Source organism: Gordonia sp. 135, assembly GCF_009720185.1.
Taxonomy (GTDB): domain Bacteria; phylum Actinomycetota; class Actinomycetes; order Mycobacteriales; family Mycobacteriaceae; genus Gordonia; species Gordonia alkanivorans.
This window is the reverse complement of sequence record NZ_CP046257.1, coordinates 807,402-863,087: the sequence shown is the minus strand read 5'-3', so window position 1 is coordinate 863,087 and position 55,686 is coordinate 807,402. Positions and strand designations below refer to the sequence as shown.

The following is a 55,686-nucleotide window of genomic DNA, read 5'->3' as shown; positions in this document are numbered from 1 at the left end:
TCCTCGTCCTTGCCCTCACGGAAGACGACGTGCGCGCCCGCCAGGCGGTCGCGGACCTCCTGCAGCGCAGCGGCATTGGCGACCTCCCAGCCCGCGCAGGCCAGGCGGTCGTGCTCGGAGGGCACGATGACCAGGCGGGCGGGGAAGTCGTCCATCCGCAGATAGAGCGCGCCCTCGGTGAGTCCAGAGCCCTCGATCATGCCGAGAACCTTGAGGCCGTAGGTGCGCCACGCCTCGATGTCGGTCGCCTCGATCCTCATGTATCCCAATGAACGGATCGGACAGTCACTCATCTCCACGATCTCCTGTTTCCTGCTCCCTGAGGAGCGTGTGAAAGTGTCCCCGGCCCCCTGAGGAGCTAGCCTGCGAGCGTCTCGAAGGGTCAGACCATCGTGTCGCCGATGGGAATCCCGAACTCGCCGTTGCCGAATGCGACGTAGGCTCGTTCCGGATCGTTGGCGGCATGCACGCGTCCGGCGTGGGCGTCGCGCCAGAACCGCTGGATCGGGGTGCCGTTCTCGAGCGCGTGGGCACCCGAGTTCTCGAAGAGACGGTCGATGGCGGAGATCGCGCGGCCGGTGGCGCGCACCTGGTCGCGACGGGCCGCCAGACGCAGCTCCATGGGGACCTCTTCACCGGCGAGGATCAGGTCGTACTCGGCCTGCAGGTTGCCTGACAGCTGACGCCATGCGGCGTCGATGTCGCTGGCGGCCTCGGCGATACGAACCTTGGCGAAGGGGTCGTCCTTGGCCTTCTCCCCGGCGTAAGCGGCGCGGACGCGCTTGCCCTGGTGCTCGACGTGAGCGTGGTAGGCACCGAAGGCCATGCCGACGATCGGGGTCGCAATGGTGCTGGGATGAATTGTGCCCCAGGGCATCTTGTAGACCGGTGCGGTGTTCTGCTCGAGTCCCGGGCTCTGGCCCATCGACATGGTGCGCATGCTCAGCATGCGGTGGCGGGGGACGAAGACGTCCTTGACCTCGATGGTGTTGGACCCGGTGCCGCGAAGACCGACGACGTTCCACACGTCCTTGATCGTGTAGTCCTCACGCGGGATCAGGAAGCTGACGAAGTCGACCGGCTTGCCGTTCTTGATGACCGGTCCACCGACGAACACCCAGTCGGCGGTGTCGCAGCCCGACGACCAGGCCCACGAACCGTTGACCTTGTAGCCGCCGTCGACGACCTCACCCATACCCATCGGCGCGTACGACGACGAGATGCGGACGTTGGGGTCCTTGCCCCAGACGTCCTCCTGCGCCTGCTGGTCGAAGAGCGCGAGGTGCCAGTTGTGGATGCCGATGATGCCCGACACCCAACCCGTCGACCCGCAGGCCGAGGCGATCCGCCGCACGGCCTCGTAGAAGGTCACCGGGTCGACCTGGTATCCGCCCCACTGCTCGGGCTGCATCAGCTTGAAGAAGCCGGCCGTCTCGAGGCTGGACACGGTCTCTTCGGGGATTCGACGCAGATCCTCGGTGGACTGCGCCCGCTGCTCGATCTCCGGGAGCAGTGCGTTGATCTTCTCCAGGACCTGCTCGGCGGCTTCGCTCCGTTGTGCTGGCATCTCGCCTGCTCCTACCTGTCTCTCCCTCGGCCGGACGGCGCCGGCCGCTTACTCATCGAGTTCGAGATTAGAACACGTTCTCATTTCTGTCGAGCACTGGGACTTTATGCCCATGTACAGCACTGATCGGCGATCTGGGCGGCGATCCACCCAAAGGATTTGAAACGTGTTCTAGTATTGGCGGCAGAGGTTCGACGCGACACCAGCCACAGACAGGAGAGGGCACATGTCACCAGCACCCGACACGATGACCCCGAACACCCCCGGTTCGTCCAACGACGCCGAGGTGGGTATCCGGGAGATCGACACCGGCGCGCCGCCCACCCGGTTCGCCCGCGGGTGGCACTGCCTGGGCCTGTTCGGCGAGTTCGACGACGGCCAACCGCACTCCGTGCAGATCTTCGGCACCAAGCTCGTCGTCTGGGTCGACACCAAGGGCGAGCTGAACATCCTCGACGCCTACTGCCGCCACATGGGCGGTGACCTGTCGCAGGGCAAGCTGTCCGGCGACAACGTCGCCTGCCCGTTCCACGGCTGGCTGTGGAAGGGCAACGGTCGCTGCGCCGGCGTCCCGTACGCCAAGCGCAACCCCAAGCTCGCCAAGACCCGCTCGTGGCCGTCGATGGTCCGCAACGGCCAGGTCTTCGTCTACAACGACCCCGAGGGCAACCCGCCGCCGGAAGAGGTCATCATCCCGGAGCTGGCCGAGGTCGGGTCCGAGGAGTGGACCGACTGGACCTGGAACCGCATCGTGATCGAGGGCTCGAACTGCCGCGAGATCATCGACAACGTCGTCGACATGGCGCATTTCTTCTATGTGCATTTCGCGCTGCCGGATTACTTCAAGAATGTCTTCGAGGGCGAGATCGCCGCGCAGTACATGAATTCGCATGGGCGCCCCGACGTCACGCTGGGCACCAACTACGGCGACAGCCGGCTCGAATCGATCGCCGCTTACTACGGTCCGTCTTACATGCTGAACCCGATGGTCCAGTACTACGGCGGCTTCGCGGTCGAGACCATCCTGACCAACTGCCACTACCCGATCGACGAGAATTCGTTCGTCCTGATGTACGGCGTCATGGCGAAGGTTCCCGAGGGCCTCACCGCCGAGCAGGCCTCGAAGATGGCCACCAAGATCAGCGCGGGTGTCGAGGTCGGCTTCCTGCAGGACGTCGAGATCTGGAAGAACAAGACCCGCATCGACAATCCGCTCCTCGTCGAGGAGGACGGCCCGGTGTACCAGCTCCGTCGCTGGTACGAGCAGTTCTATGTCGACAAGGCCGACGTCACCGACGAGATGACCGGCCGGTTCGAGTACGAGATCGACACCTCCAAGGCAGTCGAGAGCTGGAACGCCGAGATCCAGGAGAACCTCCGACGCCAAGAGGCCGAGAAGGCAGCGGCCGAGCAGTCGCCGGACGGCGCGGCGGATTCCTCGGAGAAGGCGCAGGTCTGACGATGACCCGGGCCGCGTCACGAGCACACTGGGCCAAGGCGCCCGACTTCGGCGACGATCCCGACCGGGCGGCCCGGGTCCACGCGGCGACCCAGCGCGACCGCGAGCACTACCTGCAGGGCGGCATGCGAGAGATCGAATGCCGCGCCTGCCACGCGTGCGTGCTGGTGAAGAAGACCAGCACGCACCACACGAGCGTGCAGTGGAACGCCGACGCCCGGAGCCGATGCCACGGCCTCGAGCAGATGCGCGCCGGCGGCGACGACGGGAACGGGCCACTGCTCCCGGGTGCGATGATGCCGACCTGTGTCCGCTTGTCGGCGAGTATCGACCACGGTGTGGCCGAGGGAATCATTCCTCCGGAATCACCCGCCACCGATCCCGACGGCTATTGGTGAGTGTCGAATTTGAGCACTGTCTGCAACATTAATCAACACTAGCCTCACGCATCACAACGGTCACACCTTCATCACACGTCTAGGAATAGCGGCGACAAGCGGGTATGCGGTCGGCCAATCTGGTCGTCATGTCCGTTTTGCGAACCCGCTGTACGCGGGTCACCTGTGCTGTCGCCCTGTCCGCCGCACTCACCGTCGCGGCGCCGTTCCTGGGCTCACCTTTTGCCGATGCCGGACGCGCCGCCGCGGCCGGTTCGAGCTCCGGCTCCAGCGATTCGACAGGTTCGGTGCCGATCTACCTCCCCATCCCCACCCCCACCGGCCTGGCCGCGCTCGGGGCGTCGATGACCCAGATCGGCAAGCCGTACCGGTGGGGCGGCACCGGTCCGCACTCGTGGGACTGTTCTGGTCTCGTCCAGTGGGCGTTCCACACCGCCGGCGTGAAGCTGCCCCGGACCAGCCAGCAACAGGCGAGGGTCGGCAATGCGATCCCGTTCAGCGCCCTCGCCCCCGGCGACATCATCATCTTCGGCCGCGACGCCGGGCACGTCGGCATCTACGCCGGTGGCGGCCGCCTGTTCAACGCCTACACCACGGGCAAGCCAATCGGCTTCACCAAGGTCAAGGACATGGGCACCATCAAGACCATTCGTCGTTTCGGCTGACCGGGTCGACCGACCGTCCGGGCCACACCGAGGTCACCGTCGCGAACCCCACGACGACGAGCAGCAGCACCGCGACCACCACGGTGCCGAGCAGCCCGTAACCCGGTTGCATCGTCGGGAGTTCGAGGTCGAGGGCCTCGGTGACCCGGTCGGAGAACAGGTGCGCGGCCGGATCACTCAGCGTTCGGATCCCGACGACCGACGCGACCACCGCGGCCAGGCCGATTACCCCGATCGCCGCCGGACGGAGACGCTCGCGCCACCACGCCAACGCGGCGACCACCGCGATGACCGCACCGAGGATCACCACACTCAGACCGGGCCGGTCGGTGTTGTCCTCGAAGAAGAAGGCCACGTCCTCATCGCTCGCCCCCGGGACGGTCACCCGTCCGAGACCGGTGATGGACGGTTGTACGCCCTCGTCGGTGCTTCCCCACTCCACCTGTGCGAACAGCACCAGGAGGAGTCCACCGACGAGGGCGGCAGGCCACACGAAGGTGCGCAGTCTGTCGACGATGCCCGGTTCTGCGGTCATGCCGACAAGACTGCCATTCACCCGGTGCCGAAATCACGCGCCGGTATCGATCCCACCCAAGCGCCCCAACACGCTGTCGGACCGATGAGTTTGCGCGACGCTGAGAGTCTCCACCTCAGTCGTTCAGCAACATTCCGCAAGGCAACGAAGGGATACGAACATGGCCGAGTACGCAGCCCCGTCCGGGGCGCCGATCTGGTTCGACCTGATGAGCAGCGACACGGCGAAGGCCGAGCAGTTCTACGGCGAGATCTTCGGCTGGGAGACGGAGGAACCGAACGAGGAATTCGGCGGCTACCGGAACTTCCTCAAGAACGGCAAACCGGTCGCCGGGCTCAGCCCCGCCATGGACGAGGCCGGGCCGCCGAACATCTGGTCGGTGTACCTGCACTCCGAGGACGCGAACGCCACCGTGAACGCCGTCGAATCCGCCGGGGGCAGCATCATGGTCCCGCCCATGCCGATCGGTGACGAGGGCACGATGATGGTCGCCACCGATCCGGCCGGAGCGGTCATCGGTTTCTGGCAGCCCAAGCAGCACAAGGGTTATTCGGAGTTCGGCGATCACGGCACCCCGTACTGGTTCGAATGCCAGTCCAAGGATTACGCCAAGTCACTCGACTTCTATCGCGCCGTGCTCGGCGCGCGTATCGAGGAGGTCGGCACCGGCGGTGACCCCGACGCCGTAGGTCCTGACCATTACGGCCAGATCTTCTACGGTGAGGAGTCCTACGCCGGGATCATGGACGCCTCCAAGCTGTTTCCCGAGGAGGTGCCGTCGTTCTGGCAGATCTACATCACCGTCGACGACGTGGCGGCGACGGTCAAGCAGGTCGAGTCCCTCGGCGGCGAGATCCTGATGCCCGGCGAGGACACCCCGTACGGGACGCTCGCGGCGATCAAGGACCCGATGGGCGCGCTGATCTGCCTCGGACATCCGCCGGCCGGGATGTGACACCACCGATCGGTAGAAGAAAAACGCGCGATATGCGTGTGTTGTCTACCGATCGTCCTCGGGCGGGTACTCGTCGGGGTCGTCGGACCCGACGTCGGTCGCCTGTTCGACGACGTCCGCGTCGTTGGCTTCCAGAGCGATGACCGGCCCCTCGGACTCGGCGGGAGCCTCGTCGTCGACGGGATCCGCCGGCATCGTCTGCTCGACGACGTCGGCGTCGTCCGCTTCCCCTCCGCTCCACGCTTGGGCGTCTGCCATGGCGACTCCTTCCGGTAGCTGGGCGCTCGGCACGGGCGTGCCTGGGCTCGATCTTCCGGTGGTGCGCTTCCGATCATCCTGACGTACCCCGCGAGCGTCAACATCCTCAGACCGGCAGTCGGAGGAGATCGCCGGAGACGATGCCGCGGGCGGTGCGGGCGGCGACCACGGCCCAGGCGGCCACCAGTACAGCAAAGCCGGTCACCGCCGCGACCTCGAAGACCGGCCGGCCCAGGGTGAGCGCCAACGCGGAGGAGCCGGTCACGTAGGTACCGACCGGGAACGTGAACGACCACCAGGTCATCGCGAACGGCATCCCGGCCCGCGCGGTGCGGAGGGTGAGCAGTGCGGCGACACCGATCCAGGCCGTGGCGATCACCCACACGACCAGCCCATAGGCGATTGCGAACTCGTGGATGGCACCCGCGACCGGTGCGGGCACCACGTGGAGTGCCGCATGGGCGAGCATGCACATCGCCGTGACCGACTGCCCGAGTGGGCCGAGCACGATCCACCAGGTCGGCACCATGTTCGTGGCACCGTGATCGCCCGTCCGGAAGCGCCGGACGAGAGCGACCAGGATGGGCGTCGCGGCGACCACCGCCAGACCGAACATCGCGCACCCGACCCCGAGAACCAGGTCCCGCGCCCACCCGGCACCGAGTTGCCCCGACAGGATCGCCGCGGCCGACGCCGACACCATCGGCGGCACTACCGGCATCAACCAGCCGCCGAACGCATCCTCGACGCGAGCGCGCCCGACGATCAGGTGCCGGTACGGGATGACCAGCGCGGTGACCACGCCGCCGAGTGTGCCGACGATCCAGCACACGACGTCGACGCCGAGGGCAACGTCTCGGCCGACGAGCCCGCCGCCGACCAGGAGAGTGCTGGTCCCCACGGTCATGATCGCCATCGGCACCGCACCGTAGAAGTGCGCGACGACGCGATGACCGTGGTGGCTGCGAGCGACGGCGGGGTCCGCCACCCAGTGGCCGATCGTGGTGACGGCCACGGCCACGAACACGAGGCAGGCCAGCAACCAGAACCCGACGGCTACGACGCTCAGGCCGGCCGGCTGCCAGGGCAGGCCGTGCGCGGCGATCGCGATGATCCCCGTGCCCATCACCGCCGCGAACCAGTTCGGCGGAAAGTAGGTGACACGGACGCGCACTCCGGGCCCGGTCCCGGGCAGGGAACCGGTCCGGGACGGGGTCGGGCGAACGGTCATCGTGGTCATGTCCACCACGATCGCGTGGATGCCGCGCCCCCGGTAGAGCCCGAATCGTTGGCAGGTCACAAACTGCGCTTGTAGCCGGGGTACCAACGCTGGTTGTACCCTCGGGCGATGGTCCTCAGTCCGCGGATGCCCGACCTCGCATCGTTGGAAACCCTGCAGTCGGTCGTCAGCACGGGCAGTCTCAATGCTGCGGCCGCCGAACTCGGTGTCACCCAGCAGGCGGTGTCGGCGCGTATCCGCGCGATGGAGACGCAGCTCGGCGTCGGACTGCTGACGCGAACGCCGCGCGGATCGGTACCGACCCAGTCCGGCCGGCTCGTCGCCGAGTGGGCCGACCGATTACTTACGCTGGCAGGCGAATTCGACGCCGGACTCTCCGCCCTACGGCTGGAACGACGAGATCGGCTGCGGCTGGCCGCGAGCCTCACCGTCGCGGAGCATCTCCTCCCCCGCTGGCTCGTCTCCTTCGCGGCCCAGCACGACCCCGCGCCGAAGGTGTCGTTCACCGCCGCCAACTCCGACCACGTCTGCACGCTGGTGCGCGACGGCGAGGTCGAACTCGGGTTCGTCGAGGGGCCTCGGGTGGCACCCGGGCTCCGGAGCCGGACGATCGCGCGTGACGAGCTGGTCGTCGTCGTGCCACCCGATCATCCGTGGACGCGCAGCCGCCGTCGGATCGGGGCCGCCGACCTCGCCGGTACCGCACTCGTGACCCGCGAAGAGGGCTCGGGCACTCGCGAGTTCTTCGAACGCGCCCTGACCCGGGCGCTCGGACCGTCCCGCGAGGTCACCGCACCGGTGCTGGAACTGTCGACCACGGCATCGGTGCGCGCCGCGGTCATCGCGGGGGCCGGACCCGCGGTGCTCAGCAACCTGTCGGTCGCCGACGATCTCGACCGACGGCTGGTCCGCATCCCGATCGACGACCTCGACCTCGGACGTCAGTTGCGGGCGGTGTGGTCGTCCGGTCCCCAGCCCGGTGCCGGTGCAGCGCGGGACTTCCTGGCCCACATCGGCCGCTCCTGAGCTCTGCTCAGACGCCGGCGTTCGCGTCCTGCTTCTTCTTCAACTCCAGCGCGATGTCGATGAGCTGGTCCTCCTGGCCGCCGACCAGTTTGCGCGCGCCGGCCTCGAGCAGGATCTCGGCGGCCGAGACGCCGTAGCGCTCGGCGTGGCCCTCTGCGTGCTTGAGGAACGAGCTGTAACAACCGGCGTAACCCATCATCATCGCCGGGCGGTCCACCAGGCATTCCGACGGCATGGCCGGTCGGACGACGTCCTGTGCGACGTCGGCGATCTTCATGAAGTCGACCCCGGTGGTGATCCCGAGCTTGTCGCACACACCGACGAAGGCCTCGGTGGGCGTGTTGCCCGCGCCGGCGCCGAAGCGTCGGATGGAGCCGTCGATCTGCTGGGCGCCCGCACGGATGGCGTTGACCGAGTTGGCGATCGCGATGTCGAGGTTCTCGTGTCCGTGGAACCCGACCTGGGCGTCGTTGCCGAGTTCGGCGACGAGCGCCTCGACGCGGACGGTGACGTCCTCGAGGACGAGCGCACCCGCGGAGTCGACGACGTAGACGCACTGACATCCGGCGTCGGCCATGATGCGAGCCTGCTTGGCGATGACCTCCGGCGGCTGGCTGTGGCTCATCATCAGGAAGCCGACGGTTTCGAGTCCGAGATCCCGTGCGAGACCGAAGTGCTGGATGGAGACGTCGGCCTCGGTGCAGTGGGTGGCGATGCGGCAGATCTGGCCGCCGTTGTCCTGCGCGGCGCGGATGTCGTCCTTGGTGCCCAGACCCGGCAGCATGAGGAAGGCGATCTTGGCCCGCTTCGCGGTCTCGGCCGCAGCTTTGATCAGCTGCTGCTCAGGGGTTTTGGAGAACCCGTAGTTGAACGACGAGCCGCCGAGGCCGTCGCCGTGGGTCACCTCGATGACCGGCACACCGGCCTCGTCGAGGCCACCGACGATCGCGCGCACCTCCTCTTCGGTGAACTGGTGCCGCTTGTGATGGCTGCCGTCCCGCAGAGACGAATCGGTGATGCGGATGTCGAGGGTGTCGGAGTACTTGCGCGCGTTCGCCATCAGCTTCGGGTCGCGCGGGGTGGTGACCACGTTGGTGCTCATGCGGGGACTCCCAGCTTCTTCTTTGCGAGTTCTTCGCCGACCTTGGTCGCGGCGGCGGTCATGATGTCCAGGTTGCCGGCGTAGGGCGGCAGGAAGTCGCCCGCACCCTCGACCTCCACGAAGATCGACACCCGCGCATAGCCGCCGTTCAGGACGCTCGGCGGGTCGAACTGCGGGTCCTGCAGCAGACGGTAGCCCGGCACGTACTGCTGGATCTCCTTCTCTCGCCGGTGGATCGATTCCGCGATGGCGTCGGTGTCGGCGTCTTCGGGGATGGCGCAGAAGATGGTGTCGCGCATGATCATCGGCGGGTCCGCCGGGTTGAGGATGATGATCGCCTTACCGCGCTGCGCGCCACCGATCGACTCGACGCCGGCGGAGGTGGTGCGGGTGAACTCGTCGATGTTGGCGCGCGTGCCCGGACCGGCCGAGACCGAGGCGACCGACGCGACGATCTCCGCGTACGGGACCGGCACGACCGACGAGACCGCGTGCACCATCGGGATGGTCGCCTGCCCGCCGCAGGTGATCATGTTGGTGTTCGGGGCGTCGAGGTGTTCACGCAGGTTGGCGGGCGGGACCACGGCGGGCCCGACCGCCGCCGGGGTGAGGTCCACCGCGGTGATACCGGCGGCCTCGTACTTCGGGGCGTACTCACGGTGCACGTAGGCCGAGGTGGCCTCGAAGATGAGATCGGGCTTGTCCTGCGACCCGAGGAGTTCGTCCGCACCACCGCTCATCGTGATGAGTCCGCGGTCGGCGGCGCGCTTCATGCCCTCCGAGTCCGGGTCGATGCCGACCATCCATCGGGGTTCGATGACCTCCGAACGCTCCAGCTTGTACATCAGATCGGTGCCGATGTTGCCCGATCCGATGATCGCCGCGGTCAGTTTTGCCGCCACGTGGACCCTCCTCTTGCTAGTGAAGTCTGTTGCATGTCAGGTGAAGTCGTGTCAGGTGAAATCCAGGGTGACCGAACCGAGGCCGGCGAATTCGGCCACGAAGTGGTCACCCGAGGAGATGTCGATCGCCCGCGTCGCCGTGCCGGGCAGGATCACGTCCCCCTTGCGGAGACGGACCCCGAAGCTGTCGACCTTGCGTGCCAGCCACGACACCGCATTGAGCGGATGGCCCAGCACCGCAGACGAATTGCCCTTCGCCACGATCTCCCCGTTACGATGCAGGACCGCGTCGATGTCCCCGGTGTCGATCTCGCCGATCGGGACACGTTGCTGTCCGAGAATCCAGCCGCACGACGACGCGTTGTCGGCGATGGTGTCGCACAGCGTGATCTTCCAGTCCTTGATGCGGGAGTCGATGAGCTCGATCGAGGGCACCACCCATTCGACCGCGGCGATGACGTCTTCGTTGGTGCACCCCTCGCCGGGCAGGTCCTCGCCGAGGATGAAGCCGACCTCCACCTCGACCCGGGGGAAGCACAGCTTCTTCGCGTCGATGGGGGTCTCCTCGAAGTACTGCATCTCGTCGAGGAGGTGTCCGTAGTCGGGCTCGTCGACGCCCATCATCTTCTGCATCGCCTCGGAAGCGAGGCCGACCTTGTGCCCGGCGACCCTGGCCCCGGCCTCGAGTCGCTTGCGGATGTTGATCAGCTGGATCTCGTAGGCGTCGACCACGTCGAGGTCGGGATGGGTGTCCGTGGGCCGGTCGATCGCGGTGGCCGACGTCTCCGCTTTCCACAGCTCAGCCGCGATCTGCTCGCGAACAGCCTGGTCAACCGCCATCGTGCCCTCACCTTCCCAATGTGAACGTGTTCTAGTTTAGAACACGTTGCACCATCGTGTCTGCGGCCTTCCAGTAGGCGATCGGGTCACCGTCAGATACTCAGGTACGCAGTTCACCGCAGCGACTCCGGCAAGTCAATGATTTTGGATCGCTTTTTGTATCCAATCGGCTACGCTGCCCTTCATGACGTCCGACACAGCCCTTAACGCGCAGCCTTCCGACGACGACGCACCCTCGATCCTCACGTCGTTCACCGACGGCGTCGCCCGGCTGACCCTGAACAACCCGCGCCGCAAGAACGCCATCACCCTCGACATGGCCGCGGCGATCGAGCAGTTCTGCGACCAGGTCGCCGCCGATGAGACCATCGGCGCGGTGGTCGTCGACGCCGCCGGCTCCTACTTCTGCAGCGGCGCCGACACCCGCATCCTCGCATCCGCATCGGCCGATCCCGCATCGCCGAAGTCGGTCGTGCAGTTGTCCGCGGTGTACAAGGCCTTTGTGCGTGTGGGGTCGCTGCCCGTACCCACCGTCGGCGTGGTGGTCGGCGGTGCGGTGGGCGCCGGCCTCAACCTGGCGCTGGCCGTCGACCTGCTCGTCGCCACCCCGGATGCCGTCCTCGACAGCGGTTTCCTCGCTCGCGGTATCCACCCGGGAGGCGGACACATCACACTGCTGAACCGGGCGGTGGGACGGGCAAACACCATCGCCCTGGCGGCGTGCGGTCAGTCACTCACCGGCGAGGAGGCCGTCGCACAGGGTCTGGCGTACGCGGCCGCCCCGATCGAGGACATCCCGGCGATCGTGGACGGTCTCACCGCACCCGCCGCGCGCGATCCCGAGCTGACCCGCCGCGTGATGTCCAGCGTCCGACTCGAACTCGGCCCGCCCGCGGTCACCTGGGACTCGGCGATCGAGATCGAGCGCGGCACCCAGATGTGGTCGATGGCCCGCAAGGGACAGAACTGGTCGTCCCGCGGGCCCGGCCGGTCATGACGGCACTGCACGACCCCCGCGGCTCGTCGACGGGCGTCGACGACGCCGCCCTGGTGGAATTGCGCACCGAGGTCCGCGAGTTCCTGCGCGACGAGATCGACCGCGGCGCATTCGCTCCCGACGTGGACAGCTGGATGACCGGCTTCGACCCGGCATTCAGTCGACGACTGGGTGAGCGGGGCTGGCTCGGTATGACCACGCCGACCGAGTACGGCGGCCGAGGACGCACTCCCGTCGAGCGATTCGTCATCACCGAGGAACTCCTCGCCCACGGCGCGCCGGTGGCCGCCCACTGGATCGCCGACCGGCAGATGGCGCCGGGCATCCTCGCGAACGGCACCGAAGAGCAGAAGCGCCGCTACCTTCCCGGGATCGCCTCGGGCTCGATCTATTTCGCGATCGGGATGTCCGAGCCGGATGCCGGTTCGGATCTCGCGAGCGTCCGCACCCGGGCACGAGACACCGGCGACACCTGGACCATCACCGGCACCAAGGTCTGGACCACCGGCGCCCACGTCTCCCACGCGATGGTTCTGCTCGCACGCACCGACGGCACCCCGGAAGATCGTCAACAGGGTCTGTCGCAGATCCTCGTCGACCTGTCCCATCCGGATATCGAGGTACGTCCGCTGCGGAGCATCGACGGCCAGGCCCACTTCAACGAAGTGGTCTTCCACGATGCCGTCGTGGACAAGTCGGCACTCCTCGGCCGACGCGGCAACGGGTGGCAACAGGTGATGAGCGAGTTGGCCTTCGAGCGGTCCGGTCCCGAGCGCTACCTCAGCACACTGCCACTGTTGCGGGCGTGGACTGATCATCTCCGCGAGACCGGGGCCACCGCCGAACAGCGCCGAACTCTCGGCACGCTCACCGCACAAGCCTGGGCGCTACGACGGATGTCCCTGCAGGTCGCTGCCGAGTTGTCGGCCGGCGGCAAGCCGGATGTGCTGGCCGCCATGGTCAAAGACCTCGGTTCGATCTTCGAGGGCGACCTCGTCGACGCGGTACGCGCGGCGTCGGGCATCGTCGCACGACGGAGCGGAGGCACCTCGCTGGAGCGTCTCCTCGGCCAAAGCGTGTTGCACACACCGGCTTTCACCCTACGGGGCGGAACCAACGAGATCCTCCGCGGCATCGTGGCGCGGGGAATGGGGATTCGATGAGCGAACTGGCCGCTGAACTGGTCGCGGCGACGACCTCGATACTGGACCGCATTCCGGTCGGCACCGAGACGCCGCCGACCGGCGTCGACACGGAACTGTGGACAGTCCTGGCGGACTCGGGTTTCGCGAGTCTCGATGTGCCCGACGCCGCCGGTGGAGAGGACGCCGATCTCGACGATGCACTCGCCGTGATGTCGACCGTGACCGCGGCCGGGGCGGTCACGCCGTTCGTCGAACATGCGCTCCTGGCCGCATGGCTCGCCGGCACGGTCGGACGGTCACTCGAGGGGACCACCGCGACAATCGCGGTCGCCGACGACGTCGAAACACGCATCGAGCGAGGTGTCGAGGGCGAGGAGCGATTGATTCTCAGCGGGGTCGCACGCGACGTCGTCCACGCCGCCTCCGCCGACTCCGTGGTCGTACTCGTACCCACCTCCGACGTTCCGCTCGTGGCGATCGTCGACCTGAGCGGCGCCGGAGTCCACGTCGAGGACGGCACGGACCTCCTGGGAGTGTCGCTCGGCGACCTCCGATTCGACGAGGCGGCGACCGTGTTCCACGCCGACTCACCGGTCGATGCCGCCGAGGTCCGTCAACGGGGCGCACTCGCGTACTCCGCAGCCCTGGCGGCGGCAGCAGGGGCGGTCCACGACCTGTCCGTGCGGTACGCCTCGGAACGCATCCAGTTCGGCCGGCCCCTCGTCAAGTTCCAGGCCATCCAGCAACGCCTCGCGGTGATGGCGGCCCGGACCACCATGATGGAGACCGCGGCACGGGTGGCCGCCGATGCGACATCGCACGATCCGGCCGGTGCCCGGGCCGCGGTGGCCGCGGCGAAGGTGGTGACGTCCGGATACGCCGACGAGGTGGCCGCGGCGGGACACCAGATCCACGGTGCCATCGGTTTCACCTCGGAGCACCGCCTCGGCCGGTCGACGACGGCGCTGTGGGCATGGCGCGACCGGCACGGGACCGAAGCCGAATGGGCCGATGTCCTGGCCGGACGGATACTCGACGACGGTGGCGATCCATGGGAGGTCATCACCGGGACCGAAGCGCCGCAGGCCGGGGAGACATCGCCGGAGAGTTCGCCGCGGAGCGTCCGATGAGTGCGGCGGATCTGGTGGGTGACCAGCTCCGTGACGAGGACGAGCGGGTGGAGCCACGAGCAGCATGGCGCGCCGCCGACGCGGCCGCCGACCACGGAATCCTCAGCGGCCTGCGGGTTCTCGACCTGAGTCGGGTCCTGGCCGGTCCCTACACAGCCCAGATCCTCGCCGACCACGGCGCCGAGGTGATCAAGGTCGAAGCGCCCGCGGGCGACGAGACCCGAGGCTGGGGACCACCGTTCGAGGACGAGGGCGCCACGAGCGCCTACTACCAGAGCCTCAACCACAGCAAGGAGAACATCTGCCTCGACCTTCGCACCGACGCCGGACGGGAGGTCCTCGGCGACCTCCTGGCAGGTGCTGACATCGTGATCGAGAACTTCAAGGCCGGCACGATGGCGCGGTGGGGTTTCGACTACGACACCGTTCTCGCCGACCGACATCCGCGGATGGTGTACTGCCGCATCACGGGTTTCGGCGTCGACGGTCCGATGGGCGGACTACCCGGATACGACGCGGTTCTCCAGTCGTTCGGCGGTCTGATGAGCGTGAACGGTTACCCCGACGGCGCGCCGCTGCGCGTGGGTATCCCCATCGTGGACATCGTCGCCGCCAACATGGCGGTGAGCGGCATACTCCTGGCGCTGTACGAGCGAGACCGGAGCGGTCGCGGGCAGCTGGTGGACATGACGCTGCTCGATTCGGTGATCTCCCTGTTGCATCCGCATGCCGCGAACTGGGTCTCCGGAGGTGCGATACCGCAGCGGACCGGCGATTTCCACCCGACCGTGGTGCCCTATCAGGTCTTCTCCGCTCGAGACGGTGACTTCTTCGTCAGTGCGGCCAACGACCGTCAATTCCGTTCGCTCGTCGGGGTCCTCGGGGTGCCCGAGCTCGCCGACGACCCGAGATTCGTGCACAACGGCGAGCGGTCGCGCCATCGAGTCGAACTGGCCGCCGTCCTGGGCGCGCGGATCGCGCAGTGGGACCGGGACGATCTCGCGGAACGGCTCGAGCGGGCGGGCGTCCCGGCGAGCCCGGTCAACGATGTCGCGGAGGCACTCACCTCGCCGCAAGTCCGCCATCGCGGCCTGTTCCTGGACACCGACGAGTATCGCGGTGTCGGCGTGCCGATCTCGTTGAGCAGGTCGGCTCACCGTTCTCCCCGTCCAGCGGTACGTCGGGGCGCGCACACCGAGGAAGTCCTCGCCGCGCTGGGTTACGGCCCGCGCCGGTTGGCCGAGCTCCGATCGTCCGGCGTGTTCGGCGACGGGTGAGGGGAGACATCATGGGACGCACGACGACCGCGTCATCCGGGCCGGCACCGTCACGATCGGTTACACGTGTCATCGCCGAGATCGAGCGGATGATCGCGACCGGAGAGCTGCTGCCGGGACAGCCGATCCGACAGGAGTGGATGGCCGAACGCCTGGGTGTGAGCCGGCTGCCGATCCGCGAAGCCCTGCGCGAACTGACTGCTCAGGGACTTGTGGGGCACCAGCACAATGCCGGATACACCGTCGTCCGGTTGGATCAGGGCGAGTTCGACCAGATCTATCTGATGCGTTCGGCATTGGAGCGCGAGGTCCTCACCCGGCTCCCCCGGTTCGACGCCGCTGCGCTCGACGAGGTACGCGCCATCGCGGTGCGGATCACCGAGGCCGCAGACCACGGCGACATCGTCTCGATGCGTACCGAGAACCAGAGCTTTCATTTCGCGATGTTCGAGCGTTCGGGGCTTCACCTGGTGGTCGCCGAACTGCGTCGCCTCTGGAAGCTCGCCATGCCCTATCATGCGGCGTATCTGTACGATCCGGCCGGACGGCAGCGCGTGTGCGGAGAACACGACGCGATGATCGACGCCCTGGCCGAGGGTGACAACACCCGCCTCGTCGAGCTGATGGACGAACACCGGCGCGGCGGCGAGGCCAACACGGGGATGATCCTGGGTGGAGGTCGGCCGTGACGTCATCATGGGATCCCGATCTGGCGGTCATCGTCGAACGGATGGCCGCCGCGGGTGCGAGGCCTGTTCGCGAGCAGGGTGTCGCCGGCATCCGGAAGAGTCTGGAATCGATCGTCCGCCCGCCCGGCCCGGACATGTCCTCGGTCACCGACGCCGTGGCCGACGACCTCGGTACCCCGGTCCCGGTGCGGATCTATCGTCCGCACACCGCACCGGATACCGGTGCGGCAGCGCTGGTCTGGTATCACGGCGGCGGGATGATCATGGGGTCGCTGAACTCCTTCGACCGCCTCGCCCGCGACCTGGCGGAGGCCACCGGCGCCGTCATCGTCAACGTGGACTACCGGCTCGCACCCGAACACACCTATCCCGCAGGCAACGACGACGCGTACACGGCGCTCGCGTGGACCCACCGGGTCGCAACCGACCTCGGCATCGACCCGGCGAAGATCGGTGTCGGCGGCGACAGCGCGGGAGGCGGGCTCGCCGCCGCGACCGCGTTGCGCAGCCGAGATGAGCGGGGCCCGGCCATTGCACAACAGGTCCTGTTCTACCCCGGCGTGGAACGACGCCGTGACCGGGCATCGATGCGCGAGTTCGGTGACAGCCCGTTCCTCACCGCCGAGGACATCGACTGGATGAAGAATCTCTACCTCGGCAGCGACGCTTCACTCGACGACGAATACGGGACACCTGCGCTCGCCGCCGACCTGTCCGGTCTCCCGTCCACGATCATCGCGGTCGGACACGGTGATCCGCTCCGCGATGGCATCGAAGAGTTCGGGGATCGTCTCCGAGAGGCCGGTGTGACCACCGCCCAGTTGCGCTATCCCGGTGTGGGACACGGGTTCGCGATGCAGGCCCCGTCGGTGGCGCGGGGTCGTGCGGCGCTCGCCGAAGTCGGGGCCCTGGTCGCCGCACGTTTCGCGCACCCGGTGCGGGACTGACCCCTCCGATCAGGTGCGTGCGGACGCCAAGAGCATCTTGATCGGGACGCTCTCGTCCGCGAACACTTCCGGGGGTGGACGATGGCCGCGGTTCAGTGCGGTACGCAACGTCATGAAATCGGCCGGTGAGTTGAGGCATTCCGCGGCGGCCAGTCGACCGTCGGAGAAGTACAACGACACCTGACGGTCAGGCCGCTTCGGATCGGTACGGTGCACGACTTCGCTGTGCCCGCCGGACAATCCGACGATCTGGAGCTTCTGCGCCCCCTGGTCGGACCAGAACCACGGGGCCGGTCGAACGGGTGGTTCGGTTCCGAGGAGGACTGCCGCCGCGGCGGTGGCCTGTTCGGTGGCATTGTCCACGGACTCGAGCCGATAGCGCCGCCCGCTCGCGGAAACGTGGACCGTGCAGTCCCCGATCGCGAGTGTCCATCCGTCGGAGGCCAGACAGTTGTCGTCGACGACTATTCCACCGTCGCACTCCAGTCCGAGCATCTCACCGAGCTCGGTCCGTGGCTCGGCACCGATCCCGACAATCACCGTCGCCGCGGGGACGACGCCACCGTCGTCGAGGCGAACGCCGCGGATGAAGTCCCGCCCGATGCCGTTGTCGCCGTCGTTGTCCATGCCGCCGTGGACGATCTCGACGGGTCGCCGGCCCAACAAGACGGATGTCCCCATCGATTCGTGCGCACGGAGAAGCGCTGACGCCGTGTGCTTCCCGACCGCTCGGGCCAGGAGACGGTCGGCCGTCTCGACGACCGTCACGTCGGTACCCGCGGCACGGAGACCGGCGGCGACCTCCAACCCGATGAAACCGCCGCCTATCACCACGGCCGGACCGGCCGTGGCCCGATCTCGAAGCAGATCGGCATCGTCGAGGTCGCGGAGGACGAGAACGTCGGGATGGTCCGCGCCCGGCAGCGTGAGGCGCCGCGCGCGGGCGCCCGTGGCGAGGACCAGTCGCTCGAACTGCTCACTCCGGCTGCTGTTCTCGTCCGACAGATCCACCATCACACCGTCACCGGTACGGCGCACCCCGGTGACGTGGGTTCCCCGATGCAGATCGATGCACTGATCGTCGAAGTACGACTCCGCACGAAGCGCCAGGGTCGCTGAGTCGACCGCTCCGTTGAGCAGTCCCTTCGAGAGCGGCGGCCGATGGTAGGGCACGTGTGGCTCGTCGGTGAACAATGCGATCCGGCCGGCAAAGCCGTTCGTGCGCAGCCGGTCTGCGAGATGTACTGCGGCATGCGAGGCTCCGACGACCGCGACGCTGTGTGGCGTCACCTCAGACCTGTTCGTCGGGGATGGTGACGTGGAGGTCGGTGTCGGCCAGGGTGAGCTGGCACGACAGGCGCGAGGTGTCCTCGCGGTCCGACGACGTGCAGTCGAGCATGTCGTCCTCGTCCTCGCTGATCTCGGGGAACAGCTGGGCTTCTTCGGGATCCAGGTAGACGTGGCACGTCGCGCACGACAGCGTGCCGCCGCACTGGCCGACGATCCCGCTGACCCCGTTCTTCACCGCGGTCGCCATCACCGAGTCTCCCGCCGTACCGTCGATCACCTTCACCGCCCCGTCGGGTTGTGTGTAGAACACCTTGGGCATGCGGACCTCCTACCAGCTGACCGGGAGGTCGACGATCGGCTGGGTCAGGTTGTCGTTGTTCATGAGCGGGTCGCCGGCGAGCTCCAGGTCGGGAAGTCGACGGAACAGCTCGGCGATGGCGACCTGCATCTCCATCCGGGCCAGCGGAGCGCCCAGGCAGTGGTGCATGCCGTAACTCAGTGTCAGGTGAGGGTTGGACTGCCGCCGGATGTCGAAGGTGTCGACATGTTCGATCGCCGACCCGTCGTGATTGGCCGACGCCGGGTCGCCCATGATCGCCTCACCCTTGCGGACGAGCTGGCCGTCGAGCTCGACGTCCTCGGTGGCCACGAAGGGCACCAGTCCGCTGGGCCCGCCGACTTTGCCGTTGAGTTCGAAACGCCCGTGCCGCAGGATCTCCTCCACCGCAGTGGGTGTCACCCCGTCGATGTCTTCGAGCAGCACCCGAAGCTGGTCGGTGTTGTGTAGAAGCGACAGGACCCCGGCACAGATGAAGTTCGCCGTGTTGTCGAAGCCGCCGATGATGAGAACCAGCGCGACGGAGAGGATCTCACCATCGGTGAGGGTGTCGTCCTTGTCCTGCGCGTTGGTGAGGTCGCTGAGCAGATCCTCGCGCGGATTCTTCCGGCGCTCCTCGATGAGCGCGAGCATGTACATGACCAGTTCGGTCATGTTGGCGGTGGCTTCCTCCTCGGGCATGTTCGCGACCGCGAGCGTCGCCGAGCTCCACTTCTGGAACTTAGGGCGGTCCTCCGGCGGGACGCCGATGAGGTTGGCCAGCATCTGGATCGGCAATGCCACCGCGTAGTCGTCGACCAGGTTGGTCGGCGCGCCCTTGGCGAGCATGTCGTCGATCAGCTTGTTGGCGAACTCGACCGCCGAGTCGCGCATCGCCTTGACACGTTTCGGCGAGATCGATTTCTGCACGAGTTTGCGCAGCTTAATGTGCTGCGGCGGGTCCTCGAATTGCAGTGTGGTCTTGAGGAAGTCGGGGAACTCCACGAAGTAGGGCACCACACGCTCACCGGTACGGAAGGGCTCGCGGACGAATCGCGGGTCGCCGAGCATCTCTCGTGCCACGGCGTTGCGATGGATGATCCAGGCCTCGCCGCCGTAGGGCATCGTGATCTTGGTCATCGGCCGGTCTTCGGCGATCGCCTGGTAGCGCAGGGCCGCCTCGGACGGGGACACCGGCGAGAACGGGTACACCGTGTAGGCCTCGTCCAGTTCGGCTGTGTCGGAGGTGGTTTCGGTACTCATGTCAGGACTCCAGGGCTGTGGGGACGTTCGGTGGCGGGTCAGACCGGCATCTGCGCCGGAGCCACGACCTGCGGGATCGCCTCCGGCGTGATCGACATGATCTGGTCCCACTGCTCGGCCACGGTCTCGACGGTGAGAGCCGGGTCGTGGATGCCGGTGGTGTTGACCAGCGCGAGCCGATTGACGATCCCGCCCGCGACGTTGAACACCTCGCCGGTGACCTCGCAGGACGGATGGACGAGAAACGCCGCGACAGGCGCGACGTGCTCCGGCCGGAGCTGAGTCCGCATGTACTCCATGATCTCCGGCGACAACGTGTCGGCGGCCGCTTCGGCCATGCGGGTACCCGCACCCGGTGCGATGGCGTTGACCTTCACGCCCGCCTCGAGGCCCTCGAGCGCGAGATTACGGGTCAGGCCGAACAGCGCGCCCTTCGAGCCGCCGTAGTGGGCCATCCCGGGGTTGCCGAGCATCGCCTGCGAGATCGTGTTGACCACGCGGGGTGCCGGCGACTCGAGCAGATGGGGCCACGCGGCACGGAGAAGGCGCATCGGACCCAGGAAGTGGACGTCGAGGTGTCGCTGGTACTCGGCGTCGGGCACCTCTCGGAAGGGCGCTGCCCGCACGATGCCCGCGTTGTTGATGACCGCGTCGATCCGACCGAAGTTCGAGATCGCGGCGTCGACAAGAGCCAGCGCGCCCTCGTCGGTGGTGATGTCGGAGGCGACCGCGACCGCCTTGCCGCCGGCGGAGGTGATCTCCGCGGCGACGTCGGCAGCCGGATCGCCCGACTCGACGCCGGAGCCGTCGGTGGTCGAGCCCAGGTCGCCGACCACGACCGATGCGCCGCGCGAAGCCAGGAGAAGGGCGTGTGCGCGGCCGATACCGCGGCCCGCGCCGGTCACGATCACGACGCGATCGGTGAAGTCGAGTGGTGCTGTCATGGTGTCGTCCTCGAATCGGTTCGAAACAGATGGGTGGTCGGGGCTCAGGGGCGCGTCTGGCCGCCGTGGTGCTTGACGTCGGCGACCCAGATCCCGCCGAGTGCTTCGCGCGCGGACTTCTCGAAGTCGAAGACCTCGTAACCGACCGTCATGTAGAGAGTGCTGCGATCGGGTCCGCCGAGCAGGCAGGCCGATGCGATGCCGCCTTCGAGCGGCATCGGCACCGCGTCCGTCAAGCCCTCTTCGGTGAACCTGGCCACGTATCCGCCACCGGGCATTGCCGCCCAGACCCCGCCCTCCTCGTCCAGGCCGATGCCGTCCGGCATGAACGGACAGGTGGCGAAATCTTGCGCGTTGGAGAGTGTTCCGTCGGCGGCACGGTCGATCACGGTGATCTTCTGCGCCATCACCTCGGCGACGAAGAGCTTCGAGCCGTCCGAACTGATCCCGATGCCGTTGCCGCAGTTCAGCTCCGGTATGCCGGCCGGGACGTGTGCAGTACCGTCGGGCTCCACGATGATCAGCGCCGAGGTGATCGGGGTCTCGCCGTGGAAGATGTCGAAGCCGAGCTGGGTGATGTAGGCACGACCATCGGCGTCGACGACCATGTCGTTGACGGCCTTGATCGCGAACTCGCCGACATCGGCGTAGACGGTGAGATCGTCGATCCCGTTGCCGCCGTGGACGAGAACCTTCTGCTCGTGCATCGAGTTGACGATCAGCCGACCGTCGGGCAGCCAACCGAACCCGCCGAGGGTGATGGGGGCATCGGTGTCCGCGGCGCGTCCGTTTGCGTCGACGACCACGGTCGCATTGCCGTCGGCGTCCAGGGTCTTGAGCGTCCCGGTGTACATGTCCGAGAACCACAGTGCTCCGTCGTGCCAGCGCGGACATTCCGGCCAGGAGAACCCGGACGCGATCTTGCGGGCCTCGAATGTGGGTGCGTCCGCGGCGGCTACGGCCGCTGCGACGGTGTCGACAGGAGTGGTCATCGGTGAACCTTCCGAAGCGTGAGAGGCTGAGTTGTGTTGTGCGACAACGGGGAAGACGGCCCAGAATGGTCGTGAGCTGGATCACAGGGCCGCGTACAGAGGTACGTTAAGTGCTCGGCGGCCGAGTGGTCGGGACCTTCCCATTCAGTGGACCCCCACCTGAACGGTCAGCCGGGGACGGTCTCCGGGTACACCGCGGCAAACCACGCCCGCTGCTCCGCGTCGAAGGTTCCCAGCTCCATCGCACGACGCCCCCACGCCTTGATGAGGTCGAGGAAGGTCGTCACGTCGTAGACGTCCCGCTGCTGGGAGAACTTCCCGTCACCGGCGTAGTCGAGGACGCTGATGTGCGGCGCCGCGAATCGGCTCCCGTCACCGGGATCGCTCATCACGTTGTCGAGGCGGGCGACGATGGTCCCGTTGGTCTCGTCGATGACATGCCAGTGCTCGGGAAAGCTCTCGGTGTGCGAGCCCGGGAACTGCGCCAGGCTGGGTTCGGCCCACGCCCAGATCCCTTCCTTGCCCTTCAGCTCACCCGCCATCTGCTCGTGATAGACGACGTCATCGGTGAACAGGTCGAGAAAGTCCCGCCAGCTCCCCTCCCCCGACCCGGCGCGGTTGATGGTGATGAACCACCGCTGGTATGCCTCTTCGAGTTCCTGCCTGGACCATGTGTTGTGTGCCATGCCGGCACGCTAGGCCCGGCCGCCGCGGTAGGAATGGGACCGCTTCCGCTCAGCGGGAGGTCGGAGCGATCCCGGGCCACCCTGAGCGCGACGCTACTCCCATCCAGCGGAAAGCCGGTCGTCATGACCGTGCAGGTCAGCGCCTCGTCCTGACGGTTTCGCGGGAATGAGGCGACTGACCCTGGCGGCACGTTTCTGTAACGTGTTCTAATTCAGGTAGAACACGTTACAGCTGCGCGCACGAAGGGGACCCCATGGCCGGCTCGTCCGATCAACCACAGACCAGCACCGAACCCGAGACCTATGACGTCATCGTCGTCGGCGCCGGTGGTGCCGGTCTGGCCGCCGCGATCACCGCGGCCCGCAAGGGCCTCAAGACCGTCCTGATCGAGAAGTCGCCCTACTGGGGAGGTTCGACCTCCCGGTCCGGCGGCGGCGTGTGGATCCCCAACAACTCGGTGCTGAAGCGCGACGGCGTCAGCGATACGCCGGAGAAGGCCCGCGAGTACGTGCACGCGATCATCGGCGAGCACGCCCCGGCCGACCGCATCGACGCCTACATCGATCGCGGACCCGAGGCCCTCGACTTCCTGCTGGAGCACGCACCCCTCGACCTCGAGTGGGTGAAGAACTACTCGGACTACTACCCCGAGGCGCCGGGCGGTCGTCTCGGCGGCCGGTCGATCGAGCCGCGGCCGTTCGACGCGCGCCGCCTCGGGGACGACCTCAAGACGCTGCACCCGCAGTACACCAAGGCCCCGCTCAACATGGTCGTGCTGCAGTCCGACTACCGCTGGCTCAACACCGGTCTCCGCCACTGGCGTGGGCCGCTGCGCATGGCGAAGGTCGGCAGCCGGTTCTTCTGGGCCCGCAGCCGCGGCAAGAAGCTGATCGCGATGGGCGCGGCACTGGCCGCCGAGCTGCTCATCGGCGTGCGCGAGGCCGGGGTCCCGGTCCGCCTCAACACCGGCCTCGTCGACCTCATCACCGCCGACGACCGGGTCGTCGGCGTGATCGCGGAGTCCGAGGGCAAGCAGTTCGAGATCCACGCGCGCCAGGGCGTGATCCTCGCCTGCGGCGGCTTCGAGCACAACGAGGAGATGCGCAAGAAGTACCAGCGCGAACCGATCGGTTCCGACTGGACCACCGGTGCACCCAGCAACACCGGCGACGGCATCAACGCCGGGCTCAAGATCGGCGCCGCGGTCTCCCTCATGGACGACGCCTGGTGGGGTCCGACGATCCCGCTGCCGCGCGGACCGTGGTTCGCGCTGTCCGAGCGGTCGGTCCCCGGCACCTTCATCGTGAACTTGCGCGGCAAGCGCTACATGAACGAGTCACTCCCGTATGTCGAAGCGGTGCACCAGATGTACGGCGGCGAGTTCGGTCACGGCGAGGGTCCGGGCGAGAACGTGCCGTCGTGGCTGATCTTCGATCAGCGCTGCCGTAACCGCTACCTCTTCGCCGGAATCAATGCGCGACAGCCGCTCCCGAAGAAGTGGTATGAGTCGGGCGTGGTCGTGAAGGCGGACAGCATCTCTGCACTCGCGGAGAAGATCGGCGTTCCCGCCGAGTCGCTCGTCGCCACCACCGAGCGATTCAACGGCTTCGCCCGCGCCGGCGTCGACGAGGATTTCGGCCGTGGCGCAAGCGGTTACGACCACTACTACGGTGACATCACCAACAAGCCCAACCCGAGCCTCGGCGAGGTCAGCAAGGGCCCGTTCTACGCGGTCAAGATGGTCCCCGGCGACCTCGGCACCAAGGGCGGCATCAACGCCGACGCCGCGGGTCGCGCGCTTCGCGCCGACGGATCGGTCATCGAGGGCCTGTACGCCGCGGGCAACACCAGTGCACCGGTGATGGGCCACACCTACGCCGGTCCCGGCGCCACCATCGGCCCGGCGATCGTCTTCGGCTACCTCGCTGCCGCCGACATCGCCGCCAAGGCGTCGGCCACCACCCCGACGTCCCAGACAGGAGCCTGAACCATGCCGATCGATCCCACCGTCGCCGTCGGAGCGGAACTGCCCGAGGTCTCGTTCGAGTGGTCGGCATCGGATGTCGCGCTCTATCACCTCGCGGTGGGTGCCGCGGCCGACCCGATGGACACCGAGTCGCTGAGCTACGTTCATGATTCGGCGCCCAAGGTCCTGCCGACCTTCGCGACCGTCGCCGCGGGTTTCCACACCACCGAGCCGCCGAAGGTCTCCTTCCCCGGCGTCGACATCGACCTCGCCAAGGTCGTTCACGGAAGCCAGAAGATCACCGCTCATCGTCCGCTGCCGGCGGCCGGCAAGGCGACCACCCGGACCCGCATCGCCGAGGTCCAGGACAAGGGATCGGCCGCCGTCATCGTCCAGGAGTCGGTGACCACCGACGACGCCGGTCAGACGCTGTGGACCGCACGGTCGTCGATCTTCGCCAAGGGCGAGGGCGGCTTCGGCGGTGAGCGCGGCACGTCGGAGAAGGTCGAGTACCCCGACCGCGAACCCGATCACCGGCTCCGCATCCCGACGCTGCCCAACCAGGCGCTGCTCTACCGGCTGTGCGGCGACCGCAACCCGCTGCACTCCGATCCCGAGTTCGCCTCGCGCGCAGGCTTTCCGCGCCCGATTCTGCACGGGCTGTGCACCTACGGCACGGTCGCCCGCGCCATCACCGACGAACTGCTCGACGGAGACGTCGCCGCCGTCGCGGAGTTCTCGGCATCTTTCGCCGGCGTGGTCTTCCCCGGCGAGACCCTCGAGGTCGCGGTCTGGGACGACGGCGCCCGTTTCCTGGCCACCGCGAGTGTCATCGAACGGGAGGGCGCGAAGGCCCTCGCCAATGTGGTGTGCGCGCGTAACTGAGTCGCCGGCCCGTCAGCGGCGGCCAGTACGCTCTACACGCGGACCGGGAACGACCGGTCCGCGTGAACCACGTCGCATATTCACAAGGAGACCGCATGAGCGATTCGCTGACGCCCCTACTTGCCGACAACCGCAGCGCACTGGTGACCGACCTGGTCGGTGTCATCGATGCCGAGGTGGCCGACCAGTCGGGTCTGAGCGGCGCCGCTGTGAAGACCGCCTACTCGGCGGTCCAGAAGGTGAAGCCCGGCGTGGTGCGCAGCGCCACGGATCAGCTGGCGGAGGACTTCCTGACGGCCCTCGCGCCGTTGTGGGATTCGAAGCCTGCGGGTGTCGCCTTCGGCGATCACCTCTCGGCCAACGGCGACGCCGCTGCCGAGGCCCTGCTGGCGGTCACCGACGCACAGGCCGATTCGGCCAAGCCCGGATTGGCGAAGGCCTACAACTCGCTGCGCGGGAAGGCCAAGAACCATGTGGTCGCGGCACTGCCGCGACTCGGCACTGCCATCGAGAAGCACGCCGGGTAGTCACCCGGTCACGCGTCGTCGGCGGTCACACCGCCGACGACGCGATGACCACGAGGGTCACGATGACGCCGATGAGCGCCGCGAGCATCGACAGCACCCGCCAGATGTGGAGGCGTGCAGGCGAGACGTCGCTACTGTTCGGAGAAGCGATCGGGGCCGCGCCGGTACTGGGACCTGCAGTGGCGGACGCGACGGGGTTTGACGCGATGTGGGGTGAGGCCATGACCTTTCACCACTTTCGATTGTCCGGGGCCAACTTCGACCGTTACGGCCTCTGGTACTGCAGTGATAAATGTGTCACAAGTTACCCACGTTGCGGTGGTAGCCCCCACGCGTGTCGCGATAACGAAACCGCAACGCGACGGACGGCAACCCTGCGATCCTACGAGTCACACACCGAAATCGGGGACGGAAGATGAAATTGCCGAACGGCTTCCGGATGGATGCGCGCTCCGCGTGGCTCGTCCTCGTCGCCTGCTTGTCCGTGAGCATGGTCGTCGCCGCCATGGCGGCACTCAACACGGCACTGCCCGACATCGCCGTCGACACCGGCGCCGACGCCGGCCAGATGACGTGGATCGTCGACGGTTACACGCTCGCTCTCGCCGCGCTCTTGCTGCCGGCCGGCGCGATCGGTGACCGGTTCGGACGACGCGAGGTCCTCATCGTCGGGCTGGTGTTCTTCGGTATCGCATCGCTCGCCGCGATCTGGGTGAACGGCCCGGAGCAGCTGATCCTCACGCGCTGCCTCGCCGGCGCCGCCGCCGCGCTGATCATGCCGACGACGTTGTCGCTCATCACCTCCGGGATGCCCGACGGCCAGCGGGCGGTCGGGATCAGCATCTGGTCGGCCATCGCCGGCGGCGGTGCGATCGCCGGTTTCCTCGTCACCGGCCTCCTGCTCGAGTTCTTCTCCTGGCATTCGATCTTCATCACCTTCGCCGCGTCGTCGGCCGTGTCGGCGCTGCTCTGCTTCACCATCGGGACGTCGAAGGACACCGACCCGGGCCGCTTCGACATCCCGGGCACGCTGTGCTCGGTGCTGGCGATCGCGGGTGTGGTCTTCGGGCTCCTGGAGGCGCCGCACCGCGGGTGGGACGATCTGCTCGTCCTGGGCTGTCTGATCGGCGGCATCCTGCTCGCCGTGTTGTTCGTGGTCGTCGAACTGCGTTCGGCCTCACCGCTCTTCGACGTACGACTGCTCCGCAACCGGGCGTTCGGATCGGGTTCGCTGTCGGTGGCGGTGCAGTTCCTCGCCTCGTTCGGCATGTTCTACCTCGTCCTGCAGCTGTTGCAGCTGGTCTTCGGCTACTCGCCACTGCAGTCCGCCGTCGCGCTGATGCCGTTCGTCGCCGGCGTGGGCGTCTTCTCGCTGCTGTCGAATTGGCTCGCGGTGCGGTTGGATTCACTCAAATTCGTGATCGCCGGCGGTGCGCTGCTGTCGGGGATCGGCCTGACACTGCTGGGCCTGATCCGGGTGGACGACTACTGGACCCTGGCCTGGATTCTGGCGGTCATCGCCATCGGCATCGGCCTCGCCTCCGCCCCGGCCACCACCGCGATCATGTCCAACACCCCGCTCGACAACCAGGGCGTCGGTTCGGCGATCAACGACACCGCCCGCGAGATCGGGGCGGCCATCGGCATCGCGATCGCCGGCTCCATGGTGGCCGCCGGCTACAAGGCACGGATCGGAGAGACCGCAGACCTCGCCCGGGAGCAGCTCACCGCCGCCGGACAACAGCAGATAGCCGCGGGTGACCCGACCGGCGGTCAGGCCACCATCGCCCAGGCCGAACAGGCCGGCACGCTCATCGAGCGGTCCCTCGCCGAGGCGAGGGTCGTGGTCGACAATCTGTCCGCGCAGTCCGGCGAGCTCGCCGACAAGATCGCCCAGGGCAGCCAGGCCGCCTTCGACGTGCCGTTCGAGCAGGCGTCGCTGATCCTGGGCGGCATCATGCTCGCCAGCACCGTCGTCTTGTTGTGGATCACTCCCCGCCGCGTCGTCGAAGGTCCGGTCATCACGAGCCGAACCGGTGACCTCGAGGCCGATCCCGACCTCGACGACACCTACGCCAACGACTGACGCGTAACCTGTCTGCGGTGCTCACCGTGGACAGCATCGCCGGCTGCATCGTCAGCATCGCCGGCCTCGTCGTGGTGATCATCGCAACCCTTGCCGCGCAGCGTGTTCCGGTGGTCGTGGTGGCAGCACCGGTGGCCGGACTGCTCATCGCGCTCGGTCTGACGGACCTCGAGGCCGCGGCCGACGAGGTCATGACCATGGCCCCGACCATCGGCTTCCTCGCCGCGATGCTGGTGGTCGCGGACGTGTGCGCCCGCGAAGGCGTCTTCACCTGGGTCGGGACAGTGCTCGCCGGTTGGAGCCGGTCCTCGCCGCATCGCCTGTTGCGTATCGTGTTCGTCGCTGCTGCGGTGACCACGGCCATCCTGAGCCTCGACACGACGATCGTGCTGCTGACTCCGGTCGCCGTCGCCACCGCGCGGCACATCGGCGCGCGCGTGACCCCGATCGCCTTCTCCAGCGCCCATCTGGCGAACACCGCGTCGACGCTGCTGCCGGTCTCCAACCTCACCAACCTGCTGGCGTTCTCGGCCACCGGCTTCGGCTTTCTCGGTTTCACCGGCGTGATGCTGGCGCCGTGGATCGCGGCGATCCTCGTCGAGTACTTGATCTTCCGGTGGTACTTCGCCGGCGAGTTGCGCAGTCCCACACCCGAAGCAGCTGACCGTGAACCTCAACCGCACGCTCGGCGCCCGACCCTGCTGCTCATAGGGCTGGCGCTGCTGCTGGTGGCCTTCGTGATCGCCGAACCGTTCGGTGTGCCGCTCGCCGCGGTCGCCGGGGCGGGTGCGGTGGGATTCACCATGCCGGAGCTACTCCGCTCTCCGATCGCCACCCTGCGCTCCACGATCACCGCGCTGAACCTGCCGTTCCTGGCCTTCGTCGCCACGCTCGGCGTCGTCATCCTGCCGGTGCGCGACGGCCCCCTCGGCGACTGGATCGGCGGGCTCATCCCGTCGTCGTCGACGCTGCTCGGCATCCTGGCGGTCGCCGTGCTCGCCGCGGTTCTGGCGAACCTCGTCAACAACCTCCCGGCGACGCTTCTACTGATCCCGCTGGTGGCCCACGACCCGGGACTGGTCATGGCGATGCTGCTCGGCGTCAACATCGGCCCCAACCTGGCCTACTTCGGGTCGCTGGCCAACCTGCTGTGGCGGGAGATCATGCACCGCGATGTCGCAGCGCCGACCTCACGCGAGTACCTACGGCTCGGCGCGCTCACCGTCCCCGCGACGCTCGGCGTCGCCGCGCTCGCGCTGTGGGCGAGCCTGCAGCTCACCTGAGCCCCCGCCCCTCTGCTGAGCGGCTAGACCGGAGTGCTCTCCTTGGCCGCGGCCGCCTTGGCCCAGCGGTAGTCGGCCTTGCCGGCCGGCGTGCGCTTGACCTCGTCGACGAACACGACGGTGCGCGGGACCTTGTAGCGGGCCAGGGTCTCGCGGCAGTGCTCCTGGATCTCCTCGAGCGACGGCTCCTCGGCGCCCTCGGCGAGCGAGATCACCGCGGCGACCCGCTGGCCGTACTTCTCGTCGGGAACCGGGACAACCAGCGCGTCGGCGACAGCCGGATGCGCGTGCAGGGTGGCCTCGACCTCTTCGGCGTACACCTTCTCGCCACCGGTGTTGATGCACTGCGATCCGCGGCCGAGGAAGACGATCGAACCGTCGGCCTCGACGGTGCCCATGTCACCCAAGATCGAGATCCGGGTGCCGTCCGGCAGCGTGGGAAAGGTCTTGGCGGTCTTCTCCTCGTCCTTGTAGTAGCCGAGGGGGACGTTGCCGATGCGTGCGATGTACCCGACGTTGCCCGAGCCCGGCTCGATCTTGTTGAGACTCTCGTCGACGACCATCATGCGGTCGGTCGGCGGCACCTTCAGGTTGCCGTTGTCGTCCATCATGATCTCGCCGTCGTTGCCCGACTCCGACGCACCGAAGTTGTCGCGCAGCACCAGATCCGGCTTCACCGCGAGCATGCGGTCACGCACGTGCTGCGACCAGATCGCGCCACCGGAGGTGATGGAGAACATCGACGACAGGTCGACGGAGTCCTTCCGCTTCTCCAACTCCTCCACCAGCGGCATGCCCATGGCGTCGCCGACGATGAGGACGATGTTGACCTTCTCCTTCTCGACCTCGGTGACGATGGCCTCAGGGTCGAAGTCGCGCTGGATCACCAGGCGACCGCCGAGGGTGAAGAAGGTGAACAGCGAGTACGATGCCGCGCCGTGCATGAGCGGAGCCGCCAGCAGGAAGGCGATGGACGGGAAATCCTTGACCGCCGTACCGATCTCCTCGAGATCTTTGCGGGGATCACCGTAGGGGTTGCCACCCGAGAGCGGCTTGCGGAAGAAGTCGTCGTGCTGCCACATGACGCCTTTTGGGTAACCCGTGGTGCCACCGGTGTAGAGCAGGTAGAGCTCTTCGCCGTTGCGTGGCTCGAAGTCGCGGTTGTCCGGCTTGGAGTCGGCCTCGGCGAAGGACACGATCTCGACGGTGCGTCCATCGGGCAGGTCTGCGACGGCCGCGGTGAGTTCCTCGACGACGTCACCGATGACGAACACCGTTCGGACGGCGCGCGTCTCGGCGAGCAGCGCGGCGACGCTGCGCTGGTGCTCGGGGAGTTCGACGATGATCGCGCGCGAATCGGAGTTGTCGAAGATGTACTGCAGCTCGGCGTTGGTGTACCGGTAGTTGATGTTGACCGGCACCGCGCGGACCTTCAGCAGGCCGAGGAGGCTGGTGACGTGTTCGACGCTGTTCTTGAGGAACAGTGCAACGTTGTCGAAGGCGCCGATACCCGAACCCGAGAGCAGGTGTGCCACCTGGTTGGACAGCTTGTCGAGTTCGGCGTAGCTGATCTGGCGGCCCTGATAGCTGAGCGCGATCCGCTCGGGCACCGAATCGGCGACCGTCTCGAAGACATCGGCGAGGTTGAACTTCATTCTGCGCGCTCCTCGTTCTCAAGAGAGTTGTTGCACTGGACTGGCTGGTCGGGACTGATGTGGGTGGTGGCTGCGGTTCCGGTCATGCGGTGAGCACCAACCCGCTTGTGGGGACGCCCGTTCCGGCGGTGACGACGACCTTCTCGGCGTCGTCGACCTGGTTGACGGAGGTACCCCGGATCTGACGGACGGCTTCGGCGATGCCGTTCATGCCGTGGATGTAGGCCTCACCGAGCTGGCCACCGTGGGTGTTGAGCGGCAGGCGGCCGCCCACCTCCAGGGCACCGGGTTCACGGACGAAGTCCTTGGCCTCACCGCGTCCGCAGAAACCCAGCTCCTCGAGCTGGAGGAGCGTGTACGGGGTGAAGTGGTCGTACAGGACGGCCATGTCCATGTCCTCGGGACCGAGGCCGGACTGCGACCACAGCTGCCGTCCGACGAGACCCATCTCGGGCAGCGATGCCAGCTCGTCGCGGTAGTAGCTGGTCATGATGAACTGGTCGGCCGCGGAACCGGCTGCGGCCGCAGCGATCACGGCCGGTGTGTTCGGCAGGTCCTTGGCACGCTCGGCCGACACGATGACCAGCGCGACACCGCCGTCGGACTCCTGACAGCAGTCGAGCAGGTGCAACGGCTCGGCGATGTACCGGGAGTTCTGGTGGTCCTCCAGGGTGATCGGCTTCTCGTAGAAGAAGGCGTCTGGATTGACCGCGGCATGCTTGCGGTCGACGACCGCGATTCGGCCGAAATCCTCACTGGTGGAGCCGTAGTCGTGCATGTACCGCTGGGCGATCATCGCGACGAACGCCGCCGGCGTCGACAACCCGTGCGGGTAGCTGAAGGCGTTCTCCGTGCCCGAGGAGTTCTCCTGGTTGGCGACCGCCGAATTCACCTGTCCGAACCGCAGTCCCGACCGTTCGTTGAACGCACGGTAGGCGACGACGACGTCGGCGACCCCGGTCGCCACCGCCATCGCGGCCTGCTGCACGGTCGCGCACGCTGCGCCGCCGCCGTAGTGAATCCGCGAGAAGTAGGTCAGCTCGGGGATTCCGACGGCCCGGGCGACCGAGATCTCGCTGTTGGTGTCCATGGTGAACGTGACGAGTCCGTCGACGTCGGCCGGGGTCAGACCCGCATCGGCGATCGCCGCCGACACCGCCTCCGCCGCGAGCCGCAGCTCGCTCCGCCCGGAGTCCTTGGAGAACTCGGTGGCCCCGATGCCGGCGATAGCCGCCTGTCCGGACAACCCGCCCATCAGTGCCCCTCCCCTTGCGACGAATTCGAGGCACCCTCGCCGATGGTGAGGGTCACCGTCGAGATGACGTGCTTGCCCAGCGAATTGGTTCCGGTGACGGCGACCGTCAGCAGGCCGTAGTCTGCGACCTCGGTGACCTCACCGGTGAAGGTGACCGAGTCGTAGGCGTACCACGGCACGCCCAGTTTCAGTGCGATCGAACGTATTCGGGCGGTGGGACCCGCCCAGTCGGTGACGAAGCGCTCGACCAGACCGGTGTCGGTCAGGATGTTGACGAAGATGTCCTTGGACCCCTTGGCCTGCGCGAGGTCGCGGTCGTGGTGCACGTCCTGGAAGTCGCGGGTGGCGAGTGCCGTCGCGACGACGAAGGTCGGGGTCGCGTCGACGACCAAAGGCGGCAGTGTGGTTCCGACGCTCACCGCCGGAGTGGCGACACCGGTCATGCTTCTCCCCCTTCACTCGCCGGTTCCCAGGCGTACAGCGTCCACGCCGGTGTTCCCGCATCGTCGCGGGCCGGGAAGTCCAGGAAGGTCGCCCGGACCGGCATGCCGATCTCGACGTCCTCCGGTTCGACGCCGCGCAGTTCACCCAGCATCCGCACGCCTTCGTCGAGCTCGACGAGGGCGACGACGAACGGCAGCTGCCGGCCGGGGACCTTGGGGGCACGATGGACCACGTAGCTGTAGACGGTTCCGGTTCCCGAGGCGACGACGTAGTCGGTCGCCGGCACCGAACCGTCGGCCTCGCGGGGCTTCCAGGTCGCCGGGACCGGCGGATGACGCAGGGCGCCGTCGCCGTCGCGCTGGATGCGCAGTTCGTGTGCGGCGACACCCTCCCAGAAGAAGGCGGTGTCGCGCGAGACGCTCGGCTTGAGCAACCGGGCCGGGTCGAGATCGTCGGGTACCGACGAAACCGGCTCGGGTGCAGCGTCCTTCGCGGCCGGGCGGAACTTGAGGATGCGGAACCGCATCTCCGCGACGACCTCGGCTGCACCGTTCTCGTCAGGCACCGACCACACGTTGCGGGTGGTGAAGAACCAGCCCTCACCGAGCGCGGTGTTCTTGGGGCCGACGATCTCGATGAGTTCGGCCGACAACGACACCTGTTCGCCCGGCCGGGTGTAGCGGTGGTACACGGTGTCGCAGTTGGTCGCGACCACCGAGGTGAAGCCCGCGTCGTCGAAGAGCTGTGTCGCGCGTCCGAGCGGATCGTCGGCCGTGCGTACGCCGTTGAGGCCGCGCATGGTCCACACCTGGGCCATCGCCGGCGGCGCCACCACGCCGGGGTGTCCGGCAGCGCGTGCCGCGGCATCGTCGACGTAGATGGGGTTCTCGTCGCCCATCGCCTCGACCCAGTTGTTGATCATCGGCTGGTTGATCGGATCGCGCCCACGCACCGGTGCACTCGCACCGTCGTCCATGATCGTCTGCGCGGCAGCGCGGATCGCCTCGTCTTCGGTCAATTCGGTACCGGTCAGCTCGGGGGTGCTCAACGCTTGGCCCTCGGGAGTCCGAGTCCGGCGGTGGCGATCATGTCGCGCATGACCTCGTTGACCCCGCCGCCGAAGGTGATGACGACGTGGCGCTTCTGCTGGACGTCGAGCCAGTCCACCAGGGCGGCGGTCTCCGGATCGGTGAAATCGCCGTAGCGGCCGATGATTTCGTTCGCCATCCGGCACACCGACTGGATGCGTTCGGTGGAGAACACCTTCGTCGCGGCGGCATCGGCCATGGAGATCGCCTCACCGGTGGAGGCGACCTGCCAGTTGAGCAGTTCGTTGATCCGGCCGTAGGCGTCGATGGTGGCCAGCGCCCGGCGCACGTCGGGCTGCTTCGCGATCACGGTGCCGTCGGGACCCGGACGCTGCGTCCAGGCACGCAGTCGGGCCGCCAGACCGTCGATGCGTCCGGCCGGTCCGAGCATGACGCGCTCGTGGTTGAGCTGCGTGGTGATCAGCTTCCAACCGTCGCCTTCCTCGCCCACGCGCATCGTCACCGGGACCTTCACGTCCTGGTAGTAGGTGGCGTTCACGTGGTGGGCACCGTCGGCGGTGATGATCGGCGTCCAGCTGAACCCGGGATCCCTCGTGTCCACGATGAGGATCGAGATGCCCTTGTGTTTGGGCGCGTCCTTGTCGGTGCGCACGGCCAGCCAGATGTAATCGGCGTCATGCCCACCGGTGGTGAAGATCTTCTGGCCGTTGACCACGTAGTGGTCGCCGTCGAGCACTGCGGTGGTACTCAGCGACGCCAGGTCGGTACCGGCCTCGGGTTCGGTGTAACCGATGGCGAAGTGCACATCGCCGGCGAGGATCGCGGGCAGGAAGATGCGCTTCTGCTCCTCGGTCCCGTGGACCTGGAGGGTCGGACCGACGGTCTGCAGGGTGACCGACGGCAGCGGGACATCGGCCCGGACGGCCTCGTTGGTGAAGATCTGCTGTTCGATCTCCCCGAATCCCTTGCCGCCGAACTCCTTCGGCCAGCCCACGCCGAGCCAGCCGTCGTCGCCCATGCGCTTGATGACCTTGCGGTAGGTGGGCCCGTGCCGCTCGGTCAGCATGACCTTCGCTTCTTCCGGGGTCACCAGGTCGGCGAAGTACTCCCGGAGTTCCTCACGCAGCGCGCGCTGCTCGGGCGTCAGATCGATGAACATGCTCACCCCTGTACTCGGTCGGCCGGGGCAGTGCCCTCGGTGATGTCGGCGAGTTCGTCGAGCCGCACGGCGGCCCCACCCACCAGGCGGGCGAGGTCCTTGGCGACGGAGAAGTACCGGTGCAGCGGGTAGGTGATGTCTACGCCGATTCCGCCGTGCAGGTGGGTCATCGCCCGCAGGGTCGGCGGGATCTCCTCGGCGAGCCAGTACGCGGCGACGCCGAGATCGGTTGCAGCGTCGAGGCCTTCGGACAGTCGCCACGCGGCAGCGGTGGTGGACAGGTCCATCGAGCGACCGACGACGTAGATGTCGGCGAGCTGCTGACCGACGGCCTGGAACAGTGCGATCGGCTTGCCGAACTGTTCGCGCGTCGAGACGTGGTCGGCGGTGAGCCGGGTGGCCCCGGCGACGAGACCGTCGGCGTAGGCACACAGCGCGAGCCGGTACCGGTCGCGCAGGACCGACAGCTCACGACTGACGACATCGGCATCGTCGACGGCGACGTCGTCGAAGGTGACCGTGCACTCGCCCCAACCGCTCGACGACGGGGTGCGCGTGAGCGTGACACCGTCGGCCGTCGGGGAGATGGCCACGACGCCGGCGTCGGACGTGACGAGCAGGACCGAGGCACCCTCGGCGTGCAGGACCCCGACCTTCGTGCCGTTGAGGCGACCGCCACGGACACTGGTCTGCGGAGTCGGCGTCAGCGGGTCGCCGTGTTCACCGATCGCGATGGCGGCCCAGCGCCCGGCGGTCAGGGACTCGCCCCAGCGCGACCATACGTCCGCACCGTTCCCGGCGGCCTCGGCGAAGACGAGCGCGGCGGTCAGGGTGCCGAGCGCGGGGGTCACCGCGGCGGCTCGCCCCATCCGTCGGAACAGCGGCAGCAGCCCCGCCTCGTCGACGTCGTCACCGTCGCGGTCGGCCGGCAACGGCAACGCGAGCAGCCCGGCGTCGACGAGCGCCTGCCAGGTCTCGGTGTCGAAGCCACCGATCTGATCACCTGCTCCCGACCCACCGGAATCCCGCCTGCCGAAGGTCGACTCCCAGTCGGGTTGTCGTCGTGCGAACACGTCCTCCGCGACGTCGCGAACCGCGATCGCCGTGCCGTCCAGGGCAAAGTCCACCCTGCGTCTCCTCACCGTGCGCGAACTACAGAACTAGAACTTGTTCTAGTTGTATCAGAGTCGGCGCATCAGAGGGTAGAGATCCGGCTTTATCTGCGGTTTCGCGCAGCCGCGACCGGTCAGCCGCGAGGCAAACCGAGAATGCGTTCAGCCGCCGCGGTCTTGAGGATCTGGGTCGTACCACCGGCGATCGACAGGCAGCGGTTCTGCAGCACGGCGTCGGACGCATCCGTGGCCGCGATCCCCTGCACACCGAGGAGCCGCAGGGCGAGATCGGGCACCGATTGGCGGTGTTGCACTCCGATCAGTTTGCGGACGCTGGACAGCGCACCCGGGTCGAGTCCGGCGAGTTGTTGGGTGGCGGCACGGGCGTCGAGGACCCGGCCGACGTGCGCGTCGGCGAACTGGCTGCCGAGTGCGACGCGTTCGGCGTCGGAGAGGTCGCGCGCCATGCCCTGCACCTGCCGCAGCAGCGACTCCATCTCCTTGCCGAGTCCCGAGCCGCCCATCGCCACGCGTTCGTTCGCGAGGGTGGTGCGGGCGAGCCGCCAGCCGTTGTTCACCTCGCCGACCACGCAGTCGTCGGGCACGACGACGTCGTCGAGGAAGACCTCGTTGAAGTTGGCGCGGCCGGTCAGCTCGCGGAGCGGCCGGATGTCGATGCCCGGCGAGGACATGTCGACGAGGAAGTAGGTGATCCCCTTGTTCTTGGGGGCCTCGGGGTCGGTGCGTGCCAGGCAGATGGCCCACTGCGCGTTGTGCGCCTGCGAGGTCCAGATCTTCTGACCCGAGAGCTTCCAGCCACCGTCGACGCGGTCCGCCTTGGTGCGGAGCGCGGCGAGGTCGGAACCGGCCTCGGGCTCGCTGAACAGCTGGCACCAGACGATCTCGCCCGCGAGGGTCGGGGCGACGAAGCGTTCGCGCTGGGCGTCGGTGCCGTGCGACAGGATCGTCGGGATCGCCCAGGCGCCGATGACGAGGTCGGGGCGGACGACGCCGGCCGCGTCGAGTTCGGTGTCGATCAACAGCTGCAGGGCCGCATCGGCCCCGAGCCCGTACGGTGCCGGCCAGTGCGGGGTGAGGTAGCCGGTCTCGGCGAGAACGCGCCGCTGGTCGTCGGTGTCGGCCTCCGCGATACGGGCGACCGTCTCGCGCACCTCGTCGCGCTTGTCCTCCACCTGCGACAGATCGAGTGCGAAGCGGCGGCGCGCACCGGCGAGCCCTCGGTCGGCAAGCGCGGTGGCGGCACTGTGCGCGTGGTCCAGAGCAGCCTGCGCGGCGAGCGCGGACCGCAGGTAGAGATGCGCGTCGTGCTCGAAGGTGAACCCGATCCCGCCGAGCACCTGGATGCAGTCCTTGGCCGTGGCGACGGGCGCCTCGGCCACCACGACATCCGCGGCGAGTCGGCTGATCTCGAGTTGTTCCCGTGCAGAGGCGAGTTCATCGGAGGATGCACCGAGCACCTCGTCGACCGCGCCGGCCACGTCCCATGCGACGGCCGTGACCTCCTCACTGCGGCAGAGCATCTCGGCACAGATGTGCTTGATCGCCTGGAACGATCCGATCGGCGCACCGAACTGCGTGCGGACCTTGGCGTAGTCGACCGCGGTGTCGAGCGCCCAGCGGGTGACCCCGCTCTGATACGCGGAGAGGGTCGCCGACAGCAGCCCTTCGACGAGCGGCGCGTCGGGTAGTTCGACGGGGTCGTCGGCGGTGACACCGGTCAGCCGAACGCGCGCCACCGAGGTGGTGCCGTCGAGCGGGGTCTGCGGCGCGATGTCGGCGCTGCCGGTGTTCGGCGGGATGATCCACCAGCGACCCTCCCGCCCGGGGATGTCGAGCGCGGCCAGGACCGCGACCCCCTCGGAGTAGCCGCCGACGAGTCCGAGGTCGAGGGCGTCGGACAGCGGCGCGGCCGCCCCGCCGGCGTGGCTCAGGACCGGCGTCACGACGGGTACCGCACCTTCGAGAACCTGGTCCAGGAGCGCCTGCGCCCGCGCATCGGTGCTGGTGGAGAGTGCGATGGCGGCGGTCACCGTCGGCGCGACGGGCCCCGGGACCAGCTCGATGCCGCACTGCTCGACCATCGCCGCCACATCGACGAACTCCGCACCGAGACCACCGGACGCCTCCGGCACCGCAGCCGCGAACACGCCGAACTCCGCGAGCTGACCGAACAGCTGGGTCCACTGGTCGCGCGGTTTGTCGATGTCGGAACGGACGAGTTCGGTCACCTTCGCGGCGCGCGCCCAGGACTCGATGCTGTGGCATACCGCGTGTTGTTCGGGAGACGTGGCGATTGTCACGAGTGATCCTCTGTATGTCGAGTTGTGAGGAATAATTAGAACCTGTTCTAATATGCCATGGGTGGAGGTGATCGGGTAGCCACCCGTGAATCCCCACCTCCCCGGTCGCCGATCACGTGAGGATGTTCGTTAACACATGGCCCGCTCTGCACCAGGCAACGCCGCGGTCGACGCCCCAGCGGGGGCCGCGACCCCTGCCGCGTCGCCCGAAGCCGGTTCCACCGCGCAGCGCGAACGCCGCCGCCGCATCCTCGACGCGACGCTCGCTCTAGCCTCCAAGGGCGGTTACGACGCCGTCCAGATGCGCACCGTCGCCGACAAGGCCGACGTCGCGGTCGGCACGCTCTACCGCTACTTCCCGTCCAAGGTCCACCTGCTGGTGACCGCACTGGCGCGTGAGTTCGAACGCGTCGAATCGAAGGTCGACCGCTCACAACTGCGGGGCGACACCGCGATCGACCGCCTGCGCCACGTACTGGACATGATCACCTTCGCGATGCAGCGCGACCCGCTGCTCACCGAGGCGATGACCCGCGCCTTCATGTTCGCCGACGCGTCGGCGACCGCCGAGGTCGATCAGGTCGCCGGCATCATCGACCGGCTCCTCGCCGGTGCCATCGTGGGCGTGGGCGAACCCACCGAAGAGGATCTCGCGATCGCCCGCGTGCTCTCCGACGTGTGGATGTCGAACCTCGTGCAGTGGCTGACCCGACGCGCGTCGGCCACCGACGTCACCAATCGCCTCGAGCTCACGGTCCGGCTGCTGCTGAAGGACCGCGCCAACTGAGCTGAATTCAGTCGTCCCGGTCGGCCGGCAGAGGGGTGCCGGCCGGCCGAGCGTGTACGTACGCCTCTACGACGGTGCGCATCACCGGCTTCCCGGCGTCGTTCACCACTTCCGACGTCGACCTGACGAGCGCACGATTGCGGTCGTCGAAGTCGACGGCGTCGATGGTCAGCGAACCGGTCAACGTGTCACCGGGACGCACCGGCCGGAGGAACACGACATCGGCAAGTCGCTTGCCCGCGATGACCTTCCAGCGATACAGGACCCCGGTCACCGCGAGCTTCTGATAGATCGACATCGTGTGCAGACCACTGGCGATCAGCCCGCCGTAGACGCCGGCCTCGGCCGCGGCCTTGTCGGTGTGGAAGTCCTGCGGGTCCCAGGTGCGGGCGAAGTCGAGCAGTTCGTCCTCGGTCACGTGGTGAGTGCCGAAACGGAACACCTGTCCGGCCTCGAGATCGTCAGCCCACAGTCGGTCGGCTTCGCTCACTTCAGATCTTTGGCGATCATCGGCCAGGTGGTCTTGAGATCGCGTTCCCAGTAACCCCAGGAATGGGTGCCGTCGGGCCGGAACAGGACCTTGTGCGGAACCTTCAGCGCGCGCATACGCTGCGCCATCTGCTTGGTGCACTCGTTGACGGCGGCTTCGATGACTCCGCCGAGGATCACCTGGTTGGCCAGCGTCGCCGGATCACCGGCGACCAGCGGGGCCTCGAGGCGGTCGTACCAGCCGGGGAGGCCGGTGCCGCTGGTCATGTAGACCTTGGTGCCCCGCAGCTTCGCGGCGTTGACGTACGGGTCGTTCTTGCGCCATCCCGACGAGTTGATCGGACCCCACATGTTGTCGACGTTGCCCATGCCGCGGTCGGCGACGACCATCCGGATGTAGGTCTGCCCCAACGGATCACTGGTTCGGGCGCAACCGCTGTAAGCGGCCACCGACTTGTAGAGCCGCGGTGCGGAGATGGCGAGGTTCAGCACGGAGGTGCCGGCCATCGAGATGCCCGCGATCGCGTTCTTGCGAGTGGTGTTGAACTCCCTGTCCACCAACGGCGGGAGTTCCTTGGTCAGGAACGTCGTCCACTTGTTGCGGCCGAGCACCGGGTCGTCACGCTGCCAGTCGGTGTAGTACGAGAACGCACCGCCGATGGGCGTCACGACGTTGACCTGCTTGTCGCGGAAGAACTTCGAGTACTGCGTCTTCGCCGCCCAGGTCGCCGAGTCCTCGCCGCCGCCGGCACCGTTGAGGAGGTACAGGGTCGGGCGTGGCTTGGTGAGGTCCTTGGGACGCAGGACGTTGACCGGGACCAGCCGGCGCATCGCGGCCGAGTAGACGATCAGCGTCGTCTGCTGGGCCGAGTCGTGGATGACGGTGTCGATTCGTGCGCGATTGGGGTCGGGTGCCGGCGCAGCAAGAGCCGCCGGCGCCCATCCGGTCGCCGCAACCGCGACGGCACACGCGACGACAGCCAGTCGCCTCTTCCACGAGGAACGCACCAATAGCCCCTTTGGTTAACAATGTTCTCAGACTTAACAAAGGTAACCGGGATCGACGGAGCACCCCAAGCCGAGACGGTCGTCGTTGTGCTTTTGTGATGTGCGGCAGGCCCGGTCAGCGTGGCTGGAACCGCTGCGCACCGTCGAGGCGCACGATCTCTCCGTTGATGTAGTTGTTCTCGAGCAGGTGTTGCGCCAGCGCGGCGAATTCGTCGGGAAGACCGAGGCGCTTGGGGTAGGGCACGCCGGCGGCGAACTTGGTGAGCGCCTCCTCCCCCATCGACTCCATGATCGGCGTCCGCATCGTGCCGGGGGCGATGGTGTTCAGGCGCACGGCAACCGAGCCGAGGTCGCGCGCGCCGGACAGGGTGAGACCCATGACCCCGGCCTTGGCGGCGGCGTAGGCGGTCTGGCCGACCTGCCCCTCGTAGCCGGCGATCGAGCTGGTCATCACGATCGCGCCGCGCTCCCCGGAATCCTTGGGTTCACCGGCCGCCAACTTGGCCGCGGTCAGCCGCAGGACGTTGTAGGTGCCGGTGAGATACAGGTTGAGGGTCTTGACGAACCCCTTCATCTCGGCGGGCGAGCCGTCGCGGCCGACGATCTTCTGTGCCACACCGAATCCGCCGTGCGCGATGACCGCGTAGCGCAGGTCGCCGAGTTCCCCCGCCTGCTCGAGCGCGGCGTTCACGGAGTCGTCGTCGAGCACGTCGGTGCGCGCATAGATCGCCCGCTCCCCCAGCTCTTCCGCGAGTTCCTTCGCCGGCTGGTCGGCCAGATCGGCGATCACGACCGACGCACCGGCGGCGTGCAGCCGACGCACCGTCGCCGCACCGAGTCCACCTGCACCGCCGGTGACGACCGCGACTTCACCCTCGAACGACATCTGTTCTCCTCACATCGATTTCACGTGCTGATCGGTTGGGCACATGCAGTTGACTCAGGCGCCGCTCCACTCGGGCTTGCGCTTCTCGGCGAACGCGCGGGCGCCCTCGATCGCATCTTTCGAGGTGAAGACCGGCGCGAGCAGGCGACCCTGGCGGTCCCACTTCTCGTCGTCGCTCCACGATTCCGACTCGGCGATGATCCGCTTGGTGACCGCGACGGCCAGTGGACCGTTCTCGGTGATGCGTTCCGCCAGCGCGAGGGCACCGTCGAGCGCACCACCCTCGTCGGTGAGAATGTTGACGAATCCCCAATCGGCGGCCTGTTCGGCGGTGAAATTGTCACCGGTCAGCGCCAATTCGAGGGCCTTCTGGTACGGGATCTTCTTGGGCAGGCGGAGAAGTCCACCGGCGCCCGCGACGAGGCCGCGCTTGACCTCGGGGATGCCGAACTTCGCCGACTTCGACGCGACGACGAGGTCGGTCGCGAGAACCAGCTCGGTTCCGCCCGCGAGTGCGTAGCCCTCGACGGCGGCGATGACGGGCTTGGCCGGCGGCTTCTGTGTGAAGCCCAGACCGCGACCCTCGATGGCCACCGACTCGCCGGCCGCGAAGGCCTTCAGATCCATTCCCGCGCAGAAGTTCCCGCCCGCGCCGGTCAGGATGGCGACCGACAGCTCCGGACTGTCGTCGAGCTCGTCCATCGCGTCGGCGAGCGACTGGCTCACTTCGTGGTTGATCGCGTTGCGCGCCTGTGGCCGGTTGATCGTGATGACGAGGATGCGCCCCCGGCGCTCCACGAGAACTGCGTCGGACATGTGTCGCTGACCCCTCACCGATTTTCGACGATCGCTGCGGACGCGCTCACGCGAAATCGGGCGGCGTCGGCCGCAGCTCGGGGGTCATCGTAAGCAGAGACCGGTCGCCGAATGGGGAAAATGAACCAACTGAGTTAGACAAGTTCCACGACCCCGTCCGCGTCTACTCCCGGATCTCGTCGACCAGTCCCCAGTCCAGTGCCTGCTGGGCGTCGATCTCGGCACCTGTGACGAACAGGTACAGCGCACGCCACCGTCCGATGCGCCGGGGAACGCTCACGGTTCCGCCCGCTCCAGGAATGAGACCCATCGACACCTCGGGCAGACGAATGCGGGTGTCCGGGGCGGCGACGATGTGCCCGGCGAACGCGGGGATCTCGATACCCGCGCCGACGCAGTGCCCGTGCAGCCGGACTTCGACTTTGTCAGCGAGCGTGGACACCAACCGGCCGGCCCCACCGCGCGTGCGGATCAGATGGGCGGTCGACGAGTCGGGCATGTGGCCGAACTCGTCGAGGTCGCCGCCGGCACAGAAGGAGCTGCCCGCGCCGTCGATGATGATGCGGTCGATCGAGTCGTCGAGGACCGCGAGGCGCAATGCCTCCACGAGCGCGTCGCGGAGCGCGGTGCCGTAGGCGTTGCGGCGTTCGGGCCGGTTGAGGGTGATCCGCAGAGTGTCGCCCTGTCGGTCCAGCAGCACCGGGTCGACGGCGGGCGGCGGAAGAGGTCGTCCTTTCGCTCGACGCTCCTCCAGCCACCGACCGAACTCGTCGCCGCCCTGGAGTGTCGAGTAGCCCAGCGATTCGACGTCGATGGCCGCGACGGGGTCGAGCGGTTCGGCGGCACGCACGATCTGCGCGGCGACGAGGGATGCCTGCGGGCAGCGCGAGACGGCATCGGTGAACACTGCGACAGTCGCGTCCACGTCGTCGGCGACCACCACACTCCGGTGGCCGGTTCCGGCCGGGGCACAGGTGAGATCGAGTGCCTCCAGCAGCGGGTTCAGCGCGTCGTCGAGCGGGCCCGTCGCAGTTCCCATCAGGATCACGTCCGACGCCGAGGCACGGTCGACGGCCCGGGTCAGGTCACCGTCGGTCACGCCATCCGCGGTGTCGAGGTCCACCAGCACCAGCGGGAGTGAGACAGCGGCACCCTCCCCGAACAGGCCTCCGCCGCCGACGACCGGTTCGGCGGCGAGATCGGCGATCGAGATGCGGCGGGCGTGCATGACGGTGAACCTCCTGAGCTTTACGTGCGGACGGTAGCATTTCGCCCGTGTCCAGCCCTGCGTCCCATGATCCGGTGCGCGCTTGGGCGGAGAGCGGGATCCCGCATCTCACCGGCAGGCCCGACGGCCCGCCGCTCATCCCGCCCGGCCATGCTGCGGCACGGGCGCGCGAACTCACCGACTGGATCCGCACGGCAAGCGCCGGAGCGGTCGACGTCGACGGTGCCGCACTGCTGGGAGAGCGCGCGGCACTGACGGGTCACCGCCGCCAGGGAGACCTCACCCCGGGCGGATCGGGGCGTCTGCTTCCCGCGTCGGACGGCTGGGTCGCGGTGAGTTGCGCACGCCCAGACGACCCCCTCCTGCTGGGCGCGCTGATCGAGGGCGAGGTCACCGGGGACGATCTCTGGCCGAAGGTCGCCGCCTGGCTCGCCGGACACTCCCGAGCGGACTTCGACGAACGTGCTGCACTGTTGGGCATCGCGGGCGGCGGTGTCGCACATGGCGCCGCGATCGCTGACGCAGCGCGTGACGCATTGCGGCCGAACGGTGTTCCCCGTCCGGTCGACGGTCTGCTCGTCGTCGATTTCAGTGCCCTCTGGGCCGGGCCACTGTGCGCACACCTGCTGGGTCTCGCGGGAGCGCGGGTGGTGAAAGTCGAGACACCGCAACGTCCGGACGGCGCGCGACGCGGAAACCAGGACTTCTACCGATTGCTCCACGACGGCCACGAATCCGCCGTGCTCGACCCGTCCATCGCCGCTGAACGCGAAGCGCTTCGCCGACTCGTGGCCGCGGCCGACATCGTGATCGAGGCATCCCGACCACGGGCGCTACGCGGATTCGGTCTGCGCGCCGAGGATTTCGTCGCCAACGGGATCACCTGGCTGTCCATCACCGCGGCCGGACGCGACTCCCACCGGATCGGCTTCGGCGACGACGTCGCGGCCTCGGCGGGTCTGGTCGCCGCCGACGACGCGGGCCCGATGTTCGTGGGCGACGCGATCGCCGATCCGTTGGCCGGTCTGATCGCCGCCGCGCTGGCGATGTGCGAGCCCGGCAACGGCACACTGTGGGACATCTCCATGCGCGCCACCGTCGCCTCGACCCTCGGCGGTCCACCGTCCCCGCCCACGCGTCGCGACGGCGATCAATGGGTGGTCGACACCGGTTCCGGCACAGTGCCCCTCGATCCTCCCCGAGCACGCGCCGACGGTGGAGGAACCCGATGATCGGCACCCTGTTCCGTGGGGTGTCACTCCCCGAGGGCATCCGCGACGTGGCCGTGGTCGACGGCATGATCACCACGGTTGGCGTGGACCTCACGGGCGACGCGGCAACGGGATTCGACGTCATCGACGCCGACGGCGGTGCACTCATCCCTGGTCTCCACGACCATCACATTCACCTCCACGCGCTGGCTGCGGCCTCGGCGTCGGTACAGTGCGGTCCGCATCAGGTGACGAGTGCCGACGACCTCGCCGCCGTCCTGGCTCACGCTCCCGACACCTCCGGCTGGGTCCGCGGCATCGGCTATGTGGAGACCGTTGCCGGACTTCTCGATTCCGCCGCCCTCGATCAGCTCCACGCCCACCGGCCGGTCCGCATCCAGCACCGCAGCGGAGCGGTGTGGTTCCTCAACAGCGCCGCCGCCGTGGCCGTCGGGTTGCGGACCGCCGATCATCCCGGCGTCGAGCGAGACGACTCCGGAGCACCGACCGGGCGGGTGTGGCGCGCCGACGACTGGCTTCGGGAGCGGATGGGGCACGCCCGGCCGCCGGATCTGTCGTGCGTCGGTGCCGAGCTGGCCCGATACGGCGTCACCGGGGTCACCGACGCCACGCCGAACCTGTCCGACGAGTCCCTCATCGCGCTCGTCTCCTCGCACACGAACGGAGCAGTGCCACAACGACTCCACCTGCTGGGAAGTCCGCTCGACGCGACACCAGACCTCCCACCGACCGTGACCGTCGGCCCGTTCAAGATCGTCCTCGCCGACTCCGACCTCCCCGACTTCCCCACCCTGTGCGAGCAGATCCGGACCGCGCACTCGCGGGGGCGCGGCGTCGCCGCGCACTGCGTCACCCGGGAAGCGCTGCTCCTCCTGCTCGCGGCCCTCGACGAGGTCGGCGGCCACCCGGACGACCGGATCGAACACGGCGCGATCATCGCCGCAGACACCGTCGAGGAGCTGCACCACAGGCAGATCCCCATCGTCACCCAACCCGGCTTCATCACCGCGCGGGGCGACGACTACCTGGATCGCCTCGACACCTCCGATGTCGCCGACCTGTACCGCTGCGCATCACTCGTCGAACGCGATGCACCCGTCGCGATGTCGAGCGACGCCCCCTACGGACCGGTCGATCCATGGACGGTGATCGCCGCTGCCGCAACCCGTCTCGCACCGGACGGCCGCACCGTCGGCGCCGACGAACGGGTCAGCCGCGGAACAGCATTGGGTTGTTATCTGACGCCGCTGAGCACCCCGGGCGCAGCGCCACGGACGGTCCGTCCCGGTGAACCCGCCGACCTCGTCCTACTCGATGACACTCTCGAATCCGCACTACGGACAGGCGCGGATTCCGTGCGCTGCACAATGATCCGAGGGAGCGTGGCGTACCGGCGTGGGGAGTGAGCCGATTGTCAGCCGACGCCGGGCACCGGGACCTGCGCACCCGTCACCGCGGCGGAGGCGTCGGACACCAGGAAGGCGACGGTCTCGGCGATCGTCTCCGGCGACACCCAGCCCTTGCGGGACGAATCCGGCTGGCTCTCACGGTTACCCGGGGTGTCGATCACCGACGGCAGGATCGCGTTGGCTCGGATCGCGTCGTCCTTGTATTCGGCGGCGAGGGCGCTGATGAACGCCCAGACGGCGGCCTTGGACGTGATGTAGCCGGCGGCACCGGGGAACGGTGCGAACGCGGCCTTCGCCGACACGCCCACGATCGATCCGCCGCCGGCGTCGATCAGCTTCGGGATCGCCGCCGCGGACAGCAGATACAGCGGACGCAGGTTGAGTCGGAGGAGTCGCTCGAACTCGTCGACCGGGGTCGCGTCCACACGCTCCCCCATCGCGAACCCGCCGACCAGATTGACCACGGCCTTCACCGGAGCCGACGGATCACCTGCCGCAGCGGCGACGACCTCGGCCACCGACGACTCGTCGAACAGGTCGGCCTGGAGAGCGACCAGTCGATCGGAGTCGGGAAGGCGCGACAGCTCGGCCTCGACGACCCACGGCACCACCACACGCCAACCGTCGTCGAGCAGCTTCCTCGTGACCGCGGAACCCAATCCGCCCGTACCGCCCGACACGATCACCGTTTGCACCATCACCCGATCCGTCCAGTCTGATTGTGTGTATTCATCTCACCCTATGCGTGAAAGGCTATGCCGATGAGCACGAACGTCACCGCGGACGCTCCGGAGTGGTTCCGCACAGCAGTCGAAACGGAACCCGAGCACTCGTCGATCATCGTCCACGGCGCGCGGATCACCTATCGCTGCTGGGGCGAACCCGGCGCCCCCGGCCTGATCCTGGTCCACGGTGGTGCGGCCCACGCCGGATGGTGGGACCACATCGCCCCGCGGTACGCACAGGACCGTCGCGTCGTCGCCCTCGATCTGTCCGGACACGGCGACAGCGACTGGCGCGACGCCTACAGCCTGGGCATCTGGGCCGACGAGGTCGCCGCGGTCGCCACGGCTGCCGAAGCGACCACCGACGCAGTCCTCGTGGGGCACAGCCTGGGCGGGCTCGTGGGCATCCGGACGTCGGTCGCCCACCCCGATCTCACCGAGCACCTCGTGCTCGTCGACTCCCGCATCCTCGACGCCGAGATGCTCGACGAGATCCAGCGAAACCAGCCCGAGGAAGGCATCCCCCGAGGCAGCAAGCACTACCCGTCACCCGAGGCGGCCCTCGAACGGTTCCGGCTCGTGCCCGACCACCCGAGCCTCGACTACGCCAGGACCCACGTGGCGCGGCAGTCGGTCGTCCGCGACGACGACGGCTGGCGGTGGAAGTTCGACCGCGGATTCGCCGACGAACTGACCGATCTCCCCTCGCACCCGCCGAGCAGCTGCCGGCTCAGCGTCGTCTACGGCGAACACGGGGTCGTGACCCCGGCGATGATCGACATCGTCACCGCCGGCCTCGACGAACCGGCACGCGTCGTCGAACTCGCCGGCGCCGGTCATCACATCCCGCTCGAACAGCCCCTCGCATTGATGGACGTGATCGACCACGTCCTCTGATTCGCGTGACAGCGTCTTCGCGTCGCTGCACATCCCCAACTATCGGATCTTCTTCGCCGGTATGACGGTGTCGATGACCGGTTCCTGGATGCAGGCAACCGCCCAGGCCTGGCTGGTGTTGACGTTGAGCGGGTCGGCATCGATTCTCGGTCTGATCGTCGCGCTGCAGGCACTGCCCGTTCTCCTCATCGGCCCGTATGCCGGTGTGATCGCCGACCGCGTCGACCGTCGGCGACTGCTCACGATCCTCCAGGCGATGATGGGCTTGCTTGCGGCGGTGCTGGCCGCGCTCGCCCTCGCCGGAGTCGTGGCGGTGTGGCATGTCGCGATCCTGGCGGTACTGCTCGGCCTCGGACACGCCTTCGAGCAACCCGCGCGACAGGCGTTCATCCACCAGATCGTCGGGAAATCGCTGATCCGCAATGCTGTCACGCTGAACTCGGTGATGGTCAACGCCGCTCGCGCCGTCGGTCCAGCCGTCGCCGGTGTCATCCTCACACTCGTCGGCGCGGGTTGGTGTTTCGCGATCAACGCGGTCAGTTTCGTCGCGGTGGTCGCCTCGCTGATCGCGCTCGACAGCACGAAGATCACCCAGGAGACCCCGGTTCCCCGTGCGAAAGGCCAGCTGCGCGAGGGTATCCGCTACGTCCGCGGCATCCCCTCGCTGTGGATTCCGCTCGCCACGATGGCGCTGGTCGGCACTCTGGCCTACAACTTCCCGGTCACCCTGACGGCCGCCGCGGACTTCGTCTTCGACGGCGGCCCACAGGCTCTCGGTTTCATGACCTCGGCCATGGGTGTCGGCGCGGTGGTCGGCGGTCTGGTCGTCGCGGCGCGCGGCACCATCGGCCTGCGGCCGCTCACGCTGGCCGCGTTCGGATTCGGCATCACGATCGCCGCGGCCGCGCTGGCACCTGATCTGATCACCGCCATCTGCGCGCTGTTCCTGGTGGGCTGGCTGAGTGTGACGTTCATGTCGACCGGCAACGCCACCCTGCAGCTCAACGCCGAACCGCAGATGCGGGGACGCGTCATGGCCCTGTGGTCGGTGGCGTTCATGGGATCGACGCCGATCGGCGGTCCACTGATCGGCGCGGTCATCGAGGCCACCAATCCGCGTGTCGGCCTGGGCGTCGGCGCGGCCGCGTGTCTGGCCGCCGCGTGTCTGGCCTTCGTCGCCGACCGCAGAAGCCGACCGCGCCCGGGGCCCGAACCTGTCACCGACTGACCGGTGAAACGCCTTGCAGCCGGTCAGCTGTGCTGACCGGCTGCGTGCGGGGGGCTCGGGACTCAGAGGCGGGTCAGACGGCGTCGCTTCCGTCGATGCTCCCGAAGTCGCCGACCGAGACGTTGCCCTGATCGTCGACGGCGGTGTCGAAGGTGCCGTCGCAGTCGGTGTCGGCGACCGAGATGTCGGTGTAGCCGTCGCCGTCGCTGTCCGCCTCGATCAGGTCGATCTGGCCGTCGGCATGCCTCTTTCGACGAATCGCCCCCACCGTCTCAGTCCGGCCGTTAGCGTGACTCAGGTCACGATCGGAGGGGCGATGACGCCAGATCGATGGAATGTGTCCACAGCACGACGGCGACTACACGCGATCACCTGCCTTGCCGCGGGGGCAGTGCTCGCGTCGACGATGCTGGTGTCGGCGCCGGCGACCGCCGCGAACCACTGGTTCCCGGACATCTCCGACACTTCTGTTCCCAAGGCCGACTGCGGTCCGGGCTCCAAGCCGGAACCGGGCCTGCAGGGTGACGTCAGCGCCGAGGACCGACAGTCGGGCCGGAGCAAGCAGGGCTACAACTGCAACCTGACCGAACTCGGCAATGTGACGGGTGCGGGCGGCGGCATCGTGTCCGCATCCTTCGAGCACTGCAGCTACACCGGAAGTCTCTTCCCCGGCAACAACTTCTTGCCTCAGCCGGGCGTCCAGGTCATCGACGCCTCGAATCCCCGGAACCCGAAGGTCGTCGGGTCGCTGACCGACACCGCGATGCGCGGCGGCACGTGGGAGACCCTGAAGGTCAACAAGAAACGCAAACTCCTCGCCGCGACCGGGGTCCCGCTCCTCTGGGGTGCAGGCTTTTTCGCGGTCTACGACATCTCCGACTGCACCCGACCCAAGCTGCTCAACGCCCGTGGCGGCGGCATCGCCTACCCCATCCCGTTCACCTCGCACGAGGGCGGCTGGTCACCGGATGGCCGAACCTACTGGGCGTCGGGTGTCGCTCCCGGTCACCTGAGCGCGATCGACGTCGCCGATCCGCGAAACCCGCGGGTGATCTGGCAGGGACTGCACAGCTTCCTCGGTCACGGTTTCGGCATCACCCCCGACGGCAATCGCATGTACCTGTCGAACATGGCGGGCGTCACGGTCCTCGACATCAGCGCGGTACAGCGTCGTGCGCCGTATCCGCAGGTCCCCCACGTGGCCGCGTACCTGTGGCCGGACGGCCAGCTCAATCAGCACTCGATCCCGATCACCTACCGCGGCACGCCCCACATCATCACGGCCGACGAGGGCGGCTCGGGCGGCGTCAAGATCTTCGACGTCGCCCGGGTCAACAAACCCCGCTACGCCGCACAGCTCAAACTCGAGATCAACCTGCCCGAACACCTGGACACCCAGTTCCGTTCGTCCATGGGCGGTTCGTTGTTCGGCAGCAACCCGCACTACTGCGCGGTCGACCGTCCGAAGGATCCGACGGCGCTGGCCTGCGCCTGGGAATCGTCCGGTATCCGCGTGTTCGACATCCGGGACTTCTCCGCCATCAAGGAGATCGCCTACTACAACCCGCCGGCACAGAAGGGCGCCACCGCACTGACCCGGCCCAACTCACCGCATGTGCTCGGGTCGGTCATCGGCGCACCGGGTATCGAATTCCTCAGCCTCGGAATGTCTCTCGTGAACGGACGAGCCAAGCTGAACGAGATGATCGGTCCGCGCATGGGCATGGTCGTGGGTGGTGACATGGCCACCGACTGGTGCTTCTCCCCGCCGGAGTTCCACGGCAACAAGATCCTCACCACCTGCGCCGACGGGGGCTTCTACGCCCTCGAGTTGAGCAACCGGGTCTACACCCCACCGCCGGATCAGGATTCCTTCCTCGGATGACCGACCGGCACACCAGTACGCAGATCGCCGGACTGACCTCACTGGCCGTCCTGCTCGTGGCGGTCGGCGTGGTCATCGGTTCGGTGTGGTCACCCGGCTCGCGGGACGACCTGAAGACGATGAGCCCCTCCGACATCGGTTTCGCCCAGGACATGTCGACGCATCACGATCAGGCCCTCCTGATGGCCCGCACAGTTCTCGCCGCCCCCGATGTGGATCCGACGATCCGCGGATTGGCCGACCAGCTCGTCGTCGCCCAATCCGCGGAGAGCGCGACCATGCGCGGCTGGCTGCAGTTCTTCGAGCTGCCGCTGACCTCCGCCGAACCGATGTCGTGGATGTCCCACGGTGATTCACATTCCCACGGTGCTGGCTCGGGGACCACGCCCGACGCACCGCTCATGCCGGGCATGGCGAGCACCGACGAACTCGGCCGACTCGGCACCCTTCGCGGCGACGAGGCCGAGAAACTGTTCCTGCAGCTGATGATCCGGCACCATCGCGGCGGACTCGAGATGGCGCAGGCGGCGTACAACGACGACCGTTCCGGGTCGGCGACCAAGCAGCTCGCCCTGAACATGCTCAGCGATCAGGGAAACGAGATCGGCCAGATGTCGATGCTCCTCAAGGAACGCGGCGCCGAACCCCTGCCCACCTGAGCGGTTCTCACGCTCTGACGGTCCGACCTCTCAGTCGGTCTTGGGATGCAACATGAACATCTCCCAGACCTCCTTCTGGTCCACGGCCCACGGGTCGTAGACGAAGGGAGCGTGCCGCAAGGCCATTCCCGCTTTCCGCGGGGTGCGGTTGGCCTTGAAACCGTTGCAGGACTTGCATGCCGCGACCTGATTGCCGAACGTGCTGGGGCCGCCCTGCGACACCGGCACGATGTGGTCCACCGTGTCGGCCGGACCGTCGCAGTAGGCGCAGATCCATTGGTCGCGACGCAGGATCGTCGCATTGGAGGCGTAGGAATCCATCGTCTTGCCCGCGTACGGACGGTAGGCGTCCCGCTTGATGGCCACCACCTTGTGGATGGGCAGCGACACGGTCGGCGAATGGACGACGCGCACCAAGGGGGTGCCCTCGACGTTGCGTGCGACCTCGGTGGTCAGCAGGACGGCAGCGCGACGCCAGGTGACGCGCGCGAGGATTTGTAATCCCGCATTCGTGACGAAGATGGTCATGGATACTCCTCGATGCGTGGGCGAGTGAGCGCGCCGACCATCGAGGTTCACGACCTCAGGAACTGGTGGCGCTGGATGTGATTGGTCCGGACCGGGTTCGGGCTGGTAGCCCGTACCGGCAGCCGGGGTCGGTCATCCGCCACTCGCGAACGAACACCGCCATACCGATCGACATCTGCGCCACCTCCTTTCCGCTCTCTTCTGGCCTGCTGTTCGCCACGATAACCGCGGTCAGCGCAGCCTGCCACCGTTCATGCCGCGTGTTCGCCGAAGTTCACGTGCTGAACACAGGGTGTTTGCAGCAGGAACGCGACCACGCTCAGAAGATGTCGGGCAGATCCTCCGACACCTTGTTCGGGTACGTCGCCGGGCGCTTCTCCAGGAACGACATGACACCCTCGTAGACGTCGCCGGACTGGCCGCGGTAGAAGATCGCCTTCGAATCGGCGTGGTGGGCGTCCAGCGGGCTGGGCGCCCCGGCCATCCGCCACAACAGCTGGCGGGTCAGTGCCGCCGAGACGGGGGCGCTGTTCGCGGTCATCTCGCGGGCGACGGCGATCGCGGTCTCGAGGACCTTGTCCTTGGGGACGACCTGCTGGATCAGTCCGCGCTCGTGCGCCTCGTCGACCTGCACCATCTTGGCGCCGACCGTCCACTGGAGAGCCGTCGGCAGACCGACGAGCCGCGGGAGGAACCAGCTCGACGCCGCTTCCGGCACGAGGCCTCGGGCCGCGAAGACGAAGCCGAATTTCGCGTCCTCGGAGGCGATTCGCACGTCGGCGGGCAGGGTCATGGTGACGCCGACGCCGGCCGAGGGGCCGTTGATCGCGGCGACGATCGGCTTGAGCGAGGCGAACATGCGCAGCGTCAGCTTGCCGCCCTCGTCGGCCGGGACCTCGTCGCCCTCGACCACCGAGGAGGCGTCGAAGGTCGAGCCGCCGGCCTCGAGGTCGGCGCCGGCGCAGAATGCCCGGCCGGTACCGGTGAGCACCACAGCACGCACCGAGTCGTCGGCGTCGGTCTCGTCGAACGCCGCCCGCAACTCCTCGCCCATCTGCACGGTGAAGGCGTTGAGACGGTCGGGGCGGTTCAGCCGGAAGAGGGCGATCTCGCCGTCCCGCTCGACGGTGATGGTGGGCTCGGCCTGGGTGGCCCTACGGCCAACCTCTGATGTATCGCTCGTCACAGTGATCGATGGTATCCACCCCCGTCACAGATGACTCGGGCAGGCAACACAAAACGGCGGCGCCACCCTTTCGGGTGACGCCGCCGATTGTGTCAGATCAGCTCAGGTCAGCTCGCGTCCGAGCCGCCGTCGCCTGCCTTGGACAGCTCGACCGGTGCGTCCGGAACCGCACGCGGCTTCTCCGAGCCGGTGAAGGTGAACTTGGCGTCTTCGCCGTCGCCTTCGCCGTCCCAGCCCTCGACGTCGACCAGCACGATCTGTCCGGGAGCGATGTCGCCGAACAGGATCTTCTCCGAGAGCTGATCCTCGATCTCGCGCTGGATGGTGCGACGCAGCGGGCGTGCGCCCAGCACCGGATCGAAGCCACGCTTGGCCAGCAGCGACTTGGCGCGGTCGGTGACCTCGAGCGCCATGTCCTTGTTCTTCAGCGCGCTCTCCACCCGGGTCAGCATGAGGTCGACCATCTGGATGATCTCGTCACGCGTCAGCTGGTGGAAGACGACGATGTCGTCGATTCGGTTGAGGAACTCGGGCCGGAAGTGCTTCTTGAGCTCGTCGTTGACCTTCTGCTTCATCCGCTCGTAGCCGGACTTGGTGTCGTCCTTCGACGAGAAGCCCATGCCCACGGCCTTGGAGATGTCGCTCGTACCGAGGTTCGAGGTGAAGATCAGGACGGTGTTCTTGAAGTCGACCGTACGACCCTGACCGTCGGTGAGACGGCCGTCCTCGAGGACCTGCAGCAGGGTGTTGTAGATCTCGGAGTGAGCCTTTTCGATCTCGTCGAACAGCACCACCGAGAACGGCTTGCGGCGCACCTTCTCGGTGAGCTGGCCGCCCTCTTCGTAGCCGACGTAGCCGGGAGGTGCACCGAACAGACGCGACGCGGTGAAGCGGTCGTGGAACTCGCCCATGTCGATCTGGATGAGTGCGTCGTCCTCGCCGAACAGGAAGTTCGCCAGCGCCTTGGAGAGCTCGGTCTTACCGACACCGGACGGGCCGGCGAAGATGAACGAGCCCGACGGACGCTTCGGATCCTTCAGGCCGGCACGGGTGCGGCGGATCGCCTTGGAGACGGCCTTGACGGCGTCCTCCTGGCCGATGATCCGCTTGTGCAGCTCCTCCTCCATGCGGAGCAGACGGGTGGTCTCCTCCTCGGTGAGCTTGAACACCGGGATACCGGTCCAGTTGCCCAGGACCTCGGCGATCTGTTCGTCGTCGACCTCGGCCACGATGTCCATGTCGCCACTGCGCCATTGCTTTTCGCGCTCGGCGCGCTCGGCGACCAGCTGCTTCTCCTTGTCGCGGAGGCTGGCGGCCTTCTCGAAGTCCTGCGCGTCGATGGCGCTTTCCTTCTCCTTGCGCGCGTCGGCGATGCGGTCGTCGAACTCGCGCAGGTCTGGCGGCGCGGTCATCCGGCGGATGCGCATGCGTGCACCGGCCTCGTCGATGAGGTCGATCGCCTTGTCCGGCAGGAATCGGTCGTTGATGTAGCGATCGGCCAGCGTCGCGGCGGCGACGAGTGCACCGTCGGTGATCGAGACGCGGTGGTGTGACTCGTAGCGGTCACGCAGACCCTTGAGGATCTCGATGGTGTGCTCGACCGACGGCTCGCCGACCTGGACCGGCTGAAAGCGGCGTTCGAGGGCGGCGTCCTTCTCGATGTACTTGCGGTACTCGTCGAGGGTCGTCGCACCGATGGTCTGCAGCTCGCCGCGGGCCAGCTTGGGCTTGAGGATGCTGGCGGCATCGATCGCGCCCTCGGCGGCACCTGCGCCGACGAGCGTGTGCAGCTCGTCGATGAACAGGATGATGTCGCCGCGGGTGTTGATCTCCTTGAGGACCTTCTTCAGGCGTTCCTCGAAGTCACCGCGGTAGCGGCTGCCGGCGACCAGCGAACCGAGGTCGAGGGTGTAGAGCTGCTTGTCCTTGAGCGTCTCGGGAACCTGACCGTTGACGATGGCCTGCGCAAGACCCTCGACGACGGCGGTCTTGCCGACGCCCGGCTCACCGATCAGAACAGGGTTGTTCTTGGTGCGGCGGCTCAGGACCTGCATGACCCGCTCGATTTCCTTCTCCCGGCCGATGACCGGGTCGAGTTTGCCCTCGGCGGCGGCAGCGGTCAGGTTGCGACCGAACTGGTCGAGGACCAGCGAGGTGGACGGGGTGCCGGACTCGCTGCTGCGACCGCCGGTGCCCGCCTCCTGCGGCTCCTTGCCCTGGTAGCCGCTCAGGAGCTGGATGACCTGCTGGCGGACCCGGTTGAGGTCGGCGCCGAGCTTGACCAGGACCTGCGCGGCGACACCCTCACCCTCGCGGATGAGGCCGAGCAGGATGTGCTCGGTGCCGATGTAGTTGTG

54 protein-coding genes and 1 pseudogene (2 of these 55 running past the window's edge) are annotated in these 55,686 nt (G+C 67.6%); 23 read left to right on the top strand and 32 right to left on the bottom strand.

Annotated features, from left to right (window positions below; all coding sequences use genetic code 11):
- Together hsaC and hsaA are read right to left on the bottom strand one after the other, a co-directional pair.
- Positions 1 to 293, bottom strand: partial view of an iron-dependent extradiol dioxygenase HsaC gene (hsaC, locus tag GKZ92_RS03975; RefSeq protein WP_035751856.1) — the 5' end (the start) only. The gene continues 619 nt to the left of window position 1, outside the view; 293 of the gene's 912 nt are visible here — the first part of the coding sequence; it begins with the start codon at positions 291 to 293; the stop codon falls past the left edge of the window.
- An 89-nt stretch (positions 294 to 382) separates the two neighbouring features.
- On the bottom strand, positions 383 to 1,567 hold the full coding sequence (gene hsaA, locus GKZ92_RS03970; RefSeq protein ID WP_006358449.1) for a 3-hydroxy-9,10-secoandrosta-1,3,5(10)-triene-9,17-dione monooxygenase oxygenase subunit: 1,185 nt from the start codon (positions 1,565 to 1,567) through the stop codon (positions 383 to 385).
- Between the two features lie 226 nt (positions 1,568 to 1,793).
- On the opposite strand from hsaA, the gene GKZ92_RS03965 reads away from it, so the two are divergent.
- The 3 genes from GKZ92_RS03965 to GKZ92_RS03955 all read left to right on the top strand — a co-directional run bounded on the left by GKZ92_RS03965 (position 1,794) and on the right by GKZ92_RS03955 (position 4,089).
- Positions 1,794 to 3,026, top strand: coding sequence for a Rieske 2Fe-2S domain-containing protein (locus tag GKZ92_RS03965; RefSeq protein ID WP_042376212.1), 1,233 nt, complete (start codon positions 1,794 to 1,796; stop codon positions 3,024 to 3,026).
- A gap of 2 nt (positions 3,027 to 3,028) precedes the next feature.
- Positions 3,029 to 3,424 (top strand): hypothetical protein, encoded by a 396-nt coding sequence (locus tag GKZ92_RS03960; RefSeq protein ID WP_006358447.1) that lies wholly within the window; start codon positions 3,029 to 3,031, stop codon positions 3,422 to 3,424.
- Positions 3,425 to 3,552: 128 nt separating this feature from the next.
- A complete protein-coding gene (locus GKZ92_RS03955; protein ID WP_035752086.1) occupies positions 3,553 to 4,089 on the top strand; it encodes a C40 family peptidase in 537 nt (178 codons plus the stop codon).
- Here GKZ92_RS03955 and GKZ92_RS03950 read toward each other — a convergent pair.
- Entirely contained in the window at positions 4,064 to 4,624 is a 561-nt protein-coding gene (locus GKZ92_RS03950) for a hypothetical protein (RefSeq protein WP_006358444.1), read from the bottom strand. The genes GKZ92_RS03955 and GKZ92_RS03950 overlap by 26 nt on opposite strands.
- 160 nt (positions 4,625 to 4,784) lie before the next feature.
- On the opposite strand from GKZ92_RS03950, the gene GKZ92_RS03945 reads away from it, so the two are divergent.
- Positions 4,785 to 5,579: a VOC family protein gene (locus GKZ92_RS03945; RefSeq protein WP_035751861.1), complete on the top strand. Its 795-nt coding sequence runs from the start codon at positions 4,785 to 4,787 to the stop codon at positions 5,577 to 5,579.
- Positions 5,580 to 5,624: 45 nt separating this feature from the next.
- Here the strand turns inward: GKZ92_RS03945 and GKZ92_RS03940 are convergent, their stop codons facing one another.
- Together GKZ92_RS03940 and GKZ92_RS03935 are read right to left on the bottom strand one after the other, a co-directional pair.
- Positions 5,625 to 5,837: a hypothetical protein gene (locus tag GKZ92_RS03940; RefSeq protein ID WP_035751864.1), complete on the bottom strand. Its 213-nt coding sequence runs from the start codon at positions 5,835 to 5,837 to the stop codon at positions 5,625 to 5,627.
- A gap of 106 nt (positions 5,838 to 5,943) precedes the next feature.
- A complete protein-coding gene (locus GKZ92_RS03935) occupies positions 5,944 to 7,137 on the bottom strand; it encodes a TDT family transporter (RefSeq protein ID WP_006358441.1) in 1,194 nt (397 codons plus the stop codon).
- 48 nt (positions 7,138 to 7,185) lie between these two features.
- Between GKZ92_RS03935 and GKZ92_RS03930 the strand changes: the two genes are divergently transcribed.
- Positions 7,186 to 8,103: a LysR family transcriptional regulator gene (locus GKZ92_RS03930; protein ID WP_081724793.1), complete on the top strand. Its 918-nt coding sequence runs from the start codon at positions 7,186 to 7,188 to the stop codon at positions 8,101 to 8,103.
- A 7-nt stretch (positions 8,104 to 8,110) separates the two neighbouring features.
- Here GKZ92_RS03930 and dmpG read toward each other — a convergent pair whose 3' ends face one another.
- From dmpG to GKZ92_RS03915, 3 genes are read right to left on the bottom strand one after another with little or no spacing between them, the layout of a single operon-like run.
- Positions 8,111 to 9,205 carry a 4-hydroxy-2-oxovalerate aldolase gene (dmpG, locus tag GKZ92_RS03925; protein ID WP_035751867.1) on the bottom strand — a complete coding sequence of 365 codons (1,095 nt, stop codon included), beginning with the start codon at positions 9,203 to 9,205 and terminating at the stop codon, positions 8,111 to 8,113.
- Positions 9,202 to 10,107: an acetaldehyde dehydrogenase (acetylating) gene (locus GKZ92_RS03920; RefSeq protein WP_006358438.1), complete on the bottom strand. Its 906-nt coding sequence runs from the start codon at positions 10,105 to 10,107 to the stop codon at positions 9,202 to 9,204. Before GKZ92_RS03920 ends, dmpG begins: the two co-directional genes overlap by 4 nt.
- Before the next feature lie 51 nt (positions 10,108 to 10,158).
- On the bottom strand, positions 10,159 to 10,947 hold the full coding sequence (locus GKZ92_RS03915; protein ID WP_035751870.1) for a 2-keto-4-pentenoate hydratase: 789 nt from the start codon (positions 10,945 to 10,947) through the stop codon (positions 10,159 to 10,161).
- 184 nt (positions 10,948 to 11,131) lie between these two features.
- Here GKZ92_RS03915 and GKZ92_RS03910 point away from each other — a divergent pair, with 184 nt between their 5' ends.
- The 6 genes from GKZ92_RS03910 to GKZ92_RS03885 are packed head-to-tail and all read left to right on the top strand — an operon-like array spanning position 11,132 to position 17,132.
- On the top strand, positions 11,132 to 11,944 hold the full coding sequence (locus tag GKZ92_RS03910; RefSeq protein ID WP_035751874.1) for an enoyl-CoA hydratase-related protein: 813 nt from the start codon (positions 11,132 to 11,134) through the stop codon (positions 11,942 to 11,944).
- Positions 11,941 to 13,107: an acyl-CoA dehydrogenase family protein gene (locus GKZ92_RS03905; RefSeq protein WP_035751877.1), complete on the top strand. Its 1,167-nt coding sequence runs from the start codon at positions 11,941 to 11,943 to the stop codon at positions 13,105 to 13,107. Before GKZ92_RS03910 ends, GKZ92_RS03905 begins: the two co-directional genes overlap by 4 nt.
- A complete protein-coding gene (locus tag GKZ92_RS03900; protein ID WP_035751880.1) occupies positions 13,104 to 14,219 on the top strand; it encodes an acyl-CoA dehydrogenase family protein in 1,116 nt (371 codons plus the stop codon). Before GKZ92_RS03905 ends, GKZ92_RS03900 begins: the two co-directional genes overlap by 4 nt.
- Complete coding sequence (locus tag GKZ92_RS03895) at positions 14,216 to 15,496, top strand: CaiB/BaiF CoA transferase family protein (protein WP_035752089.1); 1,281 nt, start codon at positions 14,216 to 14,218, stop codon at positions 15,494 to 15,496. Before GKZ92_RS03900 ends, GKZ92_RS03895 begins: the two co-directional genes overlap by 4 nt.
- Before the next feature lie 11 nt (positions 15,497 to 15,507).
- Positions 15,508 to 16,185 (top strand): GntR family transcriptional regulator, encoded by a 678-nt coding sequence (locus GKZ92_RS03890; protein ID WP_035751883.1) that lies wholly within the window; start codon positions 15,508 to 15,510, stop codon positions 16,183 to 16,185.
- A complete protein-coding gene (locus GKZ92_RS03885; protein ID WP_035751887.1) occupies positions 16,182 to 17,132 on the top strand; it encodes an alpha/beta hydrolase in 951 nt (316 codons plus the stop codon). The genes GKZ92_RS03890 and GKZ92_RS03885 overlap by 4 nt, the downstream gene beginning before the upstream one ends.
- 9 nt (positions 17,133 to 17,141) lie before the next feature.
- On the opposite strand, the gene GKZ92_RS03880 is transcribed toward GKZ92_RS03885, so the two are convergent.
- From GKZ92_RS03880 to GKZ92_RS03855, 6 genes are all read right to left on the bottom strand, one after another.
- On the bottom strand, positions 17,142 to 18,422 hold the full coding sequence (locus GKZ92_RS03880; protein ID WP_035751889.1) for an NAD(P)/FAD-dependent oxidoreductase: 1,281 nt from the start codon (positions 18,420 to 18,422) through the stop codon (positions 17,142 to 17,144).
- 1 nt (position 18,423) lies between these two features.
- A complete protein-coding gene (locus tag GKZ92_RS03875; RefSeq protein WP_035751892.1) occupies positions 18,424 to 18,741 on the bottom strand; it encodes a 2Fe-2S iron-sulfur cluster-binding protein in 318 nt (105 codons plus the stop codon).
- A 9-nt stretch (positions 18,742 to 18,750) separates the two neighbouring features.
- A complete protein-coding gene (locus GKZ92_RS03870; RefSeq protein WP_035751895.1) occupies positions 18,751 to 20,001 on the bottom strand; it encodes a cytochrome P450 in 1,251 nt (416 codons plus the stop codon).
- 38 nt (positions 20,002 to 20,039) lie between these two features.
- A complete protein-coding gene (locus GKZ92_RS03865; protein WP_035751898.1) occupies positions 20,040 to 20,945 on the bottom strand; it encodes an SDR family NAD(P)-dependent oxidoreductase in 906 nt (301 codons plus the stop codon).
- Positions 20,946 to 20,989: 44 nt separating this feature from the next.
- Positions 20,990 to 21,937, bottom strand: a complete 948-nt coding sequence (locus tag GKZ92_RS03860) for an SMP-30/gluconolactonase/LRE family protein (RefSeq protein ID WP_035751900.1) — start codon at positions 21,935 to 21,937, stop codon at positions 20,990 to 20,992.
- A gap of 167 nt (positions 21,938 to 22,104) precedes the next feature.
- Complete coding sequence (locus tag GKZ92_RS03855; RefSeq protein ID WP_035751902.1) at positions 22,105 to 22,623, bottom strand: nuclear transport factor 2 family protein; 519 nt, start codon at positions 22,621 to 22,623, stop codon at positions 22,105 to 22,107.
- Positions 22,624 to 22,877: 254 nt separating this feature from the next.
- On the opposite strand from GKZ92_RS03855, the gene kstD reads away from it, so the two are divergent.
- From kstD to GKZ92_RS03840, 3 genes are all read left to right on the top strand, one after another.
- Positions 22,878 to 24,611, top strand: a complete 1,734-nt coding sequence (kstD, locus tag GKZ92_RS03850; protein WP_035751903.1) for a 3-oxosteroid 1-dehydrogenase — start codon at positions 22,878 to 22,880, stop codon at positions 24,609 to 24,611.
- A gap of 3 nt (positions 24,612 to 24,614) precedes the next feature.
- On the top strand, positions 24,615 to 25,475 hold the full coding sequence (locus tag GKZ92_RS03845; protein WP_155225011.1) for a MaoC/PaaZ C-terminal domain-containing protein: 861 nt from the start codon (positions 24,615 to 24,617) through the stop codon (positions 25,473 to 25,475).
- A gap of 95 nt (positions 25,476 to 25,570) precedes the next feature.
- Positions 25,571 to 26,002: a DUF6918 family protein gene (locus GKZ92_RS03840; protein ID WP_035751907.1), complete on the top strand. Its 432-nt coding sequence runs from the start codon at positions 25,571 to 25,573 to the stop codon at positions 26,000 to 26,002.
- Between the two features lie 25 nt (positions 26,003 to 26,027).
- On the opposite strand, the gene GKZ92_RS03835 is transcribed toward GKZ92_RS03840, so the two are convergent.
- Positions 26,028 to 26,225: a hypothetical protein gene (locus tag GKZ92_RS03835; RefSeq protein WP_035751909.1), complete on the bottom strand. Its 198-nt coding sequence runs from the start codon at positions 26,223 to 26,225 to the stop codon at positions 26,028 to 26,030.
- Between the two features lie 192 nt (positions 26,226 to 26,417).
- Between GKZ92_RS03835 and GKZ92_RS03830 the strand changes: the two genes are divergently transcribed.
- Together GKZ92_RS03830 and GKZ92_RS03825 are read left to right on the top strand one after the other, a co-directional pair.
- Positions 26,418 to 28,088 (top strand): MFS transporter, encoded by a 1,671-nt coding sequence (locus tag GKZ92_RS03830; protein ID WP_035751911.1) that lies wholly within the window; start codon positions 26,418 to 26,420, stop codon positions 28,086 to 28,088.
- Positions 28,089 to 28,105: 17 nt separating this feature from the next.
- Positions 28,106 to 29,371, top strand: coding sequence for an SLC13 family permease (locus GKZ92_RS03825; protein WP_035751912.1), 1,266 nt, complete (start codon positions 28,106 to 28,108; stop codon positions 29,369 to 29,371).
- Between the two features lie 23 nt (positions 29,372 to 29,394).
- Here GKZ92_RS03825 and GKZ92_RS03820 read toward each other — a convergent pair whose 3' ends face one another.
- From GKZ92_RS03820 to GKZ92_RS03790, 7 genes are all read right to left on the bottom strand, one after another.
- Positions 29,395 to 31,026, bottom strand: a complete 1,632-nt coding sequence (locus GKZ92_RS03820) for an acyl-CoA synthetase (RefSeq protein WP_035751914.1) — start codon at positions 31,024 to 31,026, stop codon at positions 29,395 to 29,397.
- 82 nt (positions 31,027 to 31,108) lie between these two features.
- Entirely contained in the window at positions 31,109 to 32,281 is a 1,173-nt protein-coding gene (locus GKZ92_RS03815) for a lipid-transfer protein (RefSeq protein WP_035751917.1), read from the bottom strand.
- The gene (locus GKZ92_RS03810; RefSeq protein WP_035751919.1) at positions 32,281 to 32,724 is read right to left on the bottom strand and encodes a MaoC family dehydratase; all 444 of its coding nucleotides are present in this window, start codon (positions 32,722 to 32,724) and stop codon (positions 32,281 to 32,283) included. The genes GKZ92_RS03815 and GKZ92_RS03810 overlap by 1 nt, the downstream gene beginning before the upstream one ends.
- On the bottom strand, positions 32,721 to 33,773 hold the full coding sequence (locus GKZ92_RS03805; RefSeq protein WP_035751921.1) for a bifunctional MaoC family dehydratase N-terminal/OB-fold nucleic acid binding domain-containing protein: 1,053 nt from the start codon (positions 33,771 to 33,773) through the stop codon (positions 32,721 to 32,723). The genes GKZ92_RS03810 and GKZ92_RS03805 overlap by 4 nt, the downstream gene beginning before the upstream one ends.
- Complete coding sequence (locus GKZ92_RS03800; protein WP_035751924.1) at positions 33,770 to 34,933, bottom strand: acyl-CoA dehydrogenase family protein; 1,164 nt, start codon at positions 34,931 to 34,933, stop codon at positions 33,770 to 33,772. Before GKZ92_RS03800 ends, GKZ92_RS03805 begins: the two co-directional genes overlap by 4 nt.
- A 2-nt stretch (positions 34,934 to 34,935) precedes the next feature.
- A complete protein-coding gene (locus tag GKZ92_RS03795) occupies positions 34,936 to 36,060 on the bottom strand; it encodes an acyl-CoA dehydrogenase family protein (protein ID WP_035751926.1) in 1,125 nt (374 codons plus the stop codon).
- Between the two features lie 119 nt (positions 36,061 to 36,179).
- Positions 36,180 to 38,366 (bottom strand): acyl-CoA dehydrogenase family protein, encoded by a 2,187-nt coding sequence (locus GKZ92_RS03790; RefSeq protein ID WP_035751929.1) that lies wholly within the window; start codon positions 38,364 to 38,366, stop codon positions 36,180 to 36,182.
- A gap of 136 nt (positions 38,367 to 38,502) precedes the next feature.
- Here GKZ92_RS03790 and kstR point away from each other — a divergent pair, with 136 nt between their 5' ends.
- The gene (kstR, locus tag GKZ92_RS03785) at positions 38,503 to 39,153 is read left to right on the top strand and encodes a cholesterol catabolism transcriptional regulator KstR (RefSeq protein WP_005194416.1); all 651 of its coding nucleotides are present in this window, start codon (positions 38,503 to 38,505) and stop codon (positions 39,151 to 39,153) included.
- Between the two features lie 7 nt (positions 39,154 to 39,160).
- Here the strand turns inward: kstR and GKZ92_RS03780 are convergent, their stop codons facing one another.
- From GKZ92_RS03780 to GKZ92_RS03760, 5 genes are all read right to left on the bottom strand, one after another.
- Positions 39,161 to 39,643, bottom strand: a complete 483-nt coding sequence (locus GKZ92_RS03780) for a MaoC/PaaZ C-terminal domain-containing protein (RefSeq protein WP_006358420.1) — start codon at positions 39,641 to 39,643, stop codon at positions 39,161 to 39,163.
- Positions 39,640 to 40,650, bottom strand: a complete 1,011-nt coding sequence (locus GKZ92_RS03775) for an alpha/beta hydrolase (RefSeq protein ID WP_035751933.1) — start codon at positions 40,648 to 40,650, stop codon at positions 39,640 to 39,642. The genes GKZ92_RS03780 and GKZ92_RS03775 overlap by 4 nt, the downstream gene beginning before the upstream one ends.
- A 115-nt stretch (positions 40,651 to 40,765) precedes the next feature.
- The gene (locus GKZ92_RS03770) at positions 40,766 to 41,536 is read right to left on the bottom strand and encodes an SDR family NAD(P)-dependent oxidoreductase (RefSeq protein WP_042376226.1); all 771 of its coding nucleotides are present in this window, start codon (positions 41,534 to 41,536) and stop codon (positions 40,766 to 40,768) included.
- Positions 41,537 to 41,590: 54 nt separating this feature from the next.
- Positions 41,591 to 42,352: a crotonase/enoyl-CoA hydratase family protein gene (locus tag GKZ92_RS03765; RefSeq protein WP_035751939.1), complete on the bottom strand. Its 762-nt coding sequence runs from the start codon at positions 42,350 to 42,352 to the stop codon at positions 41,591 to 41,593.
- 163 nt (positions 42,353 to 42,515) lie between these two features.
- On the bottom strand, positions 42,516 to 43,580 hold the full coding sequence (locus GKZ92_RS03760) for an enoyl-CoA hydratase/isomerase family protein (RefSeq protein WP_155225010.1): 1,065 nt from the start codon (positions 43,578 to 43,580) through the stop codon (positions 42,516 to 42,518).
- A gap of 47 nt (positions 43,581 to 43,627) precedes the next feature.
- Here GKZ92_RS03760 and GKZ92_RS03755 point away from each other — a divergent pair, with 47 nt between their 5' ends.
- Positions 43,628 to 44,812 carry a CoA transferase gene (locus GKZ92_RS03755; RefSeq protein ID WP_155225009.1) on the top strand — a complete coding sequence of 395 codons (1,185 nt, stop codon included), beginning with the start codon at positions 43,628 to 43,630 and terminating at the stop codon, positions 44,810 to 44,812.
- Positions 44,809 to 46,218 (top strand): amidohydrolase family protein, encoded by a 1,410-nt coding sequence (locus GKZ92_RS03750; RefSeq protein WP_155225008.1) that lies wholly within the window; start codon positions 44,809 to 44,811, stop codon positions 46,216 to 46,218. Before GKZ92_RS03755 ends, GKZ92_RS03750 begins: the two co-directional genes overlap by 4 nt.
- Positions 46,219 to 46,226: 8 nt before the next feature.
- Here GKZ92_RS03750 and GKZ92_RS03745 read toward each other — a convergent pair whose 3' ends face one another.
- On the bottom strand, positions 46,227 to 46,919 hold the full coding sequence (locus GKZ92_RS03745; RefSeq protein ID WP_155225007.1) for an SDR family NAD(P)-dependent oxidoreductase: 693 nt from the start codon (positions 46,917 to 46,919) through the stop codon (positions 46,227 to 46,229).
- Between the two features lie 63 nt (positions 46,920 to 46,982).
- On the opposite strand from GKZ92_RS03745, the gene GKZ92_RS03740 reads away from it, so the two are divergent.
- A complete protein-coding gene (locus GKZ92_RS03740) occupies positions 46,983 to 47,843 on the top strand; it encodes an alpha/beta fold hydrolase (protein WP_155225006.1) in 861 nt (286 codons plus the stop codon).
- Between the two features lie 4 nt (positions 47,844 to 47,847).
- A pseudogene (locus GKZ92_RS03735) lies at positions 47,848 to 49,071 on the top strand (MFS transporter); the annotation flags it as partial.
- Positions 49,072 to 49,144: 73 nt separating this feature from the next.
- Here the strand turns inward: GKZ92_RS03735 and GKZ92_RS03730 are convergent.
- On the bottom strand, positions 49,145 to 49,339 hold the full coding sequence (locus GKZ92_RS03730; protein ID WP_155225004.1) for a hypothetical protein: 195 nt from the start codon (positions 49,337 to 49,339) through the stop codon (positions 49,145 to 49,147).
- A 138-nt stretch (positions 49,340 to 49,477) separates the two neighbouring features.
- Here GKZ92_RS03730 and GKZ92_RS03725 point away from each other — a divergent pair, with 138 nt between their 5' ends.
- The gene (locus tag GKZ92_RS03725) at positions 49,478 to 50,956 is read left to right on the top strand and encodes an LVIVD repeat-containing protein (protein ID WP_155225681.1); all 1,479 of its coding nucleotides are present in this window, start codon (positions 49,478 to 49,480) and stop codon (positions 50,954 to 50,956) included.
- Positions 50,953 to 51,615, top strand: coding sequence for a DUF305 domain-containing protein (locus tag GKZ92_RS03720; protein ID WP_155225003.1), 663 nt, complete (start codon positions 50,953 to 50,955; stop codon positions 51,613 to 51,615). Before GKZ92_RS03725 ends, GKZ92_RS03720 begins: the two co-directional genes overlap by 4 nt.
- A 30-nt stretch (positions 51,616 to 51,645) precedes the next feature.
- Here the strand turns inward: GKZ92_RS03720 and GKZ92_RS03715 are convergent, their stop codons facing one another.
- From GKZ92_RS03715 to GKZ92_RS03705, 3 genes are all read right to left on the bottom strand, one after another.
- Positions 51,646 to 52,143, bottom strand: a complete 498-nt coding sequence (locus GKZ92_RS03715) for an HNH endonuclease (RefSeq protein ID WP_005194436.1) — start codon at positions 52,141 to 52,143, stop codon at positions 51,646 to 51,648.
- A 319-nt stretch (positions 52,144 to 52,462) separates the two neighbouring features.
- Positions 52,463 to 53,329 (bottom strand): enoyl-CoA hydratase-related protein, encoded by an 867-nt coding sequence (locus GKZ92_RS03710; RefSeq protein ID WP_155225002.1) that lies wholly within the window; start codon positions 53,327 to 53,329, stop codon positions 52,463 to 52,465.
- A gap of 107 nt (positions 53,330 to 53,436) precedes the next feature.
- Positions 53,437 to 55,686 carry the 3' portion of an ATP-dependent Clp protease ATP-binding subunit gene (locus tag GKZ92_RS03705; RefSeq protein ID WP_006358406.1) on the bottom strand. Its footprint extends 297 nt past the window's final position, so 2,250 of the gene's 2,547 nt are visible here — the last part of the coding sequence; the start codon falls outside the window, past its right edge — the gene reads right to left on this strand; it ends in the stop codon at positions 53,437 to 53,439.

Excerpts from the sequence above, each read along its gene's own strand:
- hsaA (WP_006358449.1), bottom strand. The coding sequence starts at position 1,567 with ATGCCAGCACAACGGAGCGAAGCCGCCGAGCAGGTCCTGGAGAAGATC.
- GKZ92_RS03965 (WP_042376212.1), top strand. The coding sequence starts at position 1,794 with ATGTCACCAGCACCCGACACGATGACCCCGAACACCCCCGGTTCGTCC.
- GKZ92_RS03960 (WP_006358447.1), top strand. The coding sequence starts at position 3,029 with ATGACCCGGGCCGCGTCACGAGCACACTGGGCCAAGGCGCCCGACTTC.
- GKZ92_RS03955 (WP_035752086.1), top strand. The coding sequence starts at position 3,553 with ATGTCCGTTTTGCGAACCCGCTGTACGCGGGTCACCTGTGCTGTCGCC.
- GKZ92_RS03950 (WP_006358444.1), bottom strand. The coding sequence starts at position 4,624 with ATGACCGCAGAACCGGGCATCGTCGACAGACTGCGCACCTTCGTGTGG.
- GKZ92_RS03945 (WP_035751861.1), top strand. The coding sequence starts at position 4,785 with ATGGCCGAGTACGCAGCCCCGTCCGGGGCGCCGATCTGGTTCGACCTG.
- GKZ92_RS03940 (WP_035751864.1), bottom strand. The coding sequence starts at position 5,837 with ATGGCAGACGCCCAAGCGTGGAGCGGAGGGGAAGCGGACGACGCCGAC.
- GKZ92_RS03930 (WP_081724793.1), top strand. The coding sequence starts at position 7,186 with ATGGTCCTCAGTCCGCGGATGCCCGACCTCGCATCGTTGGAAACCCTG.
- dmpG (WP_035751867.1), bottom strand. The coding sequence starts at position 9,205 with ATGAGCACCAACGTGGTCACCACCCCGCGCGACCCGAAGCTGATGGCG.
- GKZ92_RS03915 (WP_035751870.1), bottom strand. The coding sequence starts at position 10,947 with ATGGCGGTTGACCAGGCTGTTCGCGAGCAGATCGCGGCTGAGCTGTGG.
- GKZ92_RS03910 (WP_035751874.1), top strand. The coding sequence starts at position 11,132 with ATGACGTCCGACACAGCCCTTAACGCGCAGCCTTCCGACGACGACGCA.
- GKZ92_RS03905 (WP_035751877.1), top strand. The coding sequence starts at position 11,941 with ATGACGGCACTGCACGACCCCCGCGGCTCGTCGACGGGCGTCGACGAC.
- GKZ92_RS03900 (WP_035751880.1), top strand. The coding sequence starts at position 13,104 with ATGAGCGAACTGGCCGCTGAACTGGTCGCGGCGACGACCTCGATACTG.
- GKZ92_RS03895 (WP_035752089.1), top strand. The coding sequence starts at position 14,216 with ATGAGTGCGGCGGATCTGGTGGGTGACCAGCTCCGTGACGAGGACGAG.
- GKZ92_RS03890 (WP_035751883.1), top strand. The coding sequence starts at position 15,508 with ATGGGACGCACGACGACCGCGTCATCCGGGCCGGCACCGTCACGATCG.
- GKZ92_RS03875 (WP_035751892.1), bottom strand. The coding sequence starts at position 18,741 with ATGCCCAAGGTGTTCTACACACAACCCGACGGGGCGGTGAAGGTGATC.
- GKZ92_RS03870 (WP_035751895.1), bottom strand. The coding sequence starts at position 20,001 with ATGAGTACCGAAACCACCTCCGACACAGCCGAACTGGACGAGGCCTAC.
- GKZ92_RS03865 (WP_035751898.1), bottom strand. The coding sequence starts at position 20,945 with ATGACAGCACCACTCGACTTCACCGATCGCGTCGTGATCGTGACCGGC.
- GKZ92_RS03860 (WP_035751900.1), bottom strand. The coding sequence starts at position 21,937 with ATGACCACTCCTGTCGACACCGTCGCAGCGGCCGTAGCCGCCGCGGAC.
- GKZ92_RS03855 (WP_035751902.1), bottom strand. The coding sequence starts at position 22,623 with ATGGCACACAACACATGGTCCAGGCAGGAACTCGAAGAGGCATACCAG.
- kstD (WP_035751903.1), top strand. The coding sequence starts at position 22,878 with ATGGCCGGCTCGTCCGATCAACCACAGACCAGCACCGAACCCGAGACC.
- GKZ92_RS03845 (WP_155225011.1), top strand. The coding sequence starts at position 24,615 with ATGCCGATCGATCCCACCGTCGCCGTCGGAGCGGAACTGCCCGAGGTC.
- GKZ92_RS03840 (WP_035751907.1), top strand. The coding sequence starts at position 25,571 with ATGAGCGATTCGCTGACGCCCCTACTTGCCGACAACCGCAGCGCACTG.
- GKZ92_RS03835 (WP_035751909.1), bottom strand. The coding sequence starts at position 26,225 with ATGGCCTCACCCCACATCGCGTCAAACCCCGTCGCGTCCGCCACTGCA.
- GKZ92_RS03830 (WP_035751911.1), top strand. The coding sequence starts at position 26,418 with ATGAAATTGCCGAACGGCTTCCGGATGGATGCGCGCTCCGCGTGGCTC.
- GKZ92_RS03820 (WP_035751914.1), bottom strand. The coding sequence starts at position 31,026 with ATGAAGTTCAACCTCGCCGATGTCTTCGAGACGGTCGCCGATTCGGTG.
- GKZ92_RS03815 (WP_035751917.1), bottom strand. The coding sequence starts at position 32,281 with ATGGGCGGGTTGTCCGGACAGGCGGCTATCGCCGGCATCGGGGCCACC.
- GKZ92_RS03810 (WP_035751919.1), bottom strand. The coding sequence starts at position 32,724 with ATGACCGGTGTCGCCACTCCGGCGGTGAGCGTCGGAACCACACTGCCG.
- GKZ92_RS03800 (WP_035751924.1), bottom strand. The coding sequence starts at position 34,933 with ATGTTCATCGATCTGACGCCCGAGCAGCGCGCGCTGCGTGAGGAACTC.
- kstR (WP_005194416.1), top strand. The coding sequence starts at position 38,503 with ATGGCCCGCTCTGCACCAGGCAACGCCGCGGTCGACGCCCCAGCGGGG.
- GKZ92_RS03770 (WP_042376226.1), bottom strand. The coding sequence starts at position 41,536 with ATGTCGTTCGAGGGTGAAGTCGCGGTCGTCACCGGCGGTGCAGGTGGA.
- GKZ92_RS03765 (WP_035751939.1), bottom strand. The coding sequence starts at position 42,352 with ATGTCCGACGCAGTTCTCGTGGAGCGCCGGGGGCGCATCCTCGTCATC.
- GKZ92_RS03760 (WP_155225010.1), bottom strand. The coding sequence starts at position 43,580 with ATGCACGCCCGCCGCATCTCGATCGCCGATCTCGCCGCCGAACCGGTC.
- GKZ92_RS03750 (WP_155225008.1), top strand. The coding sequence starts at position 44,809 with ATGATCGGCACCCTGTTCCGTGGGGTGTCACTCCCCGAGGGCATCCGC.
- GKZ92_RS03745 (WP_155225007.1), bottom strand. The coding sequence starts at position 46,919 with ATGGTGCAAACGGTGATCGTGTCGGGCGGTACGGGCGGATTGGGTTCC.
- GKZ92_RS03740 (WP_155225006.1), top strand. The coding sequence starts at position 46,983 with ATGAGCACGAACGTCACCGCGGACGCTCCGGAGTGGTTCCGCACAGCA.
- GKZ92_RS03725 (WP_155225681.1), top strand. The coding sequence starts at position 49,478 with ATGCTGGTGTCGGCGCCGGCGACCGCCGCGAACCACTGGTTCCCGGAC.
- GKZ92_RS03720 (WP_155225003.1), top strand. The coding sequence starts at position 50,953 with ATGACCGACCGGCACACCAGTACGCAGATCGCCGGACTGACCTCACTG.
- GKZ92_RS03715 (WP_005194436.1), bottom strand. The coding sequence starts at position 52,143 with ATGACCATCTTCGTCACGAATGCGGGATTACAAATCCTCGCGCGCGTC.